This is a genomic window from Marinifilum caeruleilacunae, from assembly GCF_013141825.1.
In the GTDB taxonomy this organism is placed as follows: Bacteria; Bacteroidota; Bacteroidia; order Bacteroidales; family Marinifilaceae; genus Marinifilum; species Marinifilum caeruleilacunae.
In genome coordinates this window covers 115,343-173,013 of sequence record NZ_RZNH01000004.1, presented here as the reverse complement: position 1 = coordinate 173,013, position 57,671 = coordinate 115,343, and the positions used below count along the sequence as shown (strand labels likewise).

General features: G+C 37.6%; 47 protein-coding genes (2 of these 47 running past the window's edge). 33 read left to right on the top strand and 14 right to left on the bottom strand.

Annotation, left to right across the window (positions count from 1 at the left end; genetic code table 11):
* The 21 genes from ELS83_RS04495 to ELS83_RS04395 all read left to right on the top strand — a co-directional run.
* Positions 1 to 1,162, top strand: partial view of a PD40 domain-containing protein gene (locus ELS83_RS04495; RefSeq protein ID WP_171594332.1) — the 3' portion only. It extends 596 nt beyond the left edge of the window; the window shows 1,162 of its 1,758 coding nt (coding positions 597-1,758); its start codon lies off the left edge, out of view; the stop codon is at positions 1,160 to 1,162.
* A gap of 134 nt (positions 1,163 to 1,296) precedes the next feature.
* Complete coding sequence (gcvT, locus tag ELS83_RS04490) at positions 1,297 to 2,400, top strand: glycine cleavage system aminomethyltransferase GcvT (protein WP_171594331.1); 1,104 nt, start codon at positions 1,297 to 1,299, stop codon at positions 2,398 to 2,400.
* A 427-nt stretch (positions 2,401 to 2,827) separates the two neighbouring features.
* Positions 2,828 to 3,904, top strand: coding sequence for a 3-phosphoserine/phosphohydroxythreonine transaminase (serC, locus tag ELS83_RS04485; RefSeq protein ID WP_171594330.1), 1,077 nt, complete (start codon positions 2,828 to 2,830; stop codon positions 3,902 to 3,904).
* 148 nt (positions 3,905 to 4,052) lie between these two features.
* On the top strand, positions 4,053 to 4,973 hold the full coding sequence (locus ELS83_RS04480) for a 3-phosphoglycerate dehydrogenase (protein WP_171594329.1): 921 nt from the start codon (positions 4,053 to 4,055) through the stop codon (positions 4,971 to 4,973).
* A 54-nt stretch (positions 4,974 to 5,027) separates the two neighbouring features.
* Positions 5,028 to 5,393, top strand: coding sequence for a four helix bundle protein (locus ELS83_RS04475; RefSeq protein ID WP_171594328.1), 366 nt, complete (start codon positions 5,028 to 5,030; stop codon positions 5,391 to 5,393).
* A gap of 80 nt (positions 5,394 to 5,473) precedes the next feature.
* A complete protein-coding gene (locus ELS83_RS04470; protein WP_171594327.1) occupies positions 5,474 to 6,724 on the top strand; it encodes a DUF1015 domain-containing protein in 1,251 nt (416 codons plus the stop codon).
* A 192-nt stretch (positions 6,725 to 6,916) separates the two neighbouring features.
* Positions 6,917 to 9,340, top strand: a complete 2,424-nt coding sequence (locus tag ELS83_RS04465) for an ABC transporter permease (RefSeq protein ID WP_171594326.1) — start codon at positions 6,917 to 6,919, stop codon at positions 9,338 to 9,340.
* 189 nt (positions 9,341 to 9,529) lie between these two features.
* Positions 9,530 to 10,138, top strand: a complete 609-nt coding sequence (locus tag ELS83_RS04460) for a TetR/AcrR family transcriptional regulator (RefSeq protein ID WP_171594325.1) — start codon at positions 9,530 to 9,532, stop codon at positions 10,136 to 10,138.
* Between the two features lie 5 nt (positions 10,139 to 10,143).
* Positions 10,144 to 11,445 carry a TolC family protein gene (locus tag ELS83_RS04455; protein WP_171594324.1) on the top strand — a complete coding sequence of 434 codons (1,302 nt, stop codon included), beginning with the start codon at positions 10,144 to 10,146 and terminating at the stop codon, positions 11,443 to 11,445.
* Positions 11,446 to 11,450: 5 nt separating this feature from the next.
* Positions 11,451 to 12,335, top strand: coding sequence for an HlyD family secretion protein (locus tag ELS83_RS04450; protein ID WP_216616367.1), 885 nt, complete (start codon positions 11,451 to 11,453; stop codon positions 12,333 to 12,335).
* Positions 12,336 to 12,340: 5 nt separating this feature from the next.
* Positions 12,341 to 13,267, top strand: coding sequence for an ABC transporter ATP-binding protein (locus ELS83_RS04445; protein WP_171594323.1), 927 nt, complete (start codon positions 12,341 to 12,343; stop codon positions 13,265 to 13,267).
* Positions 13,260 to 14,006 carry an ABC transporter ATP-binding protein gene (locus tag ELS83_RS04440; RefSeq protein WP_171594322.1) on the top strand — a complete coding sequence of 249 codons (747 nt, stop codon included), beginning with the start codon at positions 13,260 to 13,262 and terminating at the stop codon, positions 14,004 to 14,006. The genes ELS83_RS04445 and ELS83_RS04440 overlap by 8 nt, the downstream gene beginning before the upstream one ends.
* Before the next feature lie 17 nt (positions 14,007 to 14,023).
* Positions 14,024 to 15,130 (top strand): ABC transporter permease, encoded by a 1,107-nt coding sequence (locus ELS83_RS04435; protein ID WP_171594321.1) that lies wholly within the window; start codon positions 14,024 to 14,026, stop codon positions 15,128 to 15,130.
* Positions 15,131 to 15,146: 16 nt separating this feature from the next.
* Complete coding sequence (locus ELS83_RS04430; protein WP_171594320.1) at positions 15,147 to 16,265, top strand: ABC transporter permease; 1,119 nt, start codon at positions 15,147 to 15,149, stop codon at positions 16,263 to 16,265.
* Positions 16,266 to 16,372: 107 nt separating this feature from the next.
* Positions 16,373 to 17,650, top strand: coding sequence for a cyclic nucleotide-gated ion channel (locus ELS83_RS04425; protein WP_171594319.1), 1,278 nt, complete (start codon positions 16,373 to 16,375; stop codon positions 17,648 to 17,650).
* 17 nt (positions 17,651 to 17,667) lie between these two features.
* The gene (locus tag ELS83_RS04420) at positions 17,668 to 18,975 is read left to right on the top strand and encodes an adenylate/guanylate cyclase domain-containing protein (protein WP_171594318.1); all 1,308 of its coding nucleotides are present in this window, start codon (positions 17,668 to 17,670) and stop codon (positions 18,973 to 18,975) included.
* 341 nt (positions 18,976 to 19,316) lie between these two features.
* Positions 19,317 to 20,654 (top strand): serine hydrolase domain-containing protein, encoded by a 1,338-nt coding sequence (locus ELS83_RS04415; protein ID WP_171594317.1) that lies wholly within the window; start codon positions 19,317 to 19,319, stop codon positions 20,652 to 20,654.
* Between the two features lie 201 nt (positions 20,655 to 20,855).
* Positions 20,856 to 21,932, top strand: a complete 1,077-nt coding sequence (buk, locus tag ELS83_RS04410) for a butyrate kinase (RefSeq protein WP_171594316.1) — start codon at positions 20,856 to 20,858, stop codon at positions 21,930 to 21,932.
* A 348-nt stretch (positions 21,933 to 22,280) separates the two neighbouring features.
* On the top strand, positions 22,281 to 22,748 hold the full coding sequence (gene nuoE, locus ELS83_RS04405; RefSeq protein WP_171594315.1) for an NADH-quinone oxidoreductase subunit NuoE: 468 nt from the start codon (positions 22,281 to 22,283) through the stop codon (positions 22,746 to 22,748).
* A gap of 46 nt (positions 22,749 to 22,794) precedes the next feature.
* The gene (locus ELS83_RS04400; RefSeq protein ID WP_171594314.1) at positions 22,795 to 23,982 is read left to right on the top strand and encodes an NADH-ubiquinone oxidoreductase-F iron-sulfur binding region domain-containing protein; all 1,188 of its coding nucleotides are present in this window, start codon (positions 22,795 to 22,797) and stop codon (positions 23,980 to 23,982) included.
* A 55-nt stretch (positions 23,983 to 24,037) separates the two neighbouring features.
* The gene (locus ELS83_RS04395; RefSeq protein ID WP_283242715.1) at positions 24,038 to 25,819 is read left to right on the top strand and encodes an NADH-dependent [FeFe] hydrogenase, group A6; all 1,782 of its coding nucleotides are present in this window, start codon (positions 24,038 to 24,040) and stop codon (positions 25,817 to 25,819) included.
* Positions 25,820 to 25,892: 73 nt separating this feature from the next.
* On the opposite strand, the gene kdsA is transcribed toward ELS83_RS04395, so the two are convergent.
* The 3 genes from kdsA to ELS83_RS04380 are packed head-to-tail and all read right to left on the bottom strand — an operon-like array spanning position 25,893 to position 30,021.
* Positions 25,893 to 26,711 carry a 3-deoxy-8-phosphooctulonate synthase gene (gene kdsA / locus ELS83_RS04390; RefSeq protein WP_216616365.1) on the bottom strand — a complete coding sequence of 273 codons (819 nt, stop codon included), beginning with the start codon at positions 26,709 to 26,711 and terminating at the stop codon, positions 25,893 to 25,895.
* Positions 26,712 to 26,746: 35 nt separating this feature from the next.
* Positions 26,747 to 28,021: a replication-associated recombination protein A gene (locus ELS83_RS04385; RefSeq protein WP_171594312.1), complete on the bottom strand. Its 1,275-nt coding sequence runs from the start codon at positions 28,019 to 28,021 to the stop codon at positions 26,747 to 26,749.
* A 14-nt stretch (positions 28,022 to 28,035) separates the two neighbouring features.
* Positions 28,036 to 30,021 carry a tetratricopeptide repeat protein gene (locus ELS83_RS04380; protein WP_171594311.1) on the bottom strand — a complete coding sequence of 662 codons (1,986 nt, stop codon included), beginning with the start codon at positions 30,019 to 30,021 and terminating at the stop codon, positions 28,036 to 28,038.
* Between the two features lie 168 nt (positions 30,022 to 30,189).
* On the opposite strand from ELS83_RS04380, the gene ELS83_RS04375 reads away from it, so the two are divergent.
* The 7 genes from ELS83_RS04375 to ELS83_RS04345 all read left to right on the top strand — a co-directional run bounded on the left by ELS83_RS04375 (position 30,190) and on the right by ELS83_RS04345 (position 39,266).
* Entirely contained in the window at positions 30,190 to 30,900 is a 711-nt protein-coding gene (locus ELS83_RS04375) for a cytidylate kinase-like family protein (RefSeq protein WP_171594310.1), read from the top strand.
* A gap of 338 nt (positions 30,901 to 31,238) precedes the next feature.
* Positions 31,239 to 32,444 carry a C1 family peptidase gene (locus ELS83_RS04370; RefSeq protein WP_171594309.1) on the top strand — a complete coding sequence of 402 codons (1,206 nt, stop codon included), beginning with the start codon at positions 31,239 to 31,241 and terminating at the stop codon, positions 32,442 to 32,444.
* Between the two features lie 171 nt (positions 32,445 to 32,615).
* Positions 32,616 to 33,200 carry a porin family protein gene (locus ELS83_RS04365; RefSeq protein WP_171594308.1) on the top strand — a complete coding sequence of 195 codons (585 nt, stop codon included), beginning with the start codon at positions 32,616 to 32,618 and terminating at the stop codon, positions 33,198 to 33,200.
* Positions 33,201 to 33,331: 131 nt separating this feature from the next.
* Complete coding sequence (locus ELS83_RS04360; RefSeq protein ID WP_171594307.1) at positions 33,332 to 34,504, top strand: ATP-binding protein; 1,173 nt, start codon at positions 33,332 to 33,334, stop codon at positions 34,502 to 34,504.
* 99 nt (positions 34,505 to 34,603) lie between these two features.
* Positions 34,604 to 36,997 (top strand): ABC transporter substrate binding protein, encoded by a 2,394-nt coding sequence (locus ELS83_RS04355; RefSeq protein WP_171594306.1) that lies wholly within the window; start codon positions 34,604 to 34,606, stop codon positions 36,995 to 36,997.
* A gap of 17 nt (positions 36,998 to 37,014) precedes the next feature.
* A complete protein-coding gene (locus ELS83_RS04350) occupies positions 37,015 to 38,460 on the top strand; it encodes a sigma-54-dependent transcriptional regulator (protein WP_171594305.1) in 1,446 nt (481 codons plus the stop codon).
* Between the two features lie 290 nt (positions 38,461 to 38,750).
* Positions 38,751 to 39,266: an LUD domain-containing protein gene (locus ELS83_RS04345; protein WP_171594304.1), complete on the top strand. Its 516-nt coding sequence runs from the start codon at positions 38,751 to 38,753 to the stop codon at positions 39,264 to 39,266.
* Positions 39,267 to 39,317: 51 nt separating this feature from the next.
* Here the strand turns inward: ELS83_RS04345 and ELS83_RS04340 are convergent, their stop codons facing one another.
* The 10 genes from ELS83_RS04340 to ELS83_RS04295 form a co-directional block, all read right to left on the bottom strand.
* Positions 39,318 to 39,929 carry an FMN-dependent NADH-azoreductase gene (locus ELS83_RS04340; RefSeq protein ID WP_171594303.1) on the bottom strand — a complete coding sequence of 204 codons (612 nt, stop codon included), beginning with the start codon at positions 39,927 to 39,929 and terminating at the stop codon, positions 39,318 to 39,320.
* A 61-nt stretch (positions 39,930 to 39,990) separates the two neighbouring features.
* Positions 39,991 to 40,554, bottom strand: a complete 564-nt coding sequence (locus tag ELS83_RS04335; RefSeq protein ID WP_171594302.1) for a YceI family protein — start codon at positions 40,552 to 40,554, stop codon at positions 39,991 to 39,993.
* Between the two features lie 170 nt (positions 40,555 to 40,724).
* On the bottom strand, positions 40,725 to 41,312 hold the full coding sequence (locus ELS83_RS04330) for a Crp/Fnr family transcriptional regulator (protein ID WP_171594301.1): 588 nt from the start codon (positions 41,310 to 41,312) through the stop codon (positions 40,725 to 40,727).
* A gap of 154 nt (positions 41,313 to 41,466) precedes the next feature.
* The gene (locus ELS83_RS04325) at positions 41,467 to 42,066 is read right to left on the bottom strand and encodes a rubredoxin-like domain-containing protein (RefSeq protein WP_171594300.1); all 600 of its coding nucleotides are present in this window, start codon (positions 42,064 to 42,066) and stop codon (positions 41,467 to 41,469) included.
* Positions 42,067 to 42,238: 172 nt separating this feature from the next.
* Positions 42,239 to 42,514 carry a hypothetical protein gene (locus ELS83_RS04320; protein WP_171594299.1) on the bottom strand — a complete coding sequence of 92 codons (276 nt, stop codon included), beginning with the start codon at positions 42,512 to 42,514 and terminating at the stop codon, positions 42,239 to 42,241.
* 147 nt (positions 42,515 to 42,661) lie between these two features.
* On the bottom strand, positions 42,662 to 43,078 hold the full coding sequence (locus ELS83_RS04315; RefSeq protein ID WP_171594298.1) for a hypothetical protein: 417 nt from the start codon (positions 43,076 to 43,078) through the stop codon (positions 42,662 to 42,664).
* Positions 43,079 to 43,084: 6 nt separating this feature from the next.
* Entirely contained in the window at positions 43,085 to 43,552 is a 468-nt protein-coding gene (locus ELS83_RS04310; RefSeq protein ID WP_171594297.1) for a hypothetical protein, read from the bottom strand.
* A gap of 19 nt (positions 43,553 to 43,571) precedes the next feature.
* Positions 43,572 to 43,826 (bottom strand): hypothetical protein, encoded by a 255-nt coding sequence (locus tag ELS83_RS04305; protein WP_171594296.1) that lies wholly within the window; start codon positions 43,824 to 43,826, stop codon positions 43,572 to 43,574.
* Between the two features lie 48 nt (positions 43,827 to 43,874).
* Complete coding sequence (locus ELS83_RS04300; RefSeq protein WP_171594295.1) at positions 43,875 to 44,321, bottom strand: hypothetical protein; 447 nt, start codon at positions 44,319 to 44,321, stop codon at positions 43,875 to 43,877.
* A 21-nt stretch (positions 44,322 to 44,342) separates the two neighbouring features.
* Positions 44,343 to 44,909 carry a hypothetical protein gene (locus ELS83_RS04295; RefSeq protein WP_171594294.1) on the bottom strand — a complete coding sequence of 189 codons (567 nt, stop codon included), beginning with the start codon at positions 44,907 to 44,909 and terminating at the stop codon, positions 44,343 to 44,345.
* Positions 44,910 to 45,693: 784 nt separating this feature from the next.
* On the opposite strand from ELS83_RS04295, the gene ELS83_RS04290 reads away from it, so the two are divergent.
* The 5 genes from ELS83_RS04290 (at position 45,694) to ELS83_RS04270 (ending at position 54,951) form a co-directional block, all read left to right on the top strand.
* Complete coding sequence (locus tag ELS83_RS04290) at positions 45,694 to 46,167, top strand: LutC/YkgG family protein (protein WP_171594293.1); 474 nt, start codon at positions 45,694 to 45,696, stop codon at positions 46,165 to 46,167.
* 9 nt (positions 46,168 to 46,176) lie between these two features.
* Entirely contained in the window at positions 46,177 to 48,321 is a 2,145-nt protein-coding gene (gene ldhH, locus ELS83_RS04285) for an L-lactate dehydrogenase (quinone) large subunit LdhH (protein WP_171594292.1), read from the top strand.
* A 385-nt stretch (positions 48,322 to 48,706) separates the two neighbouring features.
* Positions 48,707 to 50,365 (top strand): L-lactate permease, encoded by a 1,659-nt coding sequence (locus ELS83_RS04280; RefSeq protein ID WP_171594291.1) that lies wholly within the window; start codon positions 48,707 to 48,709, stop codon positions 50,363 to 50,365.
* Between the two features lie 418 nt (positions 50,366 to 50,783).
* Positions 50,784 to 53,606, top strand: a complete 2,823-nt coding sequence (locus ELS83_RS04275) for an FAD-binding and (Fe-S)-binding domain-containing protein (RefSeq protein ID WP_171594290.1) — start codon at positions 50,784 to 50,786, stop codon at positions 53,604 to 53,606.
* Between the two features lie 112 nt (positions 53,607 to 53,718).
* Positions 53,719 to 54,951, top strand: a complete 1,233-nt coding sequence (locus ELS83_RS04270; RefSeq protein ID WP_171594289.1) for a hypothetical protein — start codon at positions 53,719 to 53,721, stop codon at positions 54,949 to 54,951.
* 629 nt (positions 54,952 to 55,580) lie between these two features.
* Here ELS83_RS04270 and ELS83_RS04265 read toward each other — a convergent pair.
* Positions 55,581 to 57,671 carry the 3' portion of a PPi-type phosphoenolpyruvate carboxykinase family protein gene (locus ELS83_RS04265; RefSeq protein ID WP_171594288.1) on the bottom strand. The gene runs 1,398 nt beyond the window's last position, so 2,091 of the gene's 3,489 nt are visible here — the last part of the coding sequence; its start codon lies beyond the right edge, outside the window; the stop codon is at positions 55,581 to 55,583.

Sequence of the window (57,671 nt, the reverse complement as noted above, 5' to 3'; positions counted from 1 at the left end):
ACAGGGTGTGATGTATTTTAGTTCAAGACGAGGAGATGAGCAAAGTTCACGATCGGCAACAGATCAAAAATATTACGAAAAAATATTTAAGCAGAATTCCGAAGCAGCAGCCAGTAAACTTCCTTTGAATACACCTAATAAATCGAATGTTGGATTAATGTATACCAACGATAATGATTTTGTGATTTATACTGGTGCAGAAGGAAATGGAGATGTTTATTTTTCAAAGACTGATAAAAACAAATGGACAAAAGGCAAGGCTTTGAAATTTATCAACGAAAGTAAATCGAGAGAAAGTTCGGTTTGTTTTTGTAAAGATGAGAAAGAGGTTTATTTCGTAAGTGACCGAAAGGGAGGTTTTGGCGATTGTGACATCTATTATGCACAGAAAAATGAATCAGGCAAATGGTCTAAGCCTATGAATCTTGGTGGCGAAATCAATACAGAATACGATGAGAGCGATGTTTTTGTAAACAAGGATGGAAGTGCATTGTATTTTAGTTCCAGAGGTCATAATACAATGGGAGGTTATGATATTTTTAAATGCGAAAGAACCGATAGCGGAGAATGGGGCAGACCTAAAAACCTGGGCTTCCCAATTAATAGTACCGACAATGACATCACCTATTTTGAAGATGAAGAAGGAAGATTCTATTTTGCTTCGGAGAGATCTGGAGGACCTGGAGGCTTTGATATTTATAGAGAAAAACAAATTGTTGAAAAAATTAAAGAACCAAATATTCTAGCTGAGAAAGCTAAGATTAAAGAAGTACCCAATGAATTGAAACAAGAAAAAATGAGTGCCCCTGTAATGGCTGTACCAGTTATTGTGCCAAATATCCCTGTAAAGGAGAAAACTGTGGAGCTTGAAGAGATTAAAATGAAGCAAGAGTTGGTGCAGGAAGATTTTGTATACAGAGTTCAAATTGCAGCTTGTAAAAGAGAAATGGGACCCGCTGATCTATTCAAGAGATATAAAGGTGGAGATGTTATAGAACACTTGTATGTAGAAGGTTGGCACAAGTATACCATTGGAGGTTTCGAAACTTTTGACGAAGCTGCCGAATATCGTGATTCATGTGGCGTTCACGATGCTTTTGTAGTGATATTTAAAGGTGGATATCGCCTGGGAATTGCAAAGAAAACAGGAGGTGTAAAGTAATTTACGGATTCGGTTGTTATCTAAGAAAATTTTCTACATTTGCACTAACAATAACACATACATAATTCACATTTTTTCTTAGGTATTCGATTTACTAATAAAATTAGTACCGATTGCCCTAAATACAAAATACAATGAAAAGAACAGCTTTCACTAGTTTTCATGAAGAACTAGGTGCAAAAATGGCACCATTTGCAGGCTATAGCATGCCAATTGAGTACACCGGAGTAAAAGATGAGCACGTTTGTGTTCGCGAAAAATTAGGTGTTTTCGATGTTTCACATATGGGAGAATTTTGGGTTAAAGGCCCTAAAGCTTTTAGCTTTGTTCAAAAACTAACAACCAATGATGTTGCAGCTTTATCTGATGGTAAAGTTCAATACAGCTGTTTTCCTAACGGAGAAGGTGGAATCGTTGACGATTTGTTGGTGTACAGAATTGACGAAGAAACCTATCTTTTGGTAGTTAATGCTGCTAATATTGAAAAAGACTGGAACTGGTGTTGTAAAAATGCTGAAGAAATGGGATTGGAAGTAGGCAAGGAGTTGTACAACGCTTCTGATGAAATTTGCCAGCTTGCAGTTCAAGGCCCATTGGCACTTAAGGCAATGCAAAAAATTGTTGATGTTCCTGTTGAAGATATGGAATACTACACATTCAAAAAAGCAACTGTTGCAGGAATCGAAAATGCAATTTTTTCTACAACTGGTTATACCGGATCTGGCGGATGTGAAATTTATGTAGCAAACGATGATGGTGAGAAACTTTGGAATGCGGTAATGGAAGCAGGAAAAGAATTCGGTCTTCAGCCTATTGGTTTAGCTGCCCGCGATACCTTAAGACTAGAAGTTGGTTTCTGTTTGTATGGTAACGATATCGATGACAATCACACACCAATTGAAGCTGGTTTGGGTTGGATTACAAAATTTGTTGAAGGAAACGATTTTATCGATCGTGATTTCTTCGAAAAGCAAAAAGAAGAAAAACCTAAGCGCAGATTAAAAGGTTTCGAAATGATTGACAGAGGTATTCCTCGCCAGGGTTACAAGATTGAAGATGCTGAAGGAAACGAAATTGGAGAAGTAACTTCTGGTACAATGGCTCCAATGGTTGATAAAGCAATTGGTATGGGATATGTAAAAGAAGGATTTTACAAAGCCGATACAGAAATCTTCATCCGTGTTCGTAAAAAAGCATTGAAAGCAAAAATTGTGAAGATCCCTTTCTATAAAGGATAAAGATCAGTCCTAAAATATTTGAAGCAGGTACTTTTAAAAGTATCTGCTTTTTTTGTGAAAATACAAAGAGAGTTCTAACATAAATTCTTACATTTGTTTCTCTCTTTTGAGCAGGTGAGGAGGTAAATCTGACAGTTTTTGATCTTTCCTTGGGTGATAAATCTCACGTTGTCCATTCAGAATGTATCCGGAATTGGAAAAATTGCCACCAAATTGATTAAAAAGAGAACAAAATCAAAATGTTTTCTGTGGGTTAAATTGCTGTTTTTCAGACTGTAAATATTAATCTATACGAAGGGGGTGGAAATGATTATTTTTTTGTTGAAAAACATAGAAATTAAGAACTAAAATCATTTCTAAATAAATTTTTATTTGCAAATTTGCCTCAGGATATGGAATAATACAAAAATTTAAAACGTTTGAAAAAATGAAAGTACACAACTTTTCTGCAGGCCCTTCAATCCTTCCAGATTTTACAGTAGAAAAAACTGCTGAAGCTATCAAAAATTTTGCTGGTACAGGACTTTCTGTAATGGAAGTTTCTCACCGTAGCAAAGAGTTTGTTGCAGTTATGGATGAAGCTATCGCATTGTTCAAAGAATTATTGAGCATTCCTGAAGGATACTCAGTATTATTTGTTGGTGGTGGTGCATCAACTCAGTTCTGCATGATTCCTTACAACTTGATGGGGAAAAAAGCAGCTTACCTTAATACAGGTGCCTGGGCGAACAAAGCTCAAAAAGAGGCTAACCTTTTTGGTGAAGTTGTAGAAGTAGCATCTTCAAAAGAGGCAATTTACAATTACATTCCAAAAGGATATGAAATTCCTGCTGATGCGGATTATTTCCACATTACTACCAACAATACCATTTATGGTACAGAAATTAAAGAAGATATGGATATCAATGTTCCTTTGGTAGCTGATATGTCTTCTGATATTTTCTCTCGTCCGGTTGATGTATCTAAATATGCATTAATTTATGGTGGTGCTCAAAAGAACCTTGCTCCTGCAGGTGTTACTTTTGTGATTGTTAAAGATGAAATTTTAGGTAAAGTTGATCGTCAGATTCCTACAATGTTGGATTACAGAACTCACATTAAAGGTGAATCTATGTTCAATACTCCTCCTGTAGTTCCAGTATTTGCTGCTCTTCAAACTTTGAAGTGGATCAAAGAACAAGGTGGTGTTGCAGCAATGCAAAAAATGAACGAAGAAAAAGCTGCAGTTCTTTACGATGAAATCGATCGTAACCCAATGTTCAAAGGTACTGTTGTTAATAAAGAAGATCGTTCTTTAATGAACATCTGCTTTATAATGGCTGATGAGTACAAAGAATTGGAAAAAGACTTCTTCGAATTTGCTACTTCTAAAGGCATGTCTGGAATTAAAGGTCACCGTTCAGTAGGTGGTTTCCGTGCTTCTACATACAATGCTTTACCAAAAGCAAGTGTACAAGCTCTTGTTGACTGCATGAAGGAATTTGAAGCAATGCACGTAAAATAATATATTCTTGAATGGCAGGATAGAGGTTATCTGACATCCTGCTTTTCGTCATTCAAATGCATGAGGAACGACTAAAGTAATTCTATGTAATTACTTCGATTTGGCTGGCAATGACATTTTATTTTTTTAATTAAAAATTTCAAATAAAATGACAAAAGTATTAATTGCAACCGAAAAGCCTTTTGCTCCTGCCGCCGTTAATGGTATCAGAGAAGTTGTGGAAGGCGCAGGTTACGAGTTGGCTTTGTTGGAATCTTATACTGATAAGGCTGATCTATTGGCTGCTGTAGCTGACGTGGATGCTATGATTATCCGAAGCGATAAAGCAACACGTGAAGTTGTTGAAGCTGCTAAAAATCTTAAGGTTATCGTTCGTGCAGGTGCCGGATACGATAATATCGACCTTGAAGCTTGTACTGAAAAAGGAATTGTAGCAATGAACACTCCAGGACAGAACTCAAACGCTGTTGCTGAGTTGGTGTTAGGAATGATGGTATTCTTAGCAAGAAACGGTTACAATGGAAAAGCTGGTGTTGAGCTTAGAGGGAAAAAAATCGGTATCCATGCATATGGTAACGTAGGTCGTTACGTTGGCGAAATTGCGAAAGGCTTTGGAATGGAAGTTCTTGCTTTCGATCCATTTGTTGCCAAAGAAGCAATCGAAGCTGATGGTGTGAAAGTAGTAGAATCTGTAGAAGAATTATATAGCACATGTAACTATATTTCTTTGCATATTCCTGCTAACGATAAGACTAAAAAATCAATCAATTATGACTTGTTGAACAAGATGCCAGAAGGGGGTATCCTTGTAAACACAGCTCGTAAAGAGGTGATTGATGAAGAAGGATTGATGAAATTAATGGAAGATCGCAAAGATTTCGCTTACATTTCTGATATCGCTCCTGATTGTAAAGATGAGATTGCTGCTAAATTTGACGGCCGCTTCTTCTTTACACCTAAAAAGATGGGTGCACAAACTGCCGAAGCAAATATCAATGCTGGTATTGCTGGTGCAAACCAAATTGTGAACTGTATCGAAAAAGGAGATACAACTTTTAAAGTAAACTAGATCGTGATTTTGTGATTTAGTGAATTTGTAATTTTGGGAGTTTACAGCTATTAAATGTTTGATTTTGAAAAATTAGATCTTTATCAGAAATCATTGGAAATGATTAAAATGGTTTATAACCAAACGAAACACTTTCCAAATGATGAGAGGTTTGGTTTAACAAATCAATATAGAAGAGCTGCAAATTCTGTTGCTTTAAATATTGGAGAGGGATATGGGGAGACAATACCCTTGTCTTTAAAATATCTGAAAACATCAAAAGGTTCTATTCGTGAATGTTTGGTGTGTTCTGAAATAGCATTGCAACAGAAATATATTGATCAAAATCAGTATGATGAGATTCGAAAAATATTAACTGATTTGTCTAAAATGGCATCGGGTTATAAGAAATATTTGGAGAAGAAACTGGAATCTAAATAACAATATTACAAATTCACGAAATCACTAATTCACAGATAGGTAAACACAAAAATTAACAACACAACAAAAACATATTAACGATGGCTATAGTAAAACCATTCAGAGGCTTGCGCCCTACTAAAGATATCGCTAAGGATTTAGCATGTCTTCCATACGACGTAATGAATTCAGAAGAGGCTGCTCAAATGGCTGAAGGTAAAGATTGTTCTTTATTACACATTACAAGAGCAGAGATTGATTGTCCTGCTGGAACTGATGTTCACTCTGAAGAAGTATATGAAAAATCAGTTTCAAACTTCAACTTGTGGCAAGAAAAAGGTTGGTTGAAGCAAGATGAAGAAGCTAAATTCTACATCTATGCTCAAACAATGGACGGTCGTACGCAGTACGGTATCGTTGCTAACGCTGCTTGTGAAGATTACAAAACAGGTGTAATTAAAAAGCACGAGTTAACTCGTCCAGACAAAGAAGAAGATCGTATGATCTTAACTCGTTACACTAAGGCTAACTTAGAGCCAGTATTCTTCTCGTACAAAGCAGTGCCTGAAATCGATGCTATTGTTGAAAACATCGTTAAAAACGAAGAAGCTACTTACGATTTCGTTGCAGAAGATGGTTTCGGTCACCATTTTTGGCCAGTAAACGATGCAGCTACAAACAAAGAGTTGGAAGAGTTGTTCGCAACTAAAGTTCCTGCAACATACGTAGCTGATGGTCACCACAGAACAGCTGCTGCTGCTCGTATTGGTGATGAGTTCGCTGCTAAGAATCCAAACCACACTGGCGACGAAGAGTACAACTACTTTATGGCAGTTCACTTCCCAGATAACCAACTGAAAATTATTGACTACAACCGTGTAGTAAAGGATTTGAATGGTATGACTGCAGAAGAGTTCTTGGCAAAGCTAGAAGGAACTTTCGAAGTAGAGTGCATGGGCGAAGAGATTTACAAGCCAGCTAAACTTCACGAATTCTCTATGTATTTAGAAGGAAAGTGGTACAAAATGAATGCTAAAGAAGGAACTTACGATGATAAAGATCCAATTGGTGTTCTTGACGTAACCATCCTTTCTAACCACGTATTGGATAACTTACTTGATATTAAAGATCTTCGTACGACTACACGTGCAGAATTCGTTGGTGGTATCCGTGGATTAGGTGAGTTGAAAAAACGTGTTGACAATGGTGATATGAAAGCAGCATTTGCATTGTACGCTGTATCTATGCAACAGTTAATTGATATTGCTGACACTGGTAACATCATGCCTCCAAAAACAACTTGGTTCGAGCCTAAGCTTCGTTCAGGTTTGTTAATTCACAAATTAGACTAATAAAAGTCAATACTATATTTGGGAGAGGGACGCGAAAGCATCCCTCTTTTTTTGTCCGTAATTGAAAATGAAGTGTTCGTTAATGGACATGTGAGATTATTTGCGATTATTCTCAATGTTCAGATAATGAGTGCGGTATGATGGGTGGCATGTTGATTGATTGTGAATTGTCATAACCTTAATCTTAGTGTGATGATTCTGAATTTTTTTAAGGTTGCCTTTCGCAACATGAAAAAGTATAAAGGCTATTCCTTTATCAATGTAGTTGGTTTAGCTATCGGGTTGGCTTGTGTATTCCTGATCTATCTTTTTGTTCAGGATGAATTAAGTTACGACAAGTTCTATACTAAGTCTGAGGATATCTATCGTGTTGCAGTAAAAATGAAGATGGGCGAAAGAAGATTTGAAGGGAATACGATTTGTGCGCCTTTCTCGCCTACAGCACAAGCAGATTTTCCTGAAGTGAAGTATGCGGTTCGCACACATTTCTGGAATAATGTACTATTCACCTATGAAGATAAACAGTTTGTAGAGAACAAGCTGTTGAGAACCGATTCAACTTTCTTCCAGGTATTCGACCGACCGTTTATTTATGGAGATCCAAAAACTGCCTTGTACGGTTCGGGCAATATTGTGTTGACCGAAAGCACAGCCAACAAGTATTTTGGAGAGGCAAATCCGCTTGGGAAAGTGATTCGTATGGGAGAAAAGACGCTCTATACCGTAACAGGTGTTGTAGAAGATGTGCCTGTGAACTCTCATTTTCATTACAATTTGGTGTGTAACCTAAAGCTAAGTGCCGAAGACAATGACAATTGGTTTAGCGATTACATGCAGGCCTATTTCTTGTTGGAGCCTGGCACGGATTATAAAGAGCTGGAATCGAAATTCAGAGATTTTACCCTGAAATACATGGGGCCAAAACTGAAAAGCGTTCTTGGTATTGATGTGTATGAGTGGGAAAATATGGGCAACGAGTTTAATTACTACCTGGAACCTCTGGAAAAAATATACCTGCACTCAAAAACCGATGGTCAAATAGAGCCCATTAGCGATATTAAGTACGTTTACATTTTCTCCGCCATAGCCTTTTTTATTCTTTTATTAGCATGTGTAAATTTCCTAAATCTTACTACTGCACGATCATACACCAGGGCAGGTGAAGTTGGCGTGCGCAAAGTTTTTGGAAGCAGTCGTGAAATGTTAATGATACAATTCTATGCCGAAACCTTTATCATGACAATTTTCGCTGCCATACTTTCCTATTTCTTAATTGAATTGATGTTGCCATCATTTAATATGATTGCAAAAAAGGAACTGTCATCAACATTGCTGTGGCAACCTCAATATCTGCTTTTTGTTGCAGGAGTAATCGTTTTTGTAGTCATTTTTGCAGGAACCTATACAGCTTTATCCTTATCGGGATTTAGAGTCATTAGTGTGCTAAAAGGCGAAGTTCGAAAAGGAAGGCTCGGGAAAAACATCAGGGCATCTCTGGTTGTTTTCCAATTTACTGTTGCCATTGGAATTTTAATATCGGCCTTTGTAATGAAGGAACAGGTAGACTTTATGCAAACCAAAAAACTTGGGTTTGAAAAAGAGAGAGTTATGGTGGTTGATCGAGCTTATACTTTCGATGCTGACGAAAAGGAGACCATTAAAGAAATGCTCTTTAAATATACGGGAGTAGAAAGTGTATCCTTCTCAGGGATGGTTCCTGGAAGAGGAACAAATGGCTGGTCGATGTACCGCGAAGGGGCAAGTAATGAAGACATGATCAATTTTAGACTGATGCATGTAGATGAGAATTTTATTGACCTTCTCGATTTGAAAATAAAGGAGGGAAGAAATTTTGATCGTAATAGACTGGCCGACACTGCTGTATTTATTGCAAACGAAGCAGCGATTCATGCATTAGGCTACACCGATTGCGCCATAGGTAGGAATGTATATCGCCCAAACTTTTCGGAAAATGGAAGAACGCTTATTGAGATTGTTGGTGTCATTAAGAACTTCCATTTCGAATCGATGAGAGATAAAATTTTACCCATGTTTTTAACCTATACTCCAAAATACCATCAAAGATATATGTTGGTGAAGTTAAAGCCTGATAATGTGATGGGCGGTATGAAAATGGTGAAAAAAATATGGATGAAAATGACCAAAGGCGAACCTTTTGAGTATTTCTTTCTGGATGAAGATTTCAATACTTTGTTTAAAGGTGAGGTGAGGGTTGCCAATATTTTGACATCATTTACCATTTTGGCTTTCATTATTGCCCTGCTTGGCCTACTGGGTTTGGTTTCGTTCGAAATGCAACAACGTGTTAAAGAAATTGGAATCAGAAAAGTATTGGGTAGCACAGAAATGAATTTAGTGGTGCTGCTTAGTAGAAATTTATGTGTGAGTGTGATTCTTGCAAATTTAATTGCCTGGCCAATTAGCTTTTATGCGATGCACAAATGGTTATCGAATTTTGTTTATCGAATCGATTTCCCCTGGTATTATTTTATTATTGCATTGGTGATATCATTATTACTCGCTGTAATTACAGTGAGCGGGCATTCGCTAAAGGTTGCCAATACAAATCCTATTAAATCGTTACGTTACGAATAGTATAAAGTATGCTTAGAAAAGAACTCTATTGTTTAAGGGTTCTTTTTTTTGTTTTTAACCATTTGGTTAAAAAATGTAAAAAGTCTTTTTGGCTAGAAATTAATGTCATATATTTGCATTAACCATTTGGTTAAACTAAATGGTTAATTTTATGAAATGATATTAACCAACTGGTTAAAAAAGATAAATATGAGAGAAAAATCGGAGGAAACACAAAAGCAAATCCTTGATGCAGCCAAAAAAATATTTGCCGCCAAAGGATTAGCGGGTGCAAGAATGCAGGAAATTGCTGATGAGGCTGGCATAAATAAAGCATTACTTCATTACTATTACCGGAACAAAGAAAAGCTATTCGAACAGGTTTTTGAAGGTGCCATTCGCAAACTATTGGGCCCTTTGGCTTCTTTTTTAGCTGACGATTCAGAGTTGTTTACTAAAATTAGAAACCTGTGTCATCATTACTACAATGTGTTGATTGAGTATCCTTTTATTCCAATTTTTGTTTTGAGCGAAGCCAGCGCCAACCCCGATCGCTTTTTACGCTTAATGAAATTTGAAGGAGTGGTTGAAGCCAAAGAGAAAACCAGGATGCAAATCCAGCAATATATTAATGAAGGCAAAATAAGACCTATCGATCCCAGGGAATTGCTATGGAATATTATGAGTTTGTGCATATTTCCAATTGTAAGTAGACCAATAGCCGTAGAAATATTGTACTCCAATGATGATGTGTCGGAAGTTCTAAAGCAGAGGGCCGATCGTGTTGCTGATTTTGTGATTCAATCCATTAAAATGTAGATAAAATGAAAATGATATTGTACAAATGTAGTGCTTTACTACTGGTTTGCTTTGCTTTAATTGAGCCTGGTTATGGGCAGGATGCTAAGCTTAGCCTGGAGCAAATTCATGAAGAAGTACAGCAAAATTATCCTTTAATAAAAGGGAAAGAGTTGTTGCACAAACAATCAGGTTTAAGTATTGAAAATATAAAAACTGCTTATTTGCCAAAGCTGTATGCAAATGGTAAAATGAGTTATCAATCCGATGTTACCAGCAGTCCTCTTTCGGGAGCAGGTTCATTCGGAGCTCCTAAAGAACAATTCTCACTGAATTTGGATGTTGAACAATTAATCTATAATGGAGGAAGGACAAAAAGTCAAATTAAACTCGACCAAATATCCACAGAAGTTGAAGTAACCGATTTGGAAGTGAAGATGTATGAGCTTCGCAAGCGTGTTAACGATGCGTACTTTACTATTCTTTTGCTAAGACAAAGTAATCAGGTTTTATTGGAGAAAAGAAAAAGTGTGGATGCCAGCTTACAACAAGTTCATTCTGCTGTAAAGAATGGAGCAATGGCTGCCTTTAACGCTAAAGTGCTGGAGTCGGAGCTGTTGTTAATCGATCAGCAGATTAATGAAATAAAATTTGTTGAAAGAACTAGCCTGGAAACACTGGCAGAACTGATGGGCAGAGATGATGATATTGATGTGGAAGATCTTGATGTAAAAGACGAGTCAGATTTGATTGTGTCAGTGAATGAACTTAGGGAAGACAGACCGGAATACAAGTGGTACAAGGGTCAAAACTTACTGCTGGATGAGAAGATAGAAATTACAAAGAAAGACAGATTTCCGGTAATTACTGCTTTTGGTCAGGTGGGTTATGGACAACCAGGGTACAATCAGTTAAACGACGATTTTGATAGTTATTACATGATTGGGGCAAAATTAAGCTGGAATATTTTCGATTGGAAATCGAGCAAACGAAGCCAAAGAAAATATCAATATCAGAAAGACCTGGTGGCAACTCAATTGTCAAGTTTTCAGAAAAATCAAAAACTTGAACTTCGAAAGGAAATTAACAACATCTCGAAATTTAAAATTCTTTTGGAGCAGGATGACGCTATTGTAAGTCTTCAGGAAGAAGTTACCCAAAGCTCCTCTTCTCAGCTTGACAATGGAGTAATTACTTCAAGTGATTACCTGGAAGATTTAAACAAAGAAATTCAGGCCAAACTCAATAGAAGATATCATGAAATTCAGCTGAGTCAGGCAATACGTGAATACAAAAGAATTTTAGGCATAACAAATACAAAAATCTGATCGAAATGAAATATTCAAATATAATAATGACAGTGGTTCTGGCTATGGTGGTAATGGCCTGTGGAAATGGAAATGATCAATCTGATGCATATGGTAATTTTGAGGCTGTAGATTATATCATTTCTGCTGAAAATGCAGGTAAAATTATGGAACTACAGCTTGAAGAAGGAGATGAATTTACAGAAGCGAAACAGGTTGGTTTTATCGATACAACTCAACTTTATCTGCAAAAAGAACAGCTAAAAGCTCAAAGAAAGGCTACTGCTGCGGGCATTCAGAATATATTATCCCGAATCGAGGTGTACAAGGAACAATTGGCCATACTACAAAAAGACAAAAAGCGAATTGATAAGATGTTTGCCGATGGAGCAGTTTCAATAAAGGAACTTGACGATATCAATGGAAATGTTCAGGTTGTAGAAAAGCAGATTGAATCTGTGAAAACAGAAAATGCCCAGGTTTTCGGCAATCTGGAGAGTTACGATAATCAAATTAAATCCTTGGAAGATTTGATTGAAAAAAGTAAAATTTTTGTGCCCAAAACGGCTACTGTATTGGAAAAATACAAGGAACCTTACGAAATGGTAAATGCCGGCACGCCTTTATTTAAATTGGCAGATTTAAACGTTTTGGACCTTCGGGTTTATGTAAGTGGAGACCAATTGCCAGCTCTTAAAATAGGTCAGGGTGTAGATGTGATTATCGATAAAAATGAAACAGAGAATGAAAGTGTTAAAGGAACTGTATCATGGATTTCTTCACAATCGGAGTTTACACCAAAGATTATTCAGACCAAAGAGGAAAGAGTGAAATTGGTTTATGCCGTTAAAGTTAGGGTTGTTAACGATGGACGACTAAAAATTGGCATGCCAGGTGAAATTAAATTTTAAAGCTTATGGATGCTGGTATTCAAATCGATAATTTATCGAAATCATACGATGATGTTCATGCACTTAAAAATATCAATCTGGATATAAAGGCTGGAGAGTTGTTTGGAATTATTGGTCCTGATGGGGCAGGGAAGACTACGCTCTTTAGATTGCTCGCGACTTTATTGCTACCCGATAGTGGAAAGCTAAGGCTTTGCGAAACAGATGTGGTGGATCAGTACAAAGTCATTCGAAATTTATTAGGCTATATGCCAGGGAAGTTTTCTCTATATCAGGATCTTAGTGTGATTGAAAACCTAGAGTTTTTTGCAAGGGTTTTTAATACGCGCATAGCAGATAATATGGATATGATCCATGATATATGGGTGCAAATTGAACCTTTTAAGGATCGGCTTGCTGGTAAACTTTCGGGGGGAATGAAGCAGAAGCTGGCATTGTGTTGCGCCTTAATTCATCAGCCTAAAGTGCTCTTGCTCGATGAGCCTACAACTGGTGTTGATGCAGTTTCGAGGAATGAGTTCTGGCAGATGTTAAAAGGCTTAAAATCGAAAGGGATTACCATTGTGGTAGCTACCCCTTATATGGATGAGGCAAATATGTGTGAACGTGTTGCCCTTATTCAGGAAGGTGAAATACTGCAGGTAAATTCTCCGGCTGAGATTGTGGATCAGTTTGGAAAAGATTTGTATGCAATAAAAAGCGATGATAACTATCAAAGTTTGTTGGATTTGAGAGAGTTTGATCATACAGAATCTGTTTTTCTATTCGGGCAAAGTTTGCATTACACCGATGTGCGGAATGATTTTTTAATTGATGAAATCGAAGATTATCTGAAAAATAAAGGTCGATTACAATTGGAAATAGAGAAAATTAAACCTGGAATTGAGGACTGTTTTATGGCCTTGAGTGTAAAAAGCGATCAGCATGAATAAGGATGTGAAAGTAATTCGGGTGAAAAACCTGTATAAGAAATTTGGTGATTTTACGGCCAATGACAACCTGTCCTTTGAAGTTTCGAAAGGTGAAATTTTTGGCTTCTTGGGAGCCAATGGAGCTGGTAAAACAACGGCCATAAAAATACTTTGTGGCTTGTCTTATCCAAGTTCAGGAGAGATAAGTGTGGCTGGTTTTGATGTGTATAAAGAACGCGAACTTCTGAAAAGGAACATTGGATACATGAGTCAGAAATTCTCGCTCTACGAAGACCTGACTGTGTATGAAAATATTCGATTCTATGGTGGAATTTATGGCATGACGAAGCAGGAGATAGATACAAAAACGAATGGGCTCTTAGATCAACTTGATTTACAGCACTCGCGAAATAAGCGAATTAGCTCACTACCGCTTGGCTGGAAGCAAAAACTCGCATTTTCGGTGGCTATTTTTCACAATCCGGAGATTGTATTTCTCGATGAACCAACAGGAGGAGTCGATCCTGTTACCAGAAGACAATTTTGGGATTTGATTTATGAAGCTTCGCGAGCGGGGATTACCATTTTCGTAACCACCCACTATATGGATGAGGCCGAATATTGCGATCGGGTATCGATCATGGTTGACGGCAGAGTTGAGGCACTTGATACTCCCACTAAGTTAAAGGAGCAATTTAATGCTCTTGATATGGATCAGGTGTTTTTGAGTTTGGCCAGGAAGGCTAAAAATGTTGAGTAGATAAAAAATAAGAAAGAATGAATCGATTTTTCGGATTTTTAAAAAAGGAGTTCTATCATATTTTCCGCGATAAGCGTTCAATGTTGATTCTTTTCGGGATGCCCATAGTGCAAATCATGCTTTTCGGATATGTAATCAATACAGATTTGAAAGATGTGAAAATGGCTGTATTGGATCATTCAAAGGATGAATATACGGCTGAAATAATCAATAAGATTACATCCTCGGGTTATTTTCAGCTGACCGAAAATTTACAGCATTTGGACCAGGCCGATGCTGTTTTTAGAAAAGGAGAGGTGAAATTGATTTTGGTTTTCGAACCTGATTTTGGCAAGAACCTGATCAAAAATTCAAATGGCAATGTTCAAATACTAACAGATGCTTCTGATCCCAATACTGCAAATTTAGAGGTGAATTATTTGCAGGGGATTCTGCAAAACTACAATGTGGAAATTAACGAAGGCAGACCAGTACCATCTTCAGTACAGGTAAAATCGAGAATGTATTTTAATTCGAATCTCGAAAGTGTTTTCATGTTTATTCCGGGAATTATGGCTACCATTTTAATGTTAGTATCGGCCATGATGACCTCCATATCAATAGCCAGAGAAAAGGAATTGGGCACCATGGAAATACTATTGGTATCGCCACTGAATCCTTTACAGATCATTTTGGGTAAGGTAACTCCTTATTTAGCTCTATCTTTTATCAACGCCCTGGTGATTATTGGTATGGGATATTTTGTGTTCGGAGTTCCAATTCTGGGAAGCTTTGTTTTGCTTATGGCTGAAAGTATTCTGTTTATTTTCCTGGCTTTATCCATAGGTATTTTTATTTCAACGGTTGCCAAAAGTCAACAGGTGGCCATGATGCTTTCCATGTTCGTACTCATGTTGCCAACAATTATATTGTCTGGTTTTATATTTCCCATTCGAAATATGCCTGTGCCTTTGCAGGTTATAAGCCATATCATTCCACCCAAGTATTTCATAATAATTCTTAAAAATATCATGCTTAAAGGTGTTGGTTTTGAATATGTTTGGAAGGAAACCCTGGTTTTGTTTGGTATGACAATCGGATTTATAGTTCTGAGTCTTAAGAAGTTTAAAGTTAGGTTACAGTAAATAAGAAAGCTTAATCATGAGAATACTAAAATACCTGTTACAAAAGGAGTTTCTGCAAATTTTTCGCAACAAAAGCATGTTGCCAATTATATTTGTAATGCCTATTCTCCAACTTTGTGTCTTGTCGTTTGCAGCAACCTACGACATGAAAAACACCAATCTTTACATTGTAGATAAGGACCTGTCGAGTCATTCGAGACAATTGATTTCGAAATTTAGTGGTTCGCCTTTTTTTACGGTAAAGGAAATTGCCTTCTCGGTTGAGGAAGCCGAGAAAGAGCTGTATAAAGATGAAATTGATGCCATCCTTGTTTTTGATAAAGGATTTGGAGAGCATTTGGATCTACAAGCGAACGCAAGTATTCAGGTACTTGTTAATGCCATCAATGCAAGTTCTGCCGGTTTGTATAATGCATACATTTCTTCGGTAATTCAGGATTATAATTCTATAATTAATACTGATATGATAAGTGTTGATGGAACAACTCCTATGCAGCTTGTGCAATCAACCTATTTGCATCAGTTTAATCCAGAAATGAAATACATTCCTTATATGCTTCCCGGCCTTTTGGTATTGCTGGTAACCGTGGTTGGTCTGTTTTTATCGGCTATGAATGTTGTGAGAGAGAAGGAAATTGGCACAATCGAACAAATTAATGTTACACCAATTAAAAAGTCGCAGTTTTTAATAGCAAAACTAATTCCCTTCCTGGTAATTGGTTTCTTTGAGCTGGCAATAGGTTTGTGCATTGCTGCTTTTGTTTTTAATATTCCTTTCCTGGGATCGGTTTGGCTTATTTTCCTGGTGGCATTTGTGTATCTCATTGGAATATTAGGTTTCGGATTACTGATATCAACTCAAACCAATACACAACAACAAGCCATGTTTATTGCCTGGTTCTTTATGGTGATATTTTTACTGATGAGTGGTTTGTTTACACCCGTTGAAAGTATGCCGGAATGGGGGCAAAAGCTGAATTATTTTAACCCGATAGCTTACTTTATTAAAATCATTCGAATGATTTTATTGAAAGGATCTGGATTAATGGATATCCTGAAGGACATTGCCATCTTAGGAGCTTTTGCAATTGCATCGGTAACAATAGCAGTAAACCGTCACCGAAAAGTGGCATAAATGAAATGCAATCTGCCAGGTCATTTACCGATTAATAAAGAGCTTTTATCTATTTTTACTAAATTAAATAATGCAATTCAGTTTACTTTGAGAAAAACCCAATCCTAATGTCTGATAACTACTTAAAATCTCTCTATGATTCTGGCTGGAGAATTATAATCATTCTTGCGGTATTGCTGCAGGTAGGATTAATTCCTCTGGATTTTCTTTTTAATTTAAGAAGCTTAAGCTGGTACAAGACGCTTGATTTAAGTATATCATTACTGTTTTTCCTCGATTTAATCATCAATATCGCCAGGTACAAAGGAATCAAATCTCAAGCTTTACTTAAGGATGTGTATTGGGATACTTATGACTCAGGGAAATATTTTATTGCCGATATATTGGCCATTCTGCCTTATGCGGTTCTGTTTTCGAACCCCTGGTTTCAACTGTTCCGCCTATTCAAATGGGTTCGTGTAATCCGAACGGCTCACTTTTTTCAAATGAGAAACCTAAGATTTTCTTCCAGGATATCCTTTGGACTTTTAATTTTAGGTTTTTTTCACTTTACGCACTGGCTGTCGTGTATCTGGATTTGGATTCATGGCTTCGAACCTGGATTATCCAACACGGATAACTATGTGCAAGCCTTGTATTGGGTAGTAACCACCTTAACTTCGGTTGGCTATGGAGATATTGTGCCGCACGGAAATGTGGAAATGCTCTTTACGACCTTGCTTCAAATTCTCGGCGTAGGGGTTTTGGCCCTATTTGTTGCTTCCATGGTTGGGATTTTTACCAAAAAGAATCCTGCCGAACAGCGCTTTATGGAAAACATTGATAAGTTACGTGCCCTGATACATTACCATAAGATTCCTAAAGATCTGGAAGAGAGAATTAGCGACTATTTTACTTACGAGTGGAAGCAGAAATTAGGCTACGATGAATCTGAACTGATGGAGACCTTGCCCTACGGATTAAAAAACGAATTGCAATTTGAGTTTAAAAAAAATGCAATTAAGGACATTCCATTATTCGAATGTGTGGATGATCATTTTATAAGGGATATTGCTCAATATTTAAGTCCAATGGTTTTGACTCCGGGAGATTATCTGTTTAGGGTGGGCGATGCTGCCAATTCGATGTTCTTTGTTCAGAAAGGAAGGTTGGAGGCATTATCGGCCGATGAAAGTAAGCAGCTAACAATTTTAAAGAATGGGGATTTTATGGGAGAAATAGCATTGTTCAAGAGTACGACAAGAACCGCTACTGTAAAATCTATTGGTTATTCCGACCTGTACGAACTTCAAAAAAAGGAGTTCAATAAGGTTCTGAAAAAATACCCTGAGATTGCTGAAAAACTAAGATCGAAATCACAATCCAGGGAAGAAAGGTATATGTAAATTAAAAATCAAGCACCATGTTTCGTCCTCATGATCATTTTAGCGAATCCTTACATCCTGAGTTTCTCAGGATAGAGCGAAAGAGAGTTGGTATAATTTTAGGCCTTTTTATTTTTGGTTCTTTAATACTTCCTGTTCTGCATTACCTGGCGCCGAACCTACTTCGAAACTTTTTAAATCAAGATCAGTTTTTTACTGGCCTGGTATTTTGGTGGTTGTTATTCTGCGTGTTCGAACTGGCCATATATTTCAGGTTAACCTATGCCATTAAAAACAATTTGCTGGTTCCCAAGCGGATATTAATTCTAAATATTATTGTAGAGTTTGGTTTGCCTGCCATTGTTCTCTATCACGCGATAAAATACGATTACTCTCTTTTAATATTGGAGTACGATGGTCTTTTGTTTTATTTTCTTCTTCTCATGCTTTCTGCCATGCATCTCGATTTTAAAGTATCGGCTGGTGCTGGTTTGCTTGCGGGCCTTGGCTATTTTCTGGTGGCTTTTTGGGGAATAGAATATTTGCAGCCAGAAGATGATGTGGTGCAACTGAAAGAAATTTACACCATGCGAAGCTTTGGCCTGTTTGTAGCGGGTTTGGTTGCAGGAGTCGTGGCATCCGAAATTAAAAAGAGGGTAAATAATTATCTCAATAGCATAGAAGAACAGAAAGAAATCGAGTCTCTGCTGGGACAGCAACTGTCAAAAGATGTTGCCAACGAATTAATTGTTCATCGAAATGATACAGTTGGACACAAGGTTGTTGGATCGATCATGTTTCTGGATATTCGAAACTTTACCGTGATGGCTGATCATCAAAGTCCTGAAGAAACCATCGCATTCCAAAATGCAATTTTCGATCCTTTGATTCGAATTATTGAAAAGAACAATGGAATTATTCACCAGATTCTGGGCGACGGATTTATGGCCTCATTCGGAATTGCCGGAAAGAATGAAAACCACGCGAAAGATTCTTTACATGCCGGTTTAGAAATTATTGAGGTTATCAACCATTTGCGCACCGATGAAAATGGTGGCACTACAAGGGTTGGTATTGGCTTGCATTCTGGTGAAGTTGTTACAGGGAATATCGGGAACGAAATTCGAAAGCAATTCTCAATAGCAGGCAAGAATGTAATTATGGCTTCGAGAATTGAGCAGCTAAACAAGAATTTTAAAACACAATTTTTAGTAAGCGGGCAATTTGTGGAGATGCTCAATTGCAAAGGCTGTTTTAAAGATTTAGGTGAAGTTCATGTGAAAGGATTTGATGATGAAGTACAGGTGTACCAGGTTGGGGAACGGTGCTCCTGTTCCAAAGAATAGAAAAACAGGATATGTATACAATATTCATGAATCGCTGCCGTTATTGAGTTTTCGGCAGCGATTATTTTTTTAGGATAAATATAAACAGCTGTTGATATTGGTTCTAAATTAGAATGTTAGCCCAATCTATATTTGTGTGAAAACTATAAATTTGATGATAAAAAGCATTTTTATTGTGATTAATGAATAAATTATTGTTATTTTTAAATTGACTCTAATTTAGAATGGAATTTCAAAAAAATATAAACATTTTTGTACCGAATTAAGTAGAAAAGAACATGTTAACTTGTTGTTGAATGAGTTGTGATGTTGGAAGTACATGTTGAACGAATTTTTAGTGGATGATAGTAAGAAGAATTTTTTCTTTTCTAATAGTTTTGTTCCTGGTCTTTTTCGATCGGAATTTTAGCTTCTCCAAGCAAGGAACTGAGGCAATTGAATTTGACAGCAGTATCGAAGCTGTCTCTCACCGAATATCAAATACCCTTTCAGACTGTGTTGAAACTGAGCGTGCAGAGCGCTTAATCAATCGATTTTTAAAAAAATGGGAAGTAGCAGGTGCAACTGTTGCAGTTGTAAAAGACCAAAAGCTGCTTTATGCCAAAGGCTTTGGTTATGCCGATTTGGAAAATGAAATTAAGGTTGAACCTTCTCATATTTTTAGAATTGCAAGTGTTTCTAAACTGATTACAGCCACTGCAATTATGAAACTGCAGGAAGAAGGCAAACTGAAGATGAATGACTATGTTTTTGGGGAACATGGAATTTTAAATGACTCCATCTATTCTAAAATTAAGGATAAGCGTAGCAAACGAATTACAGTGGAGCATTTGCTGCGCCACTCGGCAGGATATTCCAGTAAATATGGTGACCCAATGTTTTTGCCCTTGTCCATTGCAAAAAAAATGAAGGTGGAACCTCCAATCTCTGCCGAAACTACAATTCAATTTGCTCTATCCAGAAGATTACATTTTACGCCAGGTAGCCGAGGTGGATATTCAAATTTAGGATATGTGATGCTCGAAAAAGTGGTGGAGAAAGCTTCTGGACAGGATTATGAAGAGTATGTAAAGAAACAGATTCTAAACCCGGCTGGTATATTTGATATGCACCTGGGGAAAAGTCTGGAAACGGATCATTATGCGAATGAGGTAAAATATTACGAGCAATCCAATGCTATTAAAGTATCGGCCTTCGATGGTTCGGGGAAAACCGTTTTTAGATCGAACGGAGGAAATAACATTGAAGCATTAGGAGGTGCTGGCGGTTGGGTAGCCTCTGCAGCCGAATTGATGAAATTTCTTCTGGCTATTGATGGAGATGATAGCCATCCGGATATCCTGAGCAAGAAAAGTATTGCTTATATGACTACACCAAACAAAAATGGCCATAGTCCGATTGGATGGAAAGGAACCAGGACAAAAACATGGTGGAGAACAGGAACACTTGCTGGTTCTTCAGCCCTAATGAAACACCAGGTAGATGGATATAGCTTCGTAATTGTTACCAACGCTTCAACATGGAGAGGTTCAGACTTTACAAGAGATTTAAATGTACTCATGAGACGCGTACTCCGCTCGGTAAAAGAGTGGCCCGAAAGAGATTTGTTCAATCATTTTGAAGCGCGACCGGATCGAATGGCATTAGATAAATTACCAAAATATCAAGAATGGAGCTGATTGTAACAATCAGCTTTTTTTATGTCCTAAATGCAATAAATATGCAGTATTTACTGCGAAATGATTTTAAATTGTAACTTAAAATCAATTTTAATTGTAAATTTGCATGTAAAATGTGTGCAAATCCTATTAAATTCTAATTTGGTTTGATATTTTTGCACTCAGAAAAATACAACTTAACACAAACATACTATTTAACTAATGGAAACTCGTAGAATCTTAGCAATTAATCCCGGATCTACATCTACAAAGATTGCTGTATTTCAAGGTGATAAGTCAGTCTTCTTGAAAAATATTAAGCATAGCGCGGAAGAATTAGCAGAATTCAATCAGATCACAGAACAATTCGAATTTCGTAAGAATATCATCATGAAAGAGATGGTGGATGCTGAAATTCAAATTGATTTAATTGAAGCAGTAGTGGGACGTGGTGGATTGGTAAAACCAATTGAATCCGGAATTTATGAAGTGAATGATCGCCTTAAAGAAGATTTAAGAGTTGGGATTCTTGGCGAGCACGCCAGTAACCTTGGTGGACTTATCGCCGATAACATTGCTCAATCTTTGCCAAAAGCGAAAGCTTATATTGCCGATCCGGTAGTTGTTGACGAAATGATTGATGTTGCAAGAGTTTCTGGTCACCCAGAATTTCAGAGAGTCTCAATTTTCCATGCTTTGAATCAAAAAGCAATCGGTCGTGCTTTTGCTCAGTCTATCGACAAAAAATACGAAGATATCAATGTAATTGTTGCTCACCTTGGTGGAGGTATCTCTGTAGGAGCTCACCTTAAAGGAAAAGTGGTTGATGTAAACAATGCTTTAGACGGAGAAGGTCCTTTCTCACCTGAGCGTTCGGGTACATTGCCTACAGGTGCTCTTGCTAAAATGTGTTTTAGCGGTGAATACACCCTGGATGATATCAAAAAAATGATTAAAGGTGAAGGTGGTTTGGTTGCACATCTTGGAACCAATGATGCTTACGAAGTAGAATTGAAAGCGAAAGATGGTGATGCAAAAGCAAAATTGATCCAGGATGCAATGTCATACCAGGTTGCTAAATCGATTGGTGAAATGGCAGCAGTTTTAAAAGGTGATGTCGAAGGAATTCTTTTAACTGGTGGTATTGCTCATAACCCTGACCTTGTGAATTACATTAAAGATATGGTGTCGTTTATTGCACCAGTAGTTGTTTATCCGGGCGAAGATGAAATGAAAGCACTTGCCATGAATGGATATATGGTTCTGAGAAATGAAATTGAACCAAAAGTATATGAATAAAATATCTTAATATCTTAATACAGAAAGCCTTCGGTAATTAACCGAAGGCTTTTTTTATGAGATTTGTCATCTTATTTGCTTCTTTAAATAAAGTCTAAATTCAAATTAAATGTGTTATACGGCACTTTATGTTGAACGTATTGAAAATTTTTTATAGGAAAAACGCTTCTGAAAGCCTTTTGTTTACTAGGGTTTTGTAGTTGTTGTTAAGTTAAGTTAAGCTTATTTTTTGTATTTATTAGTAATCTGTTGACTGTTAGAGTTTTTTGTTTAAATAGAGAAAAATTTCTTTAATTTTTTTATATTCATAGTGTAACTCTATTAATTAAACCCTTAAACCTACAGTGTATGGATTTTCAAGAAAAATTAGTGCATGATTTAGTTGCCAAACATGGTACTGATCGCGAAAGTTTGCTTCCAATTCTTCAGGGAGTAATTGATCAGGAAAGATACCTATCAGAAGAGGCAATTTTGAAGATTGCTAAAGAAATGAGCATACCTGCAGCAGATGTTTACGGAACGGCAACATTCTATTCGTTCCTCGATACAGACCTACGCGGCAAGTATGTAATTCGTGTTTGTAAAACAATTACCTGTGCAATGAAAGGCAAAAACCAAATCATTCAGGCAATTGAGAACTTCCTAAAAATTAAAGTCGGCGAAACAACTGTCGATAAGAAATTTACAATTCTTCAGACCAACTGTTTAGGGTGGTGTCATAAAGCACCTGCCATGCTGGTTAATGATGATGTTTATACAGAATTAACAGAAGAATCGGTTGTGGATATTCTACGTGAGTATCGCGAAGAAAACTAACACTAACATTTGTAAAGCAAAACTAACATTCTAAATACCCTTAGGTATGACAACAACTAAAAAACATCTTCATAGAATCGACCTTATCTTTAAGAATGAGCAAGATTGTAAAGAGATTCTAAGAAATGCATTGGCAAGGTCCAATCAGGAAGTAATAAATGAGATGGTTAACTCCGGTCTCAAGGGTAGAGGGGGAGCAGGATTTCCAACAGGTTTAAAATGGAAATTAACTGCCGAACAAAAAGATAAAGAGAAATACGTAATATGTAATGCCGACGAAGGCGAACCGGGAACTTTTAAGGATAGAGAAATTCTAACCAGGGTGCCTCATAAAGTTTTATCCGGAATGGCTGTTTGTGCCCAAATTATAGGTTCAAAGAAAGGCTATATTTATTTAAGAGGAGAATATAGATTCTTGGTTCCAAACCTAAAAAAGGAGCTAAGAAAGTTTCATGATATATTAGATGAACTAGGTTTAGATTTCCGTGTGGAAATTTTCATGGGTAGCGGTGCATACATCTGTGGTGAGGAGAGTGCTCTGTTTGAATCGATGGAAGGAAAACGCGGTGAGCCTAGAAATAAACCACCTTTCCCAACCGAGATTGGTTACATGAATAAACCAACGGTTATTAATAATGTTGAAACTTTAGCACATTCATATACCATTCTGAAGTATGGTGCTAAGAAATTCCGCGAGTTGGGTGTGAAAGATTCACGCGGATCGAAAGTGTTTTCAGTTTCTGGAGATACTCCTATTCCAGGTATTTATGAGCTTGAATTGGGGATGACGGTACAAGATTTCGTGGACGATTTTGGTGATGGTGACACCAAAGCAGTTCAGGTTGGTGGTGCTTCGGGTTTCCTTGTGCCTCGTAAACGATTTGGAAAAACAACCATTGGATACCAGGGAAAACTAACAGGTATTTCATTACCTACAGGAGGATCGATGATGATCTTCAACAGTTCCCGCTCAATGTACAATGTATTGAATAATTACCTTGATTTCTTTGAGGAGGAATCATGCGGACAATGTACTCCTTGTAGAGTTGGTTGTCAGCAACTATTAAAAGGGATTAAAGCTGTGAAACGCGGCGAAAAACCTGCCTCTTATCTTGATCATTTGCTTAAACTTACAGATACCATGAAGTTGACTGCAAAATGTGGTTTGGGCCAGTCAGTGGCAAATTCATTCTCTTCGATTGTAGAAAATTTCCGTGAGGAAATGATTTACTAACAAGAGCTAATTCCAATTTATTTAAACCATTAAAAAGAAATTTGATATGTCAAACATGGTAAATTTAACAATCAATGGAATAGCTGTTAGCGTAGAAGAGGGAAAAACCATTCTCGAAGCAGCAGAAAAACTCCATATTAAAATACCAACCTTATGCTATCACAAAGACCTTTGCGTTGCAGGTAACTGTCGTGTTTGTGTAGTAGAACAAGTTGGAAACAATAAGCTTGTTGCATCTTGTGCAATGCCTGTATCAGAAGGCATGGAAATTAATACAAATACCCTTAAAGTACGTAACTGTCGTAAGCACATCATCGAATTGTTGCTTACCGAGCACAACGAGGAGTGTACCAAGTGTTATCGAAACGGTCACTGCGAATTGCAGGAACTTTCCGCTGAGTATCAGATTACCAACCAGGATTTTATCGATTTGGTACCTGATAAAAACTATACGGTTGACAGAATTTCTCCTGCATTGGAGAAAGATGATTCAAAATGTATTCGTTGTCAGAGATGTGTTCGCACATGTGCCGAAATTCAAAGTGTAGGTGCAATTGCGGTAGCACACAAAGGATCGGAAATGAAAATTTCGACTGTATTCGATCGTGCCCTTGATGAGGTAGTTTGTACAAATTGTGGCCAGTGTATCGTTCACTGTCCAACTGGTGCTTTAACCGAAAAATCATATGTTGAGAAGGTATGGGATGCCATCGCAGATCCTGATACTCATGTTGTGGTACAAACCGCTCCGGCTGTTCGTATTGGTTTAGGTGAGGAACTTGGCTTGGGTGCTGGGACTCGCGTAACTGGTAAAATGGTATCGGCTCTTCGTCGTTTAGGTTTCGATTCTGTTTTGGATACCGATTTTACTGCCGACCTTACCATTATGGAAGAAGGAACCGAGTTGTTGACCAGGTTGAAGCGTGCATTGGTAGAAGATGATCCTGATGTAGCTCTTCCTATGGCAACTTCATGTTCGCCAGGTTGGGTGAAATACATCGAACACAAATACCCTGAGTATTTGCCAAATCTTTCAACTTGTAAATCGCCTCAGCAGATGTTTGGCGCATTGGCGAAAACTTATTACGCTAAAAACATTGGTGTTGAGCCTCAAAATATCATATCCGTATCCATTATGCCTTGTACGGCGAAAAAATACGAAGCCAACCGTCCAGAGATGAAGGATAGTGGGTATAAGGATGTGGATTACGTTCTGACAACTCGTGAATTGGCAGTAATGATCAGACAAGCGGGTATCGAGTTCGAAAAGCTAAGCGATGAGAACTACGATTCAATTATGGGTACAGGTTCCGGAGCTGGTATCATCTTTGGTGCTACCGGTGGTGTAATGGAAGCAGCTCTTCGTACTGCTTACGAAATTATTACTGGCAGGGAAGTACCTTTCGAAAATCTTGAAATTCTTCCTGTTCGTGGTCTTGAAGGCGTTAAGGAAGCTTCGATTAAGATTGAAGGAACAGTTGCAGACTGGAATTTCCTTGAAGGTGTTGAGCTGAAATGTGCCATTACAAATGGTTTGGAAAATGCACATCGTTTAATGGATGACATCAAGAATGGTGAAAGATTCTATCATTTCGTGGAAATCATGGCCTGTCCGGGTGGTTGCCTGGGAGGTGGTGGTCAGCCTTACCCAGTAGATGATGAAGTACGTATGAAACGTATGGAAGCCATTTATGCTGAAGATTGCGAACTGCCAATTAGAAAATCGCACGAGAATCCTGAAATTGTTCAGATTTACAAAGACTTCCTTGAAGAACCTCTAAGTCATAAATCTCACAAGTTACTTCACACCAGTTATGTGAAGCGTGAGCAGTACTAGAAAATGGTAATTTTGTGTAAAAAGAAAGATCCGGCTTAGGCCGGATCTTTTGTATGATATCTATTCTGTTCTTCTAGAACTGATTGATCGTTTTTCTGATTGCCACAAGTTTGGTAAGCAAATCTTCAAGGTAGTCAAGATGCAACATGTTTGCTCCATCAGATTTAGCATTGGCAGGATCAGGATGTGTTTCGATAAAGATTCCATCAACACCTACTGCAATACCTGCTTTGGCAACTGTTTCAATTAGCTCAGGACGTCCACCTGTTACTCCACCAGCCTGGTTTGGCTGTTGCAAAGAGTGGGTGATGTCCAAAACTACCGGACAATTGTTTTCCTGCATCACAGGAATTCCCCTGTAATCTACAATCATATCCTGGTAGCCAAACATATTACCACGATCGGTAAGAACCACCTGGTCGTTGCCCGATTCACGAACTTTGGTAACGGCAAATTTCATCGATTCAGCAGCCAAAAACTGACCTTTTTTGATATTCACAACCTTACCCGTTTTCGCTGCAGCAACCAATAGATCTGTCTGACGACATAGGAAAGCCGGAATCTGCAATACATCAACATATTCAGCCGCCATAGCAGCTTCTTCTGCGCTGTGAATGTCGGTTACAGTTGGTACTCCAAAAGTATCGCTTACCTTTTTCAGGATTTTTAGAGCTTTTTCATCACCAATGCCCGAAAAAGAATCCAGTCTCGATCGGTTTGCTTTTCTGTACGAACCTTTAAAAATGTAAGGAATTTCAAGTTTGTTGGTAATTTCAACAACTCTCTCGGCAATTCTCATGGCAATTTCTTCCCCTTCAATGGCACATGGTCCGGCCAAAAGGAAAAAGTTACCACTATTTGCGTGTTTGATATTTGGAATATTTTTAATCATGATATTCAATTTTATTCAGGGCAAAAGTAAACATTTTAGAATCGATTCTTCCACCAATTTTTTAATCTCTCCCAAATTTTTGACTCTTGTGCATTTTGCTGTGGGATATATAATCTTTGATTTATAATCTCTTTTGGCAGATAGTCTTGCTCTACAAAGTTTCCCGGATAATCGTGCGAGTATTTGTAATTCTTGCCATAATCCAGGTTCTTCATCAGTTTTGTTGGTGCATTTCTTAGGTGTAAAGGCACCGATAAATTACCTGTTTCTTTGACCAAAGCTTGTGCCTTCTTAATGGCCAGGTAGGAAGCATTACTCTTTGGAGAAGTTGCAAGGTAAATGGCAGCTTCCGATAAAATAATTCTGGATTCTGGCATTCCAACCAGGTTTACAGCCTGAAAACATGCATTGGCGAGTAGCAAGGCATTGGGGTTGGCAAGGCCAATATCTTCACTGGCCGAAATCACCAATCGACGAGCAATAAATTTAGGATCTTCACCACCTTCAATCATCCTGGCAAGCCAATAAACTGCAGCATCTGGGTCACTTCCTCGAATCGATTTAATCAGGGCAGAGGCAATATCGTAATGCTGTTCCCCATCTTTATCATACATGGAGGGATTTTCCTGAAGCTCCTTTGTTACCAGTTCGTTGGTAATATGAATTTCTTCGCTGGTTTGCGAGTTGACTACCAATTCCAGAATATTGAGAAGTTTTCTTGCGTCCCCACCCGAAAATTTAAGCAGTGCATCTTTTTCTTCAACCTTAATGTTTCTTTCTTTCAGATAGGAATCATTCTCGATTGCATGATCAATTAAGAATTCCAATTCTTCCTTTTCCTGTGCCTTTAATACATAAACCTGGCATCTCGAAAGCAAGGGCGAAATCACTTCGAAAGAAGGATTTTCTGTGGTTGCACCAATGAGAGTTACTGTTCCATTTTCTACAGCTCCCAACAACGAATCTTGTTGCGATTTGCTAAAACGGTGAATCTCATCGATAAATAGAATGGGATTTGGAGCTGAGAAAAAGCGCTGGCTTTCAGCTTTTGAGATCACTTCACGCACATCTTTTACCCCTGAATTTACTGCCGACAGTGTATAAAACGGTCGATTGAGCTGGTTGGCTATAATCTTTGCCAGTGTTGTTTTTCCCACCCCAGGAGGTCCCCATAAAATAAAAGAAGAGATGTTACCCGATTCAATCATTTTACGCAGTACCGCTTTCTCTCCAACAAGATGCTTTTGTCCAAGATAATTCGATAAATCTTTTGGCCGAAGTCGTTCAGCTAAAGGTTGATTTGGAGTCATTTTGATTTAATTCTTTAGTCTGGTTTATTACAGTAACGCTTAATTACGTTGTAAGCATCGATTAACCCGAGTTCACCTGCCTTACTTAAATCTTCATAAGCCAACGCTTTATCATCTAAGAAAAGGTAAATCAAACCTCGATTGTAATAGGCTTCTTTAAAGTTGGAGTCCAGCTGTAAGGCCCAATCATAGTCAGCAATCGCTCTTTTAAACTGTTTCGATTTGGCGTAGGCATTGGCCCTGTTAAATATGGCAAAGCTAAACGAAGGGTCCAATTGTATCACCTTGGTATAATCTTTTATTGCGCTTGAATAATCAACAATTACCTCATTTTTATTTTTGTTTTCATCGGGTCTTAAACTCACAACCGATTCGGCTCCACCACCTATGGACTGAATGTAATCGGTCATCGCAACAAGTGCATTGGCACGGTTAAAATATGCGAATAAAAAGCTTGGATCCTTCTCCAGTGCTTTATTGAAATCAGCTATGGCTTTGTTGTATTTCCTATCCATTAACTGGTAGCTGCCTCGGTGGAAATAAGCACTTGCTTCTTCCGATTCAATCTGTTTTTGAGCAAGTGAAACCTGTTTGTCGACCAATGCTTTCGGGTATCTTCTGTTATGGTTAGATATGGTGAAAGCCGGATGATAATTTTGTTTCTGGTTGTATTTCATGATCGTTTGATCGTAGTATTGAATTTTACCAGCTCGCAAACTATCCATACTTAAATGAGTAATGTGGAAGTTATTCTCCAGCTCAATACTCACACGTTTATCTTGTACTCTCCCTTTAATAACTTCTTCGGTAAAGGACTCTCTTGAATTCAGGTCGATCAAACGCTGAAAGTTTTCGGTAGTATCTACAAAAGCCGACATTTTGCCTTCGTTCTTCATTGCCTTGTACCTGTCGATAATTTGAAGAGCCTGGTAGCGATCTTTCATTGCACCTTTCTCATCATTCAAATCGCGCTTAACCGATGCCCTGGCTAAATAGGCTTTCGCAAAATCAGGATAAATTCGAATGGCAGTGCTAAAATCATCCATTGCACCATACAAATCACCAATATCCATCTTTACAAATCCCCTGTTAAAGTAAATCAACATGTTATCCGGATTCATCTCCAATACATTATTAAAATCTTCAATGGCTGAATTGTAATCGCCAATTTCCGATTTTAACAGTGCACGATTGTAATAGCAGTGTGCATTGTTTGGGTCTATCTCGAGAACTTTATTGTAGTCATCCATTGTGCCTTGCAAATCTTTTAGCTGGTAATTGGTAAAAGCTCTTGCCATAAGCACTCTTGTATTTTCTGGCTCTATTTTTAAGGCACGATTATAATCTTTTATGGCTTCGTCGTATTCTTCTTTCTTGAATTTAAGATAGCCTCTGTTTCCAAAAGCATGAGCCGAGAAATTATTCAATTGTATGGCTTTGTTACAATCCTTTATTGCACCATCGATATCATCCAGGTTTTCCCGAACAATGGACCGGTTTAAATAGGCACCCATAATTTCGGGATCGATATAAATTGCCTTTGAATAATTCTTTTCGGCCTTCTTGTATTTTTTTAATGATAACAAGCTGTTTGCCTTACTAAAGTAGATATCGGCCATGTTGGGTTTAAATTCAATGGCCATATCGAAATCAATAATCGCGTCTTCGAACCTTTTGAGGGCATTTTTAGCAATTCCACGATACAGATAGGCAAATGTGTAGTTCGGATTTAACTCGATGGCTTTGGTATAATCAACTATGGCACCATTGTAATCTTCGAGGTGAGATTTTGCCAAACCTCTAAAAAAGTAGGGTTCTGGCAGGTAGGGTTTTACCCTGATGATATCGTTGAATTTGTTAATGGCTTCGGTATAATCATCGAAATAAATTGCACTTCGACCTTTGTCAAAAATATTATTGGTGTTTAATTGAGCCTCTGAAACCAGAGGTGATATCGATATGATAAGGGTAAAAATAATCAGGACAAACTTATTGCGCATTCTCTTCTATTTTGGTAAGCGTAATTTATGAATTACAAATTTATAAAATTAACGATTTCTTCTTTTAAATAATCACTCTACATAACAAGAACCGAGCCAATTCATTTTCTTTTTTGCATAAAAAAGCTTAAATTATAAAGAGTTAAACTAACTAATTAGGAGGTGGATATGGACAATATTTTGTTAAAGTACATGGAAAAAAGGTTCGAATCCAAAATTATTGATCCCAAAAAGGAAATGTTTTGCGAAGGACCTGTTGTTACCATCTCACGTGAATGCGGTTGCACTGCGATTAATATCGCCAATAGCCTGGCAGCCAAGCTAAGCGCAAAAACCGGAAAGAGATGGAATGTTTTAACCAAAGAAATTCTGGAGCGATCGGCTAAGGAATTAAATTTGGATCCCGCTAAAATTGAATATGTCTTCAATTCAAAAGAAAAATCAACCTGGGATGAGATTTTATCAGCTCTGTCCAGTAAGTATTATCAGAGCGACAGAAAAATTAAAAAGACCATTGCCGAGGTAGTGCGCTCATTTGCCTGTAAAGGCAATTGTATTATTATTGGTAGAGGAGGGGTTGTCCTTACCAACGATATCGAGAGATCATTTCATATTAAATTGCAGGCTCCCTTGGAGTGGAGAGCATCTCAGTTACAGAAAATCTACAATTTGAGTATGGAAGAGATGCTGAAGTATGCCGAAGAAATCGATAAAAAAAGAGAGATTCTAAGAAACTATTTTAACAAAGAGGCATTGCCAAATACGGTTTTCGATGTTATCTATAATTCAAAGAATTTAGATGAGGAAAATATTGTAAACTCCTGCGTGAATTTAATGCAGCAAAAAGGAGTGCTAGGCAAGCAAATTGTGATGGGCTAGAATCGGTCTAATATCATATATTATTGAAATGAGAGTATTACAAGTGCTCTCATTTTTTTATGGAAACAATTGACAGGACAAAAGTATTTTTATCAATGAAAATTGGTTTTTACCAAATGAAGCTACAAATATACGTTCCCAGCAAATAAACGCTATTAAACTGACATTAGTCCTTGTTTAAGCTCTTCGTTTTGTTAATTTTGCAAGCGTTTGAATACATAATCACAAAATATTACATGTTCATTGTTAATTGATCATGAATTGATTAGGGGCATGATGAATTGATGTTTTTAAATTAATGGATATGTATTACCAGGTGAACACTAAATTATAAACAAATGAAATTAAAATTCTTAAGCGTTGGACTTTTAGCAGCAGGATTGGCTTTTTCGGCGACTGCTGGTGAAAAAAAAGAAGAGAAAAAAGAAGCTTATCAGTTTACTGATATCAAAAGATTACCAGCAACATCTGTAAAAGATCAGCACAGATCTGGTACTTGTTGGTCTTTCTCAGGATTATCATTCATCGAATCGGAAATGATGAGAATGGGTAAGCCTGAAGTAGATTTGTCTGAAATGTTTGTAGTGTACAACTGTTACTCAGATAAAGCAAAAAGACACGTAAGAATGCATGGTAACTTCAACTTTGGAGGCGGTGGAGCATTCCACGATGTAACTTATGTGCTTAAAAACTATGGTATTGTTCCTGAAGGAGTTTACGAAGGACTAAACTATGGCGAGCAAGGTCATACTCATGGTGAATTGGATGCTGTTTTAAATGACTATGTAACTGCAGTAATCAAAAACAGAAATAAGAAATTAACTCCGGTGTGGCACGTAGGATTCGATGGAATTTTGGATGCATACTTAGGAGAAAAGCCTGAAAAATTCGAATACGAAGGAAAAGAGTATACTCCAAAATCATTCGCCAAAGATTTTGTTGGTCTTAATGCTGATGACTATATCGAGATTTCATCTTATACACATCACCCATTCTACGAAAAATTCATTATCGAAGTACCTGATAACTGGTTGTGGGACGAAGTATACAATGTTCCTATGAATGAAATGATGGAAATCATGGAAAAAGCAATCATGGATGGATATACCATTGGTTGGGCTTCGGATGTTAGCGAAAAAGGTTTCATGTACAGAAAAGGAATTGCTATTGTTCCTGAAACTGAAACTAAAAACATGTCTGACTCTGAAATTTCTAAGTGGGAATCTCTTTCTAAAACTGAGAAAGCTGCCAAATTAAGCGGTGATGCAGGTCCTGTAACAGAAAAGAAAATCACCCAGGAAATGCGCCAGGTTGCTTACGATAACTACACAACTACTGACGATCACGGTATGCACATTGTTGGTATCGCAAAAGATCAGAAAGACAACAAGTATTTCATCGTGAAAAACTCTTGGGCTGACGATAGCAACAAGTACAATGGTTATTTCTATGCTTCATATCCATTTGTTGCATACAAAACCATGTCATTCATGATTCACAAAGATGCTTTGTCGAAAGAAATGAAAAACAAATTGGGATTGTAATCCTATCATAACGAGATATTAAGCCCGGCTTTTAGTCGGGCTTTTTTTGTGTCGGTTAAATCGTGTGAAACAGTGAATGATAGAATTTAAGTCATTAATAATCTCAAATTAATGATGAATGTGAAAAAAACTCTTAAATTAGTACTTCTAAAAATTGAAAATAATTTAACTATGAAGAAATTAATCTTATTGGCAGTTGTTTGTTTATTCAGCTCTGCTTTATTCGCTCAACTTTCATCTCCTGTTAACTTTGGTTTTCACGGTGGTATAGTTAGTACCAAAATTGATTCTGAAATTCCTTCGGCATCTACCATTAAAGATAAAGCTGACAATGGAATGATGTTAGGTGCTTTTTTGAGAATTAATTTGAACAAGTGGTATCTACAACCTGAATTAAACTACGTGTCTCGTAAAAGTGAAATTGTAGCCGATGGTCTTAGTCTGGATGTTAAAAGAAAAAGTTTAGATATTCCAATGTTATTAGGTTACAAAGTAGTTAAACTTCCTGCTTTTAAATTAAGAACATTTGCTGGTCCTGTTGCTTCTTTTAAAATTGATGATAGTTTTAAGAGTACCTTAGGTGAAGTTGATGAAGATTTCGAAGGTGCAGTTTGGAACGCAAAAGTAGGAGCTGGTGTTGATGTTTGGAAACTGACATTAGATGTTGATTATGAATTCGGTTTAAGCGATGTATCTTCAGAATTCCTGAAGAAGAACAAAATGTTCAACGTAACATTAGGATTCAAACTCTTCTAAGAAGAACATAGAAAAGAAATTAAAACTGCTGAACATATCAGCAGTTTTTTTTGTCTTTATTTTTCAGATTTTTATTGATTTAACAGATAAAAAAATAAATTTGTAATCAATCAAATCTCAATTGAAAAAAAATGGCTCTAAGCGCAAAAACGAAAATTGATCTCTTACAAAAACTGGATTTCCTTGCCGAGCAGGAATCTCAGGTATTTCAATACCTGTCAGAAATTGTAGTCATCAAGGAAGTGAAAGCAGGCGAGTGCATTTTTACCATTGGCGATCCGGGTGGAGCTGTCTATGTAATTGCTTCTGGTTGTGTTCAAATTCACGATCATGATCATGTTTTTATTGAGCTGAATGAATCCAGGAGTTTTGGCGAATATGCCTTAATCGATACAGATACTCGTTCGGCATCGGCCAAGGCAAAAGTAGATTCGATTCTGCTGGAATGCACACAGGCCAACTTAAGAGAGGTCGAAAGGCATTTTGATGTTAAAATTATCGATACTGTCCTGATTCCACTTCAAAATATCAGGAGAAGAATGATGGTGAAAGATCAACTGGAGGAGGAGCTTACCAGCCAAAAAATCATGATTGAGAAGCAGAGAAAAGAACTCGAAAGTTTGAATGCCACCAAGGATAAGTTCTTTTCCATTATCGCCCACGATTTAAAAAACCCATTTGCTTCTCTCATTGGAGCGTCTGATTTTCTTGTGAATAGTTCCGAAGAGTTGAGCAAGGAACAATTGGATAATTTTCATGAAATCATCAATTCATCGGCGCGTAGTGGATACAGATTATTAGAAAATCTGCTGGAATGGGCAAGAATGCAAACCGGAAAAATTTCCTTTAAACCCAAAGAGGTTGACCTTTGGAACCTGGTTAACGAAGTGGTAAATTTACTTACCGGAAGTGCAGAACATAAAGAGATTTGCCTTACAGCCAACATACAGGAAAACCTGTCGGCTCGGGTAGATGAAAACATGATCAATACCGTAGTACGAAATTTGGTAAGCAATGCCATTAAATTTACGCCACGTGGAGGTGAGATTGTTGTAAGCTCTAAACTTTTAGATCAGTTTATTGAAATTACAGTTGCCGATAATGGAATTGGTATTGCCGGGGATAAGATCGATAAACTCTTTAGAATAGATGAAAAAGTAAGCCAGATTGGAACCGAAAATGAAACTGGGACAGGTCTAGGTTTAATCCTTTGTAAAGAGTTCGTAGAACAGCATGGTGGCAAAATTCATGTAAAGAGCAAATTGGGCAAGGGGAGTCAATTTATTTTTACAATAGCTGTTTGATAACCTCTTTTCATCTTCTACGTAACATCTTCTTGATAGCCTAAATTGCAGATAAATCGCTTATATTAGGCATGAATTTCTTTTCAATTAAAAAAAGGTATGAAGAGTTTGCGTAATGTATTAATCATTTTTTTTCTGTTTTGTTCAATACTGAGTTCAGCCAATGGCAGGAAAAAAATTCTGGTTTTGCACTCTTATCATCAAGGATTACGTTGGACCGATAATGTAAACATCGGGATTCAAAATGTAATGGATTCCGTTGGAAGCAATTACGAAATCGATTATGAATACCTGGATACCAAAAGAAATCCTTCTCCGGAATATCTTGCCAAATTAATTGAACTTTACGACCTAAAACTCAAGAAGGAAAAGTACGATGCCATTATTGTTTCCGACAATAATGCACTTTCCTTTGTTCGAAATCATGGTTATAAATACTTCAATGAAACTCCAATTGTATTTTGTGGAATCAATCATTTTAATGAAGAAATGATTGAAGGAATGGAGAATATTACCGGTGTTGCCGAAGAAGTAGATTGGGATGGGGTTATTGATTTGATTCTTACCACTCGTCCCGAAGCCAAGCAATTGGTCGTTATTAACGACGATAAAACCACTACGGCAAAATTGAATAAGCAGATTATCAAAGATATTGAAGGTAAGTATAAAGATGATTTGGAGTTCATTTATTACGAAGATCAAACCATAGATGAGCTGGTTGAAAATGTGGAAAACATTAGAGGAGATACAACCATATTACTGCTTACTTTTAACAAGGATAAAAATGGTAAGTTTATCAGTTTTCAGGATAACCTGGAACTGCTGATTCCCAAAAGTAAAGTTCCAATTTACATTGTTTGGGCTTTTTACATTAGCGATGGCGTAATTGGCGGTAAAATTGTAAAAGGAAGTTTCCATGGTGAAATGGCAGCCAGGATGGTCGATCAGATTTTGAATGGAACACCTGCCGATTCAATTCCAATTTTCAAAGAACCGCTCGATCAATATGTAGTCAATTATAATGAAATAGAGCGATTTAAGATTGACAAGGATGTATTGCCTAAAGGAACGTTCCTACGAAATTCTCCAAAATCTTTTTACAGCGAACACAAAGAGTGGATTCATATTGTATTGGGAATTATTTCGATTGCCACCATCATTATTATTGTTCTATCTCGTGCAATTGTTCGAAGAATTAGAGCCGAAAGAGCACTGATAAGAGAGCAGGAAAGACTTAAAATTTCGGTCAAGCATGAACGTTTACTGGGTATTATTGGCCGATTGTTAAATGCTTCGGCCGATTTCAAACATGTGCTCGATGATGTTCTGAAATTAATGACCGAAGAGCTAAATGTTGCAAGAATCAGCTTGTATTCCTTGCACTCATCAGACGATTCTGCCATAAAAATCAACAGCCGTATATCCACAAAAGGAAAGAATATTGTGGATGTTGATCAATTCTACTTTTCGGAATTAAAGGGCGTTATCTCTCGCCTGAAAATGAACCGAAGTATTGTTTCCAACGACCTGTCGAACCTGGAAGACAAGGAGAGAGAGTATTATCGAAAAAGAAATATTAAAGCTGTTGTTATTCTGCCGGTAGTGGTAGAAAATAAGGTGGTTGGACTGATGGGATTTTCTCAAAATCAGCAACACAATTGGTCTCGCGACGAGATTTCTGTTTTCTTCTCGACAGTAAATATGATTGCCAATGCCTGGGAAAGAAACTTGTTGATGGATGCTCGAATTGAAGCCGAACAGAAGAATACGGAAGCCATGCGCTTGTTGGAAGAATCTTCGCGCCTGGCATCAATCGGAGTAATGGCAGCAGGCATTACCCATGAAATTAACCAGCCACTAAATGCCATAAAAATTACCGCAGATAGTGTGCTGTTTTGGCAGAAAAGAAATCCGGGAGATTTACCCGAAATGTTTACTCGGAAAATCAAAACCATATCCGAAGGAACCGAAAGAATCGATTCCATTATCAAACACATGCGTAAATTTTGGGAAAAACCTGTGGATAAGGATAGTGAGTCGGTAGATATGCTTAGTGCAGTAAATAGTGCCTTATCATTGGTAAAAAGACAGGTTTACGACCACAGTATCGAACTTATAAGCGATTTACCAGACAAAGAAATCAGGGTATTTTCAAATTACATTCAGTTCGAGCAAATTGTGGTCAATTTGGTTGTAAATTCAATCCATTCACTGGATAAAATCAAAAAGGATTCCAAAAGGATAAAAATCAAACTCAGTCAGGACGATGAGTTCGGTATTTTCGAAATTCACGATAATGGTACCGGAATAGAAGCTGAAATTCAGGAGAAGATTTACGATCCATTGTTCACCACCAAAGGTCCCGAAGCGGGCACTGGTTTGGGTATGGCGATTGTGAAATCATTTATCGATCGTTTCCAGGGAGAAATTTCGAATTACAATAATGCCGAAGGTGGAGCCAGCTTTATCGTGAAATTTAAATTACAGAAATAAGATAAAACAGATAAATCATGAGGATATTAATTGTTGATGATGATCTTTCGAGTGGTGCTGCAGTTGCCGAGTTTATTGAGGAGCAATTGGGACATCAGATTAACTTGTGTCATAATGGAGAAGAGGCACTGGCCTTGATGCAGTCGGAAGATTACCAGATGGTAATATCAGACATGAGAATGCCTGGCATGTCGGGGCTCGATTTGCTCAGAAAAATAAAGGACAAAGAGTCGGGCAAGCAAATCGAAGTTGTTATTATGACTGGCTTTGGTGATATGGAAACTTCGATAGAAGCCTTGCGTGGTGGTGCTTACGACTACCTTTTAAAGCCGGTTAACATCGAAGAGCTAGCCATTTTAATTGAACGAGTGGCTGAAAATATCAAGCTGAAAACCGAAAATAGAGACCTGAAAGAAAATTTCGAAAGAGAAATGACTTCGGCCAAAAAGGATGAGGCCGAACGAATTCAATATTACGAATCTACCATACGTGAAATTACTTCGGTGGGGAAAATTGGTGTATTTTCCGATGCCATGAGAGGTGTGGTTCGTATGGCAGAGCAATTTCACGAAGACCGATCGGTTCCGGTGCTTATCGAAGGCGAAACAGGAACGGGAAAAGAGGTAATGGCCCGCCTTGTGCACTTTGGTCACGATTCGGATACCATGAAACCATTTATTTCGATTAATTGTTCGGCAATTTCTCCAACTTTATTCGAGAGTGAACTATTTGGTTATGCCGATGGTGCTTTTACCGGGGCAAAAAAAGAAGGGAAAGCAGGTAAGTTGGAATTGGCACAGGGTGGAACCTTATTCCTGGATGAGATAGGCGAAATGCCTTTAGACATGCAACCCAAACTTCTTAGGGTATTGCAGCAGAAGGAAATGTACCGGGTAGGAGGCAGTCAGCCCATCGAACTGGATGTGAGAATCATTTGTGCCACCAATCGCAATTTAAAGGAAATGGTAGCGGAGAAATCATTCCGAAGCGATTTGTATTATCGTTTAAATACAGGACGTTTGTACATTCCGGCATTAAAAGAGCGCAAAGAAGCAATCCTTTCATTCTCTCAAATCTTTCTCGATCAGTACGCCAGGAAAAGAGGGCGAAAGTTTAAATTCATCAGCAAGCTGGCACAATCCATTCTGCAGGAATACGATTGGCCCGGGAATATCCGAGAGTTAAAAAATACCATTGAACGTGCTACTTTACTTTATAACGATATTGAGCTTAAGCCCGATCATATTCGATTCCTTCAGGCCGAAGACGAGGAGATTGCTTCTGGCGATCAGCCATTAATTCCCGGTAGAATTGTACTTCCGGATAATGAGCTACATATTGAGCAGCTCGAACTGGAGATTGTTCGCAAGGCTTTAAAGAAGTTTGACAACAACAAATCAAAAACGGCTGATTACCTTGGTATCACGAGGAGTGCACTCCGAAGCCGAATGAATAAATTGTAGCATTTTAAGCATTCTTAAATTGTGAAAAAATTCCACAATCGGGGAGAAATGTCACACCCAAAAATGTGCTGAAAATGTGCATTTTAGCACACTTGTTCAAAAACAACGACAAAGTGCTGAAAAATGTTCAGAATTGAACACTTGGAAGGCATTTGAATGATGGAATTACTCTAGTGTAACTTCCATATAATCAAGTAGGTAATAAAAGTTTTGATTTCTTAACTTATTTAATCATTCTTTGGCACTGCTTTTGCCTTTTAGAAGATAGTTTTAATTAAAATCTAAAAGGTATGGAAGTCAGAACAATTACACAGAAACAAGATTTATTTTCAGCACAAAACAGGAGAGACCTTTTGGATTCATTTTTGGCGAATTCAAACCACATAGGTAACGACTCTCTTAAAGTAGATCAGGAATTGTTTATAGAGGCAGCAAGTAAAGAGAATGTGCAGTTTGAATTTATTCGCCTGAAGAGTTTGGATTTACACAAAAAATCTTTCGAGATCAGCAATGCAAGAAATGCAATTATCGAGGCAGAATATGCCCTTGCCGATTCAGGCAAACTCATTATTGATACACAAGATTCAGATCAGTTACTGACCATTTTCTTGTCGGAAACATTGCACATTATTGTTCCTGCGAGCAGAATACTACATTCTATGGACGATTTGGAACTGATAAAAGGAAAGTCGGCAATAGATGTTGGCCGTGGCATAGCAAGCCTAACCAGTTCGGGAACAAACAAAGGATTAAGTTTTTCACCTAAGGCCATTAAAACATTGGTATATGTGATAGAAGATTTATAAAAACAAAGGCTGTCTTTCCCGACAGCCTTTTTCTTTTGGGTGTTTTATCAATTACAATTCCCACTTCTCTGCAATTTTTTGAATGCTCTGCTTTGCATTTAAAAATTCTGAATCAATCGAATCAGGATTCCCGCTGCTGGCATGCACAAAATCGTATTCTTTTATGCCCATAAAATCGAGTTCAATTTTTAGCAAAGCTTTTACATGATCTAAGTACTCGTAATCGCCCAGGTATTTCCCTGCACTTGTATAAAGGCTAAGGAATTTCGTTTGACCCATTAAGCCCACAGGTGCGCCATTCTCATATTGAAATACTTTGCCGCTTTGCATAATGGAATCGAAATATAATTTAACAATGCCTGGCAGCGAAAAGTTATGCATAGGTGTAGCCAATACTACCAAATCTGCATTCATAAACTGCTCGTTTAGCAAATCGAACGGACGAATGGCCTCCAGTTCTTCATTGTTCAGTTCCAAGCCACCAAAATTTCTTTTTACATATGCACCTAAACTCAGTTCATCGAAGTAGTTTGGTGGCGTTTTTAGCAAATCAATTTCATCTATTTCATGTGTTGCATTTACATTCTCTTTGAACTCATTCACTAACTTCAAAGTATTCGAGTTCGTACCTGATGGGAGGTATTTTACAATTAAAATCTTCATTTTTTTCCTGTTTTTCTGTAAAGTAAAATGGATAATAATATCTATTGTCCTTTATCGATAATTACATGCGAAGTGTGATATCCAAAGTGAAAATATCACCAATGGCTTTGTCTCCTAAATTGTCGAAGAAGGAATTCGATCCGTAACGAACATCATATTTCGAGCGGTCTACTTTCAATTGAGCCGTGTAACGATCGCCATCTTTCTTTACATCGAAACTTAAGCTTTCGGTTTTTCCTTTAATGGTAAGTTCACCACTTACTTTTGCTGAACCATTGCTGAATTTTGTTGCTTTACTAACTACAAATTTCGATTTCGAGAATTTTTCAACACCAAAGAAATCATCCGATTTTAAATGCCCTACCAATTTTTGGTTATAACCTGCATCTTCAATATCAGTAACTGTAATGCTATTCATATCCATTACCACTTCACCACCTACAATTTGCTCGTTTTTAAACTCGAAGTAGCCGCTTTCCAGTTCTATTTCTCCATAGTGAGAACCACCAATTTTGGTTCCTGTCCACTTTACTACCGATTCATTTACTTTTACTTCATTTTTCTGTGCAAATACCGATACGCTTGCTGCCATCAATAGCACGATCAATAAACTTAACTTTTTCATGTCTTCTAATTTATTTATTGTATAAAAATTGTATTCAACTGTTTGAATTACTTACAATACAAATGTAGAGGGCATAAAATCAAGTACACTTGATCTATGTTAAGAAATAAAATTGACCTATGTCAAGTGATGCTATTCTGTGAAGTAAAACAGATAGATCTGTAAGAATTTTACTTGTTGTTTTTCTTGCGAATTCGGCTTAAACTTTCGGGGGTAATGCCCAAATAGGAAGCGATATAGGCCAGTGGTACTCTCTGGAACATATCGGGATGTTCCCTAAGCATATCGTTGTAACGATCTATGGCTGGTTCCCACATGTTGGCGTTTAATCGTTTTAAGGCATTCACATAAGCCTTCTGAAAAAGGATTCTGAAGTATCGATCAAAAGCTGGTACTTCATCGTAGAGTTTGTCGAGCCTTTCCTTCGAAATGCGAATGTAATGGGTATCTTCCAGAGCTTCGATATAATATTTCGAAGGCTTCTGGCTAAAGAAGCTTTCCAGGTCACCTATCCAATTGTTATCGAACCTAAGGTGATAGATATGCTCAACACCCTTCTCGTCGATATAAAAAGTGCGCATACATCCGTTTACAATAAAATAGTTGTACTTGCATACTTCCCCTGGCACCAGGAGATCTTTTTTCTTCCTGATTGTAGCTTGTTCAAATGCAGATAAAATGGCCGCTTCATCATCTTTTGTGATGTTTACCCATTTCTTTACGTAGTAGATTAGTTTGCTATCTTCAGCTGTGCTCATCGAAACTGGTTTAGGTATTGAAACCTAAAAATAAGCGCAGACTTTTAATAATGCAAGAAGGCAACTTCCCAATTGTAAAGGAAATTGCCTTTGTATATTTTTAATAAGCTATACTTAGCGAATATAGCTTGCTATTTTGCCTGAGAAAAAAGCCTTAAAACTTTCTGCCCCAAATTTTAACAGCACCACCCATACCAATGTTCATCAATCGTTTACCGGCATGACCCAGTACAATACCACAAATCAGCGCTATGGTACCACAAATCAATAATAATATTTTCGATTGCAAATCATCTATTCCCTTCCAGGCTAAGAAAGGCGTAAAGAAAGAGGCAATTAGCATTACAGTACTGTAAATGATTTTCTTTTTCAGGATAGGAGTAGTTACCGATTTAAAACGCAGCTTACCATCTATCATTCCGCTAAGGAAAGCACCAAAAACAGTGAAAGGGAAAATTACAGCCGAGAATTTTGCTGTACCCAATAAAATTTCAGGATAAAAATTTGGGAAGAAAAGGTTGATTAACAATGCCTGTAAAGCAAAAACCAATGTGGTTTGAGGAAAATGCACAGCAATAGGGTGCAAATCGAGATGCAATATTTTGCTACGCCCTGGCGACATTCTCTCTTTGTATTGTTCGAATACCTTTTTTGGCAAACCACAAGCAGGGCATACATCCTGTAGTTCGCTTTCCTTCATCACATAGCCACATGGCTTACAGATATAGAGTTTTTCTTCTTGTTTTTCCTTCATAATGGTTAATTTTTTTAGGATTTTGAACGCCTAAAAATACCAAATCATACAAAAAAATATGTCAAAAAGAATCTTGGATTAAATATAAATAAAGGATTTACCGATCTGTAATGTGCTAAATAGCCTTTATGTTGCAGATATTCATTGTGTTGAAATGTTGAGGTATCAAAGCTTACTTCCGGCTATCATACATATAAAAGCCTACTACATTTTTGTCTTTATCTATTCTTATTTTCTTAAAGATTCGGTGAAAATGATGCTCGGAAGTTAAGGCTGCCGACGGAATGGTGTTCTTATTGGTATCCTCAACCAAATAGGAAACCACAATTTCCCAAAGCTCTTCTTCTTTTAGTAATTCGGCTTGTTCCAGTCTAAAATCGGGGGTTTGCAAATCGGTTAATTCCTCCAATTGCGTTTTCGCGATATCGAATAGTTCTTTTAAGGTCATGCTTGCTTTTTTTTATGAGTGAAATGCTTTGTGTATACTACAAGATACTATAAAAATAAGAATTATGGATTCGAATTCTCATCTCAGATGATTTGACTCATAAGTCGCAATTTTATTTTTTTATCCATATAATCAGGATTTTCATCCTTATGAATAAGGAACCCAATCAGCTTTGGATAGTAAGCTAATTAAATAAAAAAAAGCAAGAATAATTAGTGCACTATAAAGTGCTGTAAAGACATAAATCAATTTCTTTTTTTGTTTTGATAATAAATCAAATTCTTCGATGTAAGTTTTCCATTGATCATTCTTTAGAAAAATTAAATATTTAATACCCAATAATCCTCCGCATAATAAAAGAACTGTCAGGCCTGGATATTTAGGAACAATAATCTCCTTAGATAAATATGAAAAAGTAGAGCCTATAGTAGCTAATATGAGTGTCTCAAACAGCATCATTATAGCAATTGTTCTGATTACTATCATTCCCCAATAGGCAGTTGTTGAAACAGTTTTATTTACTGCACAAAACCAATAGATATATACTTTTTTTATGAGTTTCATTGGTTTCTATTTGTTGTAGTTCTTATGTAACACAATACAATTGTGTCGATTTTTTAATGCTGTAATAAATCGATCAACATCTTTGGTAATTACCACCACTTGCTTCTTACTGTCGTTTTCAGTTTTAAAATCTACAATTAGCTTTTTACCATCAAGTTGTACCTGCGTAATATTTTCCAGGGCAATTCGATGTAGCATATCGTATTTTTCTGCAATGCTTGCCAATAGTAGTTTTGATGTTAGCCACAGTTCGTCTTCTATTAGCAGCAAATCTAAAGTGCGATTTGCTCCACCCAGTTTATTTTGAAGCGATGAGGTAGAGTAGCCCGATGCTGACTGATCCCTGTAAAGTATTCTTACGCTTCCCATATCAGGAAATACAGACAAAGCTCTTTTGCCCCGTCTATACATAAGACCCAGGATAAGCACAATAACTATTGCCCAAACAATAAGGAATATGCTTTCGTTATTCATGATTATCAAAAGCTTTAGTTTACTCTTTTTCCTGCTTGCTTAATAGTTCAAGAATCCGATCTAATTTTTCTTCCTGAATTTTACTTGGCGTACCTACCATATAGGGTAAAATAATCATGTTTACAATTGGGATACATGCCAAAATGGTCCATAAAACTACATTCTTTCCTTTCTCTTTTGCCAATCGGTTTACGATAAATATCATGGGTATCATGATAATAATCAGAGGCAAAAAAGACAATGATGGGTTAGGTTGCATAAGCGATTGATTCATTTTAATTGGGTTTTTATGGTTTGTAAAATGCTTAATTGTTATGTAGTTCTATTTTGATAATTTCGATTTTCTTTTTTTGCTACGCAAGTGCTGAATAAGGAGTGCCACTGCAACGCTTACCAATGGGCCAAAGGTAATAAGCGAGAGTACAAATTGATCTGTCCCATGCAGTTCATCCTGGTCAAATTTTACATACTCCGAATAAGCCGAAAGAAAAAACATTCCAAATATACAAGCCAGAATATAGCCAAAGTTCCTATCAATAAAGGATAGAATGGGTTTATTGGCTTTGAACTCTTCCTCCTTTTTAATTTTTTCTTTCTTCCATTTCCGAACCTGAGGTTCTACATTCTCAAAATCAAACTTTCTCTCTTGCAATACTTTAAGTGCAAGTTTTTTCTGATCATAGGTAGAATAATCAACGCCTTTATATATTCTATAAAGTTCCTCTGTTTTCTTCGATCGGTAAATGTCTTCCCAGGAGTTGTACGCCATGTTTTTAAGTCTAAAAAATCCTTATTGTTTGCCTTGATTGTAATTCTCTATAATCGTTATCAATTTTTCATTATTAAGCTTATTCATCTTCATTACTTTGGTGAGAGATTTTAAATCATCATCGAATAAGAAAGCAATCTTTTGGGCTACCTTTCTTTTCGGAACGGCAATCAAGGTATCCTGCTTTTCAATATAGTAGGTGGTCCAATCATCGGTTTTGCTTACTCCATTCTGATGATCGCCACGAATTAATTTAGGCGATGCAAACTGTATTCTGGCGTAGTAGTTTATTTTACCCCAACAAATTATTCTGGACAGTATACTCTTGTTATTTGGCCTGATTTTCCCATAGCTATTGAAATCGGTAATCAGATAATTCACAGTATCAATATTCGCAACCAGTGTATCGGCATCGCGATGCAATTTGTATTCAAATTTAGCATGGTAAGTTCCCTGTACCTTTACATAGCATGCAATGGTATCATGATCTGTTATTATATGTGCTTTGTCAAAGTAATCGAGGAAATGTTGTGCGTGTAATTGGTTCACACATAGTGCAAAAAGAAATACAAGAAGGTAGTTTTTCATTAAGGATTGAATTTTAATAAATGCGATACTAAAAATAGAAAAACTCAACTAAACATTAATATGGTTTTAGTAAAATATAATTTATCCAAATAGTGCCCTTATAGAAGTAGTATGATATTCTGTATTTATAGTCAATTCTGGTATAGAAAAACACCCCGTAGCATAGCCGCGGGGTGTTCACACTTTATCCAGTTGTATGTAATTAATAAGAAGGCATGCTTCTCATAGGGTAAATTGCTACTCCTGATGGAAAAGATTTCTACATATTCAATTTATTCACTTATTTCTTTTTCGACAGTTGCCTTATCTCTGCTCATGAATTTACAAACAATATGTTAATAATAAAAATGAATTGATAAAAACATAATATAAAAAATCTTAAAGGCCCAGTATTTTCGCTACTTAACCGGAGATAAAAAATTATAGATAAATATAGTTCCCTGCCATTTTTGGCAGTAGACCACTATAAAAATCCAAAATTACGCTCCACTATTCTATTTGGCACATCATACCAAATGGTACAGAAAATAGCGTTCCAAATTGCACAATTGTTCAAAACGGCACAGCTTATAGGAGACTGATGTTCAGAATTGAACAGAATCGAAATCGTTTGAAATGGTAGCTCTGAAAACCTTTTCGATCAGCTAAAGTGCAGGAGATCAGGAATAAATATTTTGAATGGTTCTAGATAGCAGTTGGGCGAAATTTTTGGCATTAGGCTTGGTTAAGGACTTGCGAGCAAATTTTAGGTGTTGCCTAAGTATTCTAACAATAACTTAACCCAATGAATGATTTAGAAAGATTTATCGAAAAATCGGAATTAGTAGGAAGTGAGAATTTAATTCTTTCGAACGAAGAGTTTTCGATGCTATTAAAGAAGGAAAGATTTGATTTTGTAGATGTGCCGAGTTTCGAATTGAAGAAAGACATTAGAGCTGGTGAAGAGGGAATAGGTACTGCACTAATCGAAGTTGATTATGGTATAGCAGAAACAGGAACTGTTGTAGTGGATAGCTGCGAAGAAAATAAAAGATTGGCAACCTGCCTGGCAGAAAAATTATTGGTGGTTCTGCCGCTAAGCAAGTTGGTAAGCACATTAAACCATGTGGCCGATTTTATTGAAGAGAGAACTTCTGATATGGGCGGATATGTTGCATTTATAACAGGTGCAAGCAGAACAGCCGATATCGAGCGTGTACTAACTGTGGGAGTACACGGACCAAAGGAGATGACAGTTTACATTTTGAACGATTTATAAGAAGCAGCTATGAAAATACACGACCAAATAGAAGAAAAATTAAAAGACGAGGTTTTATATCATAACCTTAAGAACTTTGCTACTGCTTATAAAGCATCAAAAGAAAATGCATACAAAGGCCTCGACTTCGAATCCTTAAGAACTCGTGTTCACGATTTAAAAGATCGCGATTTAAATAAAGTAATGCAGCAATTCAACCAGTTTCGCGATAATGTAGAGAAGCATGGTTGTAAAGTATTCCAGGCCAAGACTGGCGAAGATGCTTGTAAATACATTGCTGATGTAATGAAAAAGCACAATGCCAAATATATGGTGAAGTCAAAATCGATGACTTCAGAAGAAATTCAATTGAACCATTATCTGGAAAAGGAAGGATTACAACCCATCGAGACCGATTTGGGAGAATGGATCCTACAGTTGGCCAACGAGCATCCATCGCATATGGTAATGCCAGCCATTCATAAAACCCGTCAGCAGGTGGCGAAGATCTTTGCCGATTATACTGGGGAAGATGTCGATCCGGATGATATCAAGGCAATGGTTGAGATTGCTCGCCGTTTCTTGCGCGAATCGTATTTTAAATCGGGCGTAGGAATGACTGGGGCTAATGTTGCAGTTGCCAGTACAGGTACCATTGGTTTGGTTACCAACGAAGGAAATGCACGCTTATCGTCGACCGTACCACCGGTTCATATTGTTTTGGTTGGATATGAAAAATTGTGCGACGATTTTAACCAGGCATTGGATATTGTTCGTGTACTGCCAAAAAGTGCTACCGGACAAACCATTACCTCGTATACAACATGGATTAAAGGAAGAACTCCATCATATAAAAACGAAGAAGGAATTAAGGAAACACATTACGTATTCCTGGATAACGGACGTTTGGCATTTTTCGAGCATCCAAAATTTAAGGAAGCACTAAAATGTGTTCGTTGTGGTAGTTGTGCCAACATTTGTCCGGCTTACGAAATGGTAGGTGGGCATGTATATGGCGACCGTTACATTGGTTCAATCGGATTGATACTAACAGCACTTTACCAGGGCGACCAGGCTGCTAAAGACATTCTAAAAATGTGTATTGGCTGTAGAGCTTGTTCATTCAACTGTCCGTCGGGTATCGATTTGCAAAGCCTGATTTCTGATCTGAAATTGGTAGTAGGGAAGAAGTATGGAATTAATCCTGTTAAGAAGAAAGTATTTAAAAGTTTGGTAGCTAAGCCGGATAGAATGAAGTCTGTACTTTCGATGGGGGCAAATTTCCAATTTCCATTAACAAAAACATGCAAAACCAATAACGAAAAGATTATTGGTACGGTTCCAATGTTGCCGAAAGAAATGGATTTCAGAAAATTCCCGGCTTTGGCTTCTAAAACTTTTAGCAAAAGATTTTACAAGGATGGTTACGACCAGTTTACATCGGAACGTAAAGTATTCTTTTACCCTGGATGTGCGGTAGAGTATTTCTATCCGGAAATGGGATTGGCCATGGTAAAACTATTGCAAAAAAGTGGCATACAGGTAGATATTCCTAAAAAGGCAGCATGTTGTGGTATTCCTGCCATTGCTTCGGGCGATCCGGATAATGCTAAAAGCATGATTTTTAATACGCTTGACAACCTGCAAGGACCAAAAGATTACGAAGCACTACTGGTATTGTGTCCTACTTGTGGTGGAGCCATCAAGCACGAATTCCTCGATTTCTCGAAGGAAGATCCAAACCGATATAAGAAAGCTTCCATGTTGGGCGATATGGTAACCCCAATTGGTAAGTTCTTAGAAGAAAACAATATCAAATTTAAAGTGAAAGGAAACAAGAAGGTAACTTATCATACGCCTTGTCACGATTCTCGATCATTAGATTATTCGGCAGAATCATTCCTTTCAAATCTAATAGGAAAACAATTTGTTCCACTTACCGATAGCAATGTGTGTTGCGGATTTGGTGGTACTTATTCTCTGGATTTTGCAAGCATTTCCAATGGGATTTTAAACAAGAAAATTGAAAATATCGAGGCCAGCGAAGCCGAGATATTGGTAACCGATTGCCCTGGTTGTGTGATGCAAATTAATGGTGGTTTAATGAAACAGGAAGTTCCGGTGAAAGTACTTCACCTGACTGAATTTATCGAGAACCATCTGGAACTTTTATAATCATTTTTTAAATCATCAGGATATGGATTTCAAGAATAATAGAATTTACCTACAAGAGAGTTTAACAGATCTGAGACAAAAGTTGGTTGCACTGGATGTGTTAATGCATAACACCTCTATTGTTGGAGATCCATCTCGGAATCGCGATGCAATATTGAATAAATATAGTAGATCTAACCCATTTACTACAAAGAATAATAAATCTAGTACGAACCAATGTCTGTAAGAATACAACATCAATAAAAGTCATTTATAAATAGCAGTTTCAGTGACGTAACTATCAAAGTTTTAAAAAGCGCCTGCTTAGGCAGGTTGCTTTTTAAAACAATGAAATTGAAAACCAAAACATTCTTATACGACAGATTAAAACCTAAATTATTTTATTATGAATGCATTATTAGCTTTTTCGCCAATTCTTTTAACCATTGTGTTAATGGTTGGCTTTAACTGGGGAGCCAAGAAGGCTTTGCCACTTTCTTTACTTGTGGCAATAGTGGTGGCGTTTGGAGTGTGGAAAATTGATATTCACCACATTCTTGGATATTCGGTATTTGGCTTCCTTAAAGCTTTCGATATCCTGATTATTATTTTCGGAGCGATATTAATTTTGAATACCATGAAACTGTCGGGGGCAATGACCACCATCAACAACGGTTTTAATGGAATTACAAACGATAGACGTATTCAGGCAATTATTATCGGTTTCATGTTCGGTGCTTTTATCGAAGGTGCTGCCGGTTTTGGTACTCCAGCCGCTTTGGCGGGTCCGCTTATGGTAGGACTAGGCTTCCCGCCTTTGGCTGCTGCAATGGTTGCCCTTATTTTTAACTCGGTTCCGGTTCCTTATGGTGCGGTAGGTACGCCAATTAGTGGTGGTGCTATGGTAACCCTTGAGCAAAACCTGGCCGATGTTGCTGCAAACCCTGAAATTTTTAAAATGGCCTTAACCAAGTGGATTGCTATTCCAAATGCATTGGTAGGTATTTTTATTCCACTTTTGGGTATTGCCATTATGACCAAGTTCTTTGGTAAGGAAAGATCTATTAAGCCTGCTTTGGCTGCTGCACCTTTCGCAATTTTCGCAGGTTTGGCATTTGGTATTCCTTATGTATTAATTGCATCTACTTTAGGTCCTGATCTTCCTTCACTATTGGGAGCATTTATTGGCTTGGGTATTGTTGTATTTGCAGCGAAAAAAGGTTTCCTAGTTCCTAAGAAAACATGGGATTTCCCTCCAAAATCGGAGTGGGATAAGAGTTGGTTATCGAACGATAATGCAGGTGATACTGGAGAGGCTAAAATGGGCTTGGTAAAAGCTTGGATGCCTTATGTATTAATCGCAATTATATTGGTTGTTACGCGTATTCCATCGCTTGGGTTAAAAGGATGGTTGGCAGCGCAAACCATCACACTTTCAAACGTATTGGGTATCGAAGGTTTAACTTATGTATTAAAGTGGGCTTACCTTCCTGGTACCATTCCATTCATCCTGGTAGCATTAATTACCAATGTAATGCACGGAATGAATAAGAAACAGATTGTAGCATCGTGGAAAACTACTTTTAAACAATTAAGTGGTGCCGCTATAGCATTACTTGCAGGTGTTGCAATGGTTCAGTTAATGTTAAAATCAGGTACAAACGGAGCAGGATTAGACAGTATGCTTACGACAATGGCAACTGCTATCGCCGATTTATCAGGAAATGCTTATCCGGTTATTGCACCAATTGTAGGGGTATTAGGTTCTTTTATGTCGGGTTCAGCGACTGTATCCAATTTGTTGTTTGCTTCCCTGCAATTCGAAACGGCTACAATTTTGGGTATCCCTCAGGTATTAATTGTAGCAGTTCAAACTATTGGTGCTGCACTGGGTAACATGATTTGTGTAAACAATGTGGTAGCAGTTTGTGCAACAGTAGGATGTATTGGTGCAGAAGGTACAATTATCAGACGTAACGCAATTCCTGCATTTGTATACTATTTATTGGTAATGATAGTGGTTGTAGTACTAATTTCTACAGGTTTTAATCCATTGCCATTGTAGTAATTCAGAGCTTATCCAAAGAGTGGTTTTAGGGTTGAAAAATCATGCTGAGGAAGCCCGAAGTGTTTGTTGTTTCGTGGTTAGGGTTCATAAGCTTCATCATCATGACGGGAAAGGATGGTTAAACTTTTTGGATAAGCTCAATTACTGAATTAAGAAAAAAACGTACATTTGTCATACAAGTTACCAATTATCAATTTGAATAAATCATGAATCAATAAGCTATGCACTAGGCGAAAGCCTAATAGGTGTAAAAGCGAGGGAAAATAAAGTGGTGAATAGGATCTCTCGATGACATAAAATGCCGAAGCATATCAATTGAAATGAGATATTGGAAAGGATATATTGGAAAATCTTAAAAAACTCTAGAAGCAGCTAACATACTAAATCAGTAGCAAAAGTAAAAAACTTAGAAAAAATGTTAACAGGAGAATATAAAACACTTTACGACAGATTAGTTAAAAACATTGATAAGAAACGAATGTTTCATGATCCATTGCATACATTGGCATGGGGAACCGACGCGAGTTTTTATCGTTTGATCCCAAAATTGGTCATCAAATCGAAAAACGAAGAAGAGGTAAGCCTGATTATGCGCGAATGTAACGATTTGGATATTCCGGTTACTTATCGTGCAGCAGGTACCAGTTTATCTGGGCAGGCCATTAGCGATTCTGTATTGGTTGTAGCAGGCGATCAGTGGAAAAAGCACAGCATTCTGAACGATGGTGCTGCCATTCGTTTGCAACCAGGTATTACCGGTGCACGTGCCAATGCGATTCTTGCACCTTACGGGAAAAAAATTGGTCCCGATCCTGCTTCTATTAATGCTGCCATGATTGGTGGTATTGCTGCTAACAATGCATCGGGTATGTGTTGTGGTACTTCCGAAAATTCATACAAAACTTTAGATTCCATTCGTGTAGTTCTAAACGATGGAACCATTCTCGATACTTCAAGCGAAGAGAGCAAAGCTTCTTTCAGAATCACTCATGCTACTTTGTTGCACGATCTGGAGAAACTGGCGAAAGATGTGCAGGCAAATGAGACTTTGCACAACCGTATTCGCGATAAGTTTAAAATGAAGAACACCACCGGGTACAGTTTGAATGCTTTGATCGATTATACTGATCCATTCGATATTTTGGCACACATCATGATTGGTTCGGAAGGTACCTTAGGTTTTATATCAGAGATTGTGTACAAAACTGTAGTGGAGCATAAATTCAAAGCTTCTTCTTTAATGATTTTCCCTGATATCGAGAAAGCATGTCGTGCAGTTTCTACTTTGAAATCGGAGCCGGTTGCAGCGGTTGAACTTATGGATCGTGCTGCCTTACGATCGGTAGAAGACGATGAAGGTGTTCCATCATACCTGAAAGGTTTATCGGAAGGTGCTTCGGCAGTATTGGTTGAAACCAGAGCCGAAAGTAATGATGTTTTATACAAGCAAATCGATATTATTAAGAATTCGATTAAAGAGATTCCTGTTGAGATTCCGATTGAATTTACCGATGTTCCTGCCGAGTTCGCCATGCTTTGGAAAATCCGTAAAGGATTATTGCCAACAGTTGGTGGTATGCGTAAAACAGGTACTACTGTTATTATCGAGGATGTTTGTTTCCCTGTGCCTGTATTGGCCGAAGCAACATTGGATCTTCAGGACTTATTTAAGAAATATGATTATTCTGAAGCAGTAATTTTCGGTCATGCATTGGAAGGAAACTTACACTTTGTATTTACCCAGGACTTCGGTACACAGAAAGAAATAGACCGTTATGCCGAGTTTATGGATGAATTGGCTGTTTTGGTGGTAGAACGATACGATGGTGCACTAAAAGCTGAGCACGGAACAGGTCGTAATATGGCTCCTTACGTTGAAATGGAGTGGGGAAGCGATGCCTACAAGCTAATGAAGGAAATTAAAGAGATTTTCGACCCAAGATACTTGATCAACCCAGGTGTAATTTTAAATGCAGATAAACAAGCTCACCTGAAGGATTTAAAACCGCTTCCACCGGCACATGAAAAAGTAGACAAGTGTATGGAATGTGGATTCTGTGAGCCATCATGTGTATCGCATAACCTGACTTTGAGTCCGCGCCAAAGAATTGCAACCTATCGTGAAATTAGCCGATTAAAAGCCAGTGGGGAAAAACCACACGAGTTGGCTACCCTAATTAAAGATTTTGATTATGAAGCCTTGCAGCTTTGTGCTACCGATAGTTTATGTGCCCTTGGTTGTCCGGTAAAAATTGATACTGGTAAATTGGTGAAGGATCTTCGTGCCGATGATGCATCGCCTAAAGCGAAGAAGTATGCCATGTGGTGTGCCGATAATATGGACAAGGTTCAATCATACGCCAAAACCGGTTTAAATACTGTTAACTTCTTCCACTCGATATTAGGATCGGGATTAATGGGCGGAATTGCAGGCGGTATGCGCACCATATCGGGTAATGCTATTCCTCGTTGGAACAAAGCATTCCCTAAGGGAGCTCCTAAAATTGTTCCTCCTGCAGTGGATGCATCCAATCCAAAGAAAGTGGTTTATTTCCCATCCTGTATCAACCGTAGTATGGGTACATCTAAAGATTACGATGAGAAAGTAGCCCTAACAAAGAAAACAGAAGAACTAATTAAGAAGGCAGGATACGAAATCATCTACCCAGAAGATTTGAACAACCATTGTTGTGGTATGGCTTTCTTGAGTAAAGGTTTTAAGGAGGCTGGTATGAAGAAGTCGAATGCCCTGGAAGCAGCGCTTCTTAAAGCAAGTGATAATGGCAAGTATCCTGTTCTTTGCGATATGAGTCCTTGCTTGTATACCATGAAAGAAAACATGGAGCCTACATTAAAACTATACGAACCTATTGAATTTATTACTGATCATTTGGCTGATCATTTGGATTTTACCCCGCTTGATGAAACCGTTTCTGTATTTGCAGTTTGTTCTGCAAAGAAACTAGGGGTTGATGGTAAATTGCTTGACCTGGCACAGAAATGTGCGAAGAATGTGGTTAAACCAGATACCAACTGTTGTGGTTTTGCTGGCGACCGCGGATTTACTCATCCGGAATTGAACGATCATGGATTACGTGACCTGAAAATTCAACATCCAACTGAGGTGAAACGTGGATATTCAACAAGTAGAACTTGTGAGATTGGACTTACTATGAATAGTGGGGTTTCCTACCAATCTATCATCTACCTTGTTGATCGTGCAACCACAGCCAAATAAAAATAACCCAATTACGAATTTTGAGATTGAAACAGACGTATTCCACTATAAGATATTAACTTGCATGCCGAATCGGGGTACGTCCTGTTTCATGATCTAATCTAATATTACTATGAAAAAATTATTTGCAATAGCATTGAGCTTGTTGCCTTTGGCATCATTTGCTCAGAAAAAAGACGATATTAAAGTAACGCTAGGCGGATTTGTATCTGCGGAAGCAATTTTCGATACCAGAAAAACAGTAAATGCACGTGAAGGTGAAGTAATTCTTTACCCTGCGGCAAAATCATATGATATTAATGGCGAAGATTTAAACGATCGTTCGGAATTGTTTATGACTTCTATCCACTCCCGATTAAATGTTGGTGTTACCGGTTTTCAGGCATTTGGTGCAAAAGGTTCTGCAACCATTCAAGGTGACTTTGTTGGAACTTCTAACGATAAATCTGGCTTATTCCGATTAAGACATGCTTTTGTAAAGCTGGATTGGGGTAAGGACGAATTATTGGTTGGTAAATACTGGCACCCAATGTTTGTTACTTCTTGTTTCCCTAAAGTACAGCACTGGGGTGGAGGTATTCCATTCAATGTATTGGGTAGAGCTCCTCAGTTCCGTTACACCCGTAAGTTCGATAAGGGATATGCATTTATTGCTGCTTTGTCTGAATTGGATTTTAAATCGCCGGGTCCCGATGGTGCAAACGTAAAATATGTGCAGCAGGCAAGTGTTCCTGAGTTATCGGCACAGGTAAAATACGATTTTGCAAAAGGTTTTACTTTGGGAGCAACAGCAGGTGTTAAATTCTTGCGTCCGATGATCGAAAATCCATTGGGTGCAAAAACCGACGAAATGTTATCAAGCGTTCAAATGAATGCATGGATGACCGTAAAATCTGATAAAGTAGTTTGGAACCTTCATACCATTTATGGACAGAACATGTACAACTTTGTAATGTTGGGTGGTTATGGTGTGAAAAACGTGAAAGCAAATGGCGATTACGAATACACCAATATTACCACACAATCTGTTTGGTCCGATTTGTATACTACAACAGGTAATGTTCGCTATGGTTTGTTTGCAGGTTATACTAAAAACCTTGGGGCAGGCGACGATTTAGCTACCGATGCAAATGGTTTTGTAGGTTTGTATAGCCGTGGTTCAAACATCGATTACGTATACCAGTTTGGCCCGAGAGTAGAATGGCATTCGGGTAAATTCATGATTGGTACCCAGGCATTATATACTGCTGCTGCATATGGTACAACCCAAATAGATGGGAAAGTATCAGATTCGTCAGAAGTTGGAAGTACCCGTTTGATGGTACACTTAAAATACTCTTTCTAAAATTAAATAAAAATAGACTAAGGAAAGCCTGTTTTCATTTTTTGTACGTTTAGCTAGTAAAACATACTAGTGACATTTTTTACTTGGCCCCGGGCATTTTGCCTGGGGTTTTTTTTAGAATAAATTTGAATCATTTTGCAAATAAATTGGTATTATGTTGACTCATAAGTTTGTATGAGTTTGTTCATGTGTGGTGTTGAAAAACACAGTTTAAGAATTATGCTTTGTGTAGAATTAATTTAAAAACTCAATTAATTGTTTAAAAATGTTAAAATTTGAAAAATTCTTCTATCTTTAAAGTCTAATTCCTACCGAGAGGTAGTAATGAGTTAAAGGTTCAACCGTAAGGTTGGTTAGTAGGTTAATTAACCCTTTAGAATTGTTGCCCGTGATTCCCCTATGTCACGGGCTTTTTCTTTTTATAAAGTCTAAAAGTCTAAAAGTCTAAAGGTCCAAAAGTCTAAAAGTCTAAAAGTCTAAAAGTCCAAAAGTCCAATAGTCATAAGCTACCCACTAACTCATTCACTCAATTACTCAATCACAAATTCACGAAATCACACATTATTCATTAAAAAGGGCAACCCATAATGAAATGAGTCGCCCTTTTCTGTTTATTATCGAAGGTATATTTATTCTTCTCTTCTGCAAAGTGGATCGGCACCAATTGTACCAACTAAGCTTTTAAGATATTCAGCAGTTTTAACATGCTCTAAATCTTTCTTCGCTTTAGCATATCTGTCTGCAAGGCTAAGATCTTCGCTCCATTCTGAGTTCAGTTTTTCAGCCATGAACGACTCGATATATGCAATTTGCTTTTCGTAGAAATCAATATCGATTTGTTGCTTGCGCTTCAATCTTTCTTTGTACCAATCAGAATTGATTACTACATCGCGATCGAATTGTTTGCGCAGTTCAGGATCTGAAATCTCTTTTCCTTCATATTCTCCGTAAGCCATAATGCTTAAAAGAATCTTCAATGGAGGAATCGCTGCATCTACACTGTTATCGTTAAAGTAGTTTATGGCTACTTTTTCCTGTGCCTCGCAGATGTTCTTGATGCCATCAACATATGATTCCATATCCTGGATCTCTGGCTTCAGCATTCTTTCGTTGAACACATTCTGAGGCTCATCGAAAATACGGTTCATATAACGGAACAGGAACTCTTCAGTAATGCGGTACCCTAGACGAGATGCATAGATTTTTTCTCCTTCGTATTCGAAATCATCTAATTTCTCCAATGATCCTTCGTTGATCAACAATTTAGGATCGCGGTTCTCTTCTTTCAAACGACACCACAATTCAGGAATCAATAAGGAAACATCATGATCGAATCTGTTTTCGTTTCCTACATGACCTGCTGCCGATGAAAATCCTTGATATCCGGTAAGGATATAAGAAAGCAAGGCATTGTTTAGATCGGTAGTTGGCGACAACATATTGAAAGGACCTTTGGTTAATGCTCCCTCGGTACCTGCACCAGTTGTTGATGGAGACTTACCAGTTAAACTACAGATAAAGTCCATGAACAATTCAGGCAACTCCTGGTAGTGAATTGGGTTGTATACACTCAATGCACGAATACCCACTTCCTTTTCTGCCGGATTGTTTCTACGTCCCGGAAGAACTGCATTTACCGGGTGGTGTACTGCCTGGTTCAAAGGAATTCTTCTTGCCAAACGGATACCAACATCAGCCAAACGATCATCAATTGGGTTCACTAAATCAGGTCTGATTTGCAAGTATCTTGGGTTTTTAGTTGGCGCACCATTTACAATTCTTGGGTGAGAAGGAGAAATGAAGTAGTTGGTTTTCTTGCTATCGGCTCCTTGCTTAATTACCTCCTGAATTGGTTTGGTATACATATCAAAACCAATGGCATCTGCAATTAAATCTTTTCCATCTTCAGTAGTCAAAGGCTCATAGTTCGATGTAAAGTTGTTTCTCATCGATAGGTCAGCCTCTGCTTCTTTATCGTAACCTCTGTGAATTGCTTCATCAGGACGCTGGAAGAATCTCTTCTCACAGTTGGTGGTAATCTTGATACTCTTATTGTCGTATGCCTCGTTAAGGTTGTTCAAACGGTTTGCAGGAAGTACAACCGATGCTGTAATATCATCCTCCATTTGAATTTTGGCAGCTGCAATAAAGTCCTGACGTAATTTGTTCAGGTACCATGAATTGTCATCGGCAAATCCTACACGTAGGTAACTTGCAACAATCTTACGGTTATTGAATAACAATTCGTGCCCTTTTCTACCATTGATCACATCAACCGAGAAATAGTCTCTCCAGTTGCTGTCGGTACGTTCCGGACGATAGAATCTTTTCACGAATAGTACCAATGCTTTTACATGATCCGGAATGGTATTCAGGAATGCATTGTACTCATCGGTATAATATTTCGAAGGAGTTAATAGCTTCACCACAGATCCTAATGAACGATCAGAGCTTAGTAATGATCTTGATGGTTCGGTTCTGTCCGGATGATCTTTCCAACGTTTTGTGTAATCGTGATTAATTACTTTATCAGCCAAATTAAAGTCTTTCTCCATGTCTTGTACATAGAAAGAGCTATAGATGATAGCATTCAAAAGCGATTTTGAAATTTCTGACTTACCACCACCCGATACAGTACATGGCTTGTGACAGAATGTTCCTTCAGAAGCAGTACTTACCAGTCTCCACGATGGTGCAGTTGGATGTTTCTCCATGTGCAT

Bases quoted from the DNA above. Each gene is read 5' to 3' on its own strand.
- gcvT (WP_171594331.1), top strand. From the start codon at position 1,297: ATGAAAAGAACAGCTTTCACTAGTTTTCATGAAGAACTAGGTGCAAAA.
- serC (WP_171594330.1), top strand. From the start codon at position 2,828: ATGAAAGTACACAACTTTTCTGCAGGCCCTTCAATCCTTCCAGATTTT.
- ELS83_RS04480 (WP_171594329.1), top strand. From the start codon at position 4,053: ATGACAAAAGTATTAATTGCAACCGAAAAGCCTTTTGCTCCTGCCGCC.
- ELS83_RS04475 (WP_171594328.1), top strand. From the start codon at position 5,028: ATGTTTGATTTTGAAAAATTAGATCTTTATCAGAAATCATTGGAAATG.
- ELS83_RS04470 (WP_171594327.1), top strand. From the start codon at position 5,474: ATGGCTATAGTAAAACCATTCAGAGGCTTGCGCCCTACTAAAGATATC.
- ELS83_RS04465 (WP_171594326.1), top strand. From the start codon at position 6,917: ATGATTCTGAATTTTTTTAAGGTTGCCTTTCGCAACATGAAAAAGTAT.
- ELS83_RS04460 (WP_171594325.1), top strand. From the start codon at position 9,530: ATGAGAGAAAAATCGGAGGAAACACAAAAGCAAATCCTTGATGCAGCC.
- ELS83_RS04455 (WP_171594324.1), top strand. From the start codon at position 10,144: ATGAAAATGATATTGTACAAATGTAGTGCTTTACTACTGGTTTGCTTT.
- ELS83_RS04450 (WP_216616367.1), top strand. From the start codon at position 11,451: ATGAAATATTCAAATATAATAATGACAGTGGTTCTGGCTATGGTGGTA.
- ELS83_RS04445 (WP_171594323.1), top strand. From the start codon at position 12,341: ATGGATGCTGGTATTCAAATCGATAATTTATCGAAATCATACGATGAT.
- ELS83_RS04440 (WP_171594322.1), top strand. From the start codon at position 13,260: ATGAATAAGGATGTGAAAGTAATTCGGGTGAAAAACCTGTATAAGAAA.
- ELS83_RS04435 (WP_171594321.1), top strand. From the start codon at position 14,024: ATGAATCGATTTTTCGGATTTTTAAAAAAGGAGTTCTATCATATTTTC.
- ELS83_RS04430 (WP_171594320.1), top strand. From the start codon at position 15,147: ATGAGAATACTAAAATACCTGTTACAAAAGGAGTTTCTGCAAATTTTT.
- ELS83_RS04425 (WP_171594319.1), top strand. From the start codon at position 16,373: ATGTCTGATAACTACTTAAAATCTCTCTATGATTCTGGCTGGAGAATT.
- ELS83_RS04420 (WP_171594318.1), top strand. From the start codon at position 17,668: ATGTTTCGTCCTCATGATCATTTTAGCGAATCCTTACATCCTGAGTTT.
- ELS83_RS04415 (WP_171594317.1), top strand. From the start codon at position 19,317: ATGATAGTAAGAAGAATTTTTTCTTTTCTAATAGTTTTGTTCCTGGTC.
- buk (WP_171594316.1), top strand. From the start codon at position 20,856: ATGGAAACTCGTAGAATCTTAGCAATTAATCCCGGATCTACATCTACA.
- nuoE (WP_171594315.1), top strand. From the start codon at position 22,281: ATGGATTTTCAAGAAAAATTAGTGCATGATTTAGTTGCCAAACATGGT.
- ELS83_RS04400 (WP_171594314.1), top strand. From the start codon at position 22,795: ATGACAACAACTAAAAAACATCTTCATAGAATCGACCTTATCTTTAAG.
- ELS83_RS04395 (WP_283242715.1), top strand. From the start codon at position 24,038: ATGGTAAATTTAACAATCAATGGAATAGCTGTTAGCGTAGAAGAGGGA.
- kdsA (WP_216616365.1), bottom strand. From the start codon at position 26,711: ATGATTAAAAATATTCCAAATATCAAACACGCAAATAGTGGTAACTTT.
- ELS83_RS04385 (WP_171594312.1), bottom strand. From the start codon at position 28,021: ATGACTCCAAATCAACCTTTAGCTGAACGACTTCGGCCAAAAGATTTA.
- ELS83_RS04380 (WP_171594311.1), bottom strand. From the start codon at position 30,021: ATGCGCAATAAGTTTGTCCTGATTATTTTTACCCTTATCATATCGATA.
- ELS83_RS04375 (WP_171594310.1), top strand. From the start codon at position 30,190: ATGGACAATATTTTGTTAAAGTACATGGAAAAAAGGTTCGAATCCAAA.
- ELS83_RS04370 (WP_171594309.1), top strand. From the start codon at position 31,239: ATGAAATTAAAATTCTTAAGCGTTGGACTTTTAGCAGCAGGATTGGCT.
- ELS83_RS04365 (WP_171594308.1), top strand. From the start codon at position 32,616: ATGAAGAAATTAATCTTATTGGCAGTTGTTTGTTTATTCAGCTCTGCT.
- ELS83_RS04360 (WP_171594307.1), top strand. From the start codon at position 33,332: ATGGCTCTAAGCGCAAAAACGAAAATTGATCTCTTACAAAAACTGGAT.
- ELS83_RS04355 (WP_171594306.1), top strand. From the start codon at position 34,604: ATGAAGAGTTTGCGTAATGTATTAATCATTTTTTTTCTGTTTTGTTCA.
- ELS83_RS04350 (WP_171594305.1), top strand. From the start codon at position 37,015: ATGAGGATATTAATTGTTGATGATGATCTTTCGAGTGGTGCTGCAGTT.
- ELS83_RS04345 (WP_171594304.1), top strand. From the start codon at position 38,751: ATGGAAGTCAGAACAATTACACAGAAACAAGATTTATTTTCAGCACAA.
- ELS83_RS04340 (WP_171594303.1), bottom strand. From the start codon at position 39,929: ATGAAGATTTTAATTGTAAAATACCTCCCATCAGGTACGAACTCGAAT.
- ELS83_RS04335 (WP_171594302.1), bottom strand. From the start codon at position 40,554: ATGAAAAAGTTAAGTTTATTGATCGTGCTATTGATGGCAGCAAGCGTA.
- ELS83_RS04330 (WP_171594301.1), bottom strand. From the start codon at position 41,312: ATGAGCACAGCTGAAGATAGCAAACTAATCTACTACGTAAAGAAATGG.
- ELS83_RS04325 (WP_171594300.1), bottom strand. From the start codon at position 42,066: ATGAAGGAAAAACAAGAAGAAAAACTCTATATCTGTAAGCCATGTGGC.
- ELS83_RS04320 (WP_171594299.1), bottom strand. From the start codon at position 42,514: ATGACCTTAAAAGAACTATTCGATATCGCGAAAACGCAATTGGAGGAA.
- ELS83_RS04315 (WP_171594298.1), bottom strand. From the start codon at position 43,078: ATGAAACTCATAAAAAAAGTATATATCTATTGGTTTTGTGCAGTAAAT.
- ELS83_RS04310 (WP_171594297.1), bottom strand. From the start codon at position 43,552: ATGAATAACGAAAGCATATTCCTTATTGTTTGGGCAATAGTTATTGTG.
- ELS83_RS04305 (WP_171594296.1), bottom strand. From the start codon at position 43,826: ATGAATCAATCGCTTATGCAACCTAACCCATCATTGTCTTTTTTGCCT.
- ELS83_RS04300 (WP_171594295.1), bottom strand. From the start codon at position 44,321: ATGGCGTACAACTCCTGGGAAGACATTTACCGATCGAAGAAAACAGAG.
- ELS83_RS04295 (WP_171594294.1), bottom strand. From the start codon at position 44,909: ATGAAAAACTACCTTCTTGTATTTCTTTTTGCACTATGTGTGAACCAA.
- ELS83_RS04290 (WP_171594293.1), top strand. From the start codon at position 45,694: ATGAATGATTTAGAAAGATTTATCGAAAAATCGGAATTAGTAGGAAGT.
- ldhH (WP_171594292.1), top strand. From the start codon at position 46,177: ATGAAAATACACGACCAAATAGAAGAAAAATTAAAAGACGAGGTTTTA.
- ELS83_RS04280 (WP_171594291.1), top strand. From the start codon at position 48,707: ATGAATGCATTATTAGCTTTTTCGCCAATTCTTTTAACCATTGTGTTA.
- ELS83_RS04275 (WP_171594290.1), top strand. From the start codon at position 50,784: ATGTTAACAGGAGAATATAAAACACTTTACGACAGATTAGTTAAAAAC.
- ELS83_RS04270 (WP_171594289.1), top strand. From the start codon at position 53,719: ATGAAAAAATTATTTGCAATAGCATTGAGCTTGTTGCCTTTGGCATCA.